At 55.3% G+C, this 56,221-nt stretch carries 58 protein-coding genes and 1 pseudogene (1 of these 59 running past the window's edge); 40 read left to right on the top strand and 19 right to left on the bottom strand.

What is annotated here, in order from left to right; genetic code table 11:
- Nucleotides 1-94: 94 nt before the first annotated feature.
- The 14 genes from pabC (at nt 95) to AC4PCC_RS12645 (ending at nt 12,407) form a co-directional block, all read left to right on the top strand.
- A complete protein-coding gene (gene pabC / locus AC4PCC_RS12710) occupies nt 95-895 on the top strand; it encodes an aminodeoxychorismate lyase (RefSeq protein ID WP_492124766.1) in 801 nt (266 codons plus the stop codon).
- A 12-nt stretch (nt 896-907) separates the two neighbouring features.
- Nucleotides 908-1,921 carry an endolytic transglycosylase MltG gene (mltG, locus tag AC4PCC_RS12705; protein ID WP_492124765.1) on the top strand — a complete coding sequence of 338 codons (1,014 nt, stop codon included), beginning with the start codon at nt 908-910 and terminating at the stop codon, nt 1,919-1,921.
- Complete coding sequence (gene tmk, locus AC4PCC_RS12700; protein ID WP_492124764.1) at nt 1,918-2,550, top strand: dTMP kinase; 633 nt, start codon at nt 1,918-1,920, stop codon at nt 2,548-2,550. Before mltG ends, tmk begins: the two co-directional genes overlap by 4 nt.
- Nucleotides 2,547-3,536: a DNA polymerase III subunit delta' gene (gene holB / locus AC4PCC_RS12695; RefSeq protein ID WP_492124763.1), complete on the top strand. Its 990-nt coding sequence runs from the start codon at nt 2,547-2,549 to the stop codon at nt 3,534-3,536. Before tmk ends, holB begins: the two co-directional genes overlap by 4 nt.
- Before the next feature lie 18 nt (nt 3,537-3,554).
- A complete protein-coding gene (locus tag AC4PCC_RS12690; protein WP_067703212.1) occupies nt 3,555-4,349 on the top strand; it encodes a metal-dependent hydrolase in 795 nt (264 codons plus the stop codon).
- Nucleotides 4,350-4,636: 287 nt separating this feature from the next.
- Nucleotides 4,637-6,070, top strand: coding sequence for a PTS glucose transporter subunit IIBC (gene ptsG / locus AC4PCC_RS12685; RefSeq protein WP_067703216.1), 1,434 nt, complete (start codon nt 4,637-4,639; stop codon nt 6,068-6,070).
- 170 nt (nt 6,071-6,240) lie between these two features.
- Nucleotides 6,241-6,591, top strand: coding sequence for a purine nucleoside phosphoramidase (gene hinT, locus AC4PCC_RS12680; RefSeq protein ID WP_492124762.1), 351 nt, complete (start codon nt 6,241-6,243; stop codon nt 6,589-6,591).
- 31 nt (nt 6,592-6,622) lie between these two features.
- Entirely contained in the window at nt 6,623-6,991 is a 369-nt protein-coding gene (locus AC4PCC_RS12675) for a YcfL family putative periplasmic lipoprotein (protein ID WP_067703721.1), read from the top strand.
- A gap of 23 nt (nt 6,992-7,014) precedes the next feature.
- Nucleotides 7,015-7,602 (top strand): penicillin-binding protein activator LpoB, encoded by a 588-nt coding sequence (gene lpoB, locus AC4PCC_RS12670; protein WP_492127515.1) that lies wholly within the window; start codon nt 7,015-7,017, stop codon nt 7,600-7,602.
- Complete coding sequence (gene thiK, locus AC4PCC_RS12665; protein WP_492124761.1) at nt 7,586-8,425, top strand: thiamine kinase; 840 nt, start codon at nt 7,586-7,588, stop codon at nt 8,423-8,425. The genes lpoB and thiK overlap by 17 nt, the downstream gene beginning before the upstream one ends.
- Before the next feature lie 30 nt (nt 8,426-8,455).
- Nucleotides 8,456-9,466, top strand: coding sequence for a beta-N-acetylhexosaminidase (gene nagZ / locus AC4PCC_RS12660; protein ID WP_492124760.1), 1,011 nt, complete (start codon nt 8,456-8,458; stop codon nt 9,464-9,466).
- 31 nt (nt 9,467-9,497) lie between these two features.
- Nucleotides 9,498-10,040 carry an alpha/beta hydrolase YcfP gene (gene ycfP / locus AC4PCC_RS12655; protein ID WP_067703228.1) on the top strand — a complete coding sequence of 181 codons (543 nt, stop codon included), beginning with the start codon at nt 9,498-9,500 and terminating at the stop codon, nt 10,038-10,040.
- 230 nt (nt 10,041-10,270) lie between these two features.
- Entirely contained in the window at nt 10,271-11,575 is a 1,305-nt protein-coding gene (locus AC4PCC_RS12650) for an NAD(P)/FAD-dependent oxidoreductase (protein WP_345831335.1), read from the top strand.
- Nucleotides 11,576-11,867: 292 nt separating this feature from the next.
- Nucleotides 11,868-12,407 (top strand): glycine zipper 2TM domain-containing protein, encoded by a 540-nt coding sequence (locus tag AC4PCC_RS12645; protein WP_492124759.1) that lies wholly within the window; start codon nt 11,868-11,870, stop codon nt 12,405-12,407.
- Nucleotides 12,408-13,926: 1,519 nt separating this feature from the next.
- Here AC4PCC_RS12645 and mfd read toward each other — a convergent pair.
- Both mfd and AC4PCC_RS12635 read right to left on the bottom strand, forming a co-directional pair.
- On the bottom strand, nt 13,927-17,370 hold the full coding sequence (gene mfd, locus AC4PCC_RS12640; RefSeq protein WP_492124758.1) for a transcription-repair coupling factor: 3,444 nt from the start codon (nt 17,368-17,370) through the stop codon (nt 13,927-13,929).
- 79 nt (nt 17,371-17,449) lie between these two features.
- A complete protein-coding gene (locus AC4PCC_RS12635; RefSeq protein WP_492124757.1) occupies nt 17,450-17,659 on the bottom strand; it encodes a hypothetical protein in 210 nt (69 codons plus the stop codon).
- A 273-nt stretch (nt 17,660-17,932) separates the two neighbouring features.
- Between AC4PCC_RS12635 and lolC the strand changes: the two genes are divergently transcribed.
- The 4 genes from lolC (at nt 17,933) to cobB (ending at nt 21,971) form a co-directional block, all read left to right on the top strand.
- Nucleotides 17,933-19,132: a lipoprotein-releasing ABC transporter permease subunit LolC gene (gene lolC, locus AC4PCC_RS12630; protein ID WP_492124756.1), complete on the top strand. Its 1,200-nt coding sequence runs from the start codon at nt 17,933-17,935 to the stop codon at nt 19,130-19,132.
- Complete coding sequence (gene lolD, locus AC4PCC_RS12625) at nt 19,125-19,829, top strand: lipoprotein-releasing ABC transporter ATP-binding protein LolD (protein ID WP_492124755.1); 705 nt, start codon at nt 19,125-19,127, stop codon at nt 19,827-19,829. Before lolC ends, lolD begins: the two co-directional genes overlap by 8 nt.
- Nucleotides 19,826-21,070 carry a lipoprotein-releasing ABC transporter permease subunit LolE gene (lolE, locus tag AC4PCC_RS12620; protein ID WP_492127514.1) on the top strand — a complete coding sequence of 415 codons (1,245 nt, stop codon included), beginning with the start codon at nt 19,826-19,828 and terminating at the stop codon, nt 21,068-21,070. The genes lolD and lolE overlap by 4 nt, the downstream gene beginning before the upstream one ends.
- 67 nt (nt 21,071-21,137) lie before the next feature.
- Nucleotides 21,138-21,971 (top strand): Sir2 family NAD+-dependent deacetylase, encoded by an 834-nt coding sequence (gene cobB / locus AC4PCC_RS12615; protein ID WP_492127513.1) that lies wholly within the window; start codon nt 21,138-21,140, stop codon nt 21,969-21,971.
- Between the two features lie 213 nt (nt 21,972-22,184).
- On the opposite strand, the gene AC4PCC_RS12610 is transcribed toward cobB, so the two are convergent.
- Complete coding sequence (locus AC4PCC_RS12610) at nt 22,185-22,562, bottom strand: hypothetical protein (protein WP_492124754.1); 378 nt, start codon at nt 22,560-22,562, stop codon at nt 22,185-22,187.
- Between the two features lie 469 nt (nt 22,563-23,031).
- Here AC4PCC_RS12610 and AC4PCC_RS12605 point away from each other — a divergent pair, with 469 nt between their 5' ends.
- The 5 genes from AC4PCC_RS12605 to AC4PCC_RS12585 are packed head-to-tail and all read left to right on the top strand — an operon-like array spanning nt 23,032 to nt 28,642.
- A complete protein-coding gene (locus tag AC4PCC_RS12605; RefSeq protein WP_492127512.1) occupies nt 23,032-24,681 on the top strand; it encodes an ABC transporter substrate-binding protein in 1,650 nt (549 codons plus the stop codon).
- A 49-nt stretch (nt 24,682-24,730) separates the two neighbouring features.
- Entirely contained in the window at nt 24,731-25,690 is a 960-nt protein-coding gene (locus AC4PCC_RS12600; RefSeq protein WP_492124753.1) for an ABC transporter permease, read from the top strand.
- Nucleotides 25,690-26,637 carry an oligopeptide ABC transporter permease gene (gene opp4C / locus AC4PCC_RS12595; RefSeq protein ID WP_492124752.1) on the top strand — a complete coding sequence of 316 codons (948 nt, stop codon included), beginning with the start codon at nt 25,690-25,692 and terminating at the stop codon, nt 26,635-26,637. The genes AC4PCC_RS12600 and opp4C overlap by 1 nt, the downstream gene beginning before the upstream one ends.
- Nucleotides 26,634-27,677 carry an ABC transporter ATP-binding protein gene (locus tag AC4PCC_RS12590; protein WP_492124751.1) on the top strand — a complete coding sequence of 348 codons (1,044 nt, stop codon included), beginning with the start codon at nt 26,634-26,636 and terminating at the stop codon, nt 27,675-27,677. The genes opp4C and AC4PCC_RS12590 overlap by 4 nt, the downstream gene beginning before the upstream one ends.
- The gene (locus AC4PCC_RS12585; RefSeq protein WP_067703259.1) at nt 27,674-28,642 is read left to right on the top strand and encodes an ABC transporter ATP-binding protein; all 969 of its coding nucleotides are present in this window, start codon (nt 27,674-27,676) and stop codon (nt 28,640-28,642) included. Before AC4PCC_RS12590 ends, AC4PCC_RS12585 begins: the two co-directional genes overlap by 4 nt.
- A 24-nt stretch (nt 28,643-28,666) precedes the next feature.
- On the opposite strand, the gene AC4PCC_RS12580 is transcribed toward AC4PCC_RS12585, so the two are convergent.
- The gene (locus tag AC4PCC_RS12580; RefSeq protein WP_492124750.1) at nt 28,667-29,857 is read right to left on the bottom strand and encodes a benzoate/H(+) symporter BenE family transporter; all 1,191 of its coding nucleotides are present in this window, start codon (nt 29,855-29,857) and stop codon (nt 28,667-28,669) included.
- Between the two features lie 353 nt (nt 29,858-30,210).
- Here AC4PCC_RS12580 and AC4PCC_RS12575 point away from each other — a divergent pair, with 353 nt between their 5' ends.
- Nucleotides 30,211-30,792, top strand: a complete 582-nt coding sequence (locus AC4PCC_RS12575; protein WP_492127511.1) for a helix-turn-helix domain-containing protein — start codon at nt 30,211-30,213, stop codon at nt 30,790-30,792.
- A 129-nt stretch (nt 30,793-30,921) separates the two neighbouring features.
- The gene (gene pepT / locus AC4PCC_RS12570) at nt 30,922-32,157 is read left to right on the top strand and encodes a peptidase T (protein WP_492124749.1); all 1,236 of its coding nucleotides are present in this window, start codon (nt 30,922-30,924) and stop codon (nt 32,155-32,157) included.
- A 181-nt stretch (nt 32,158-32,338) separates the two neighbouring features.
- Here the strand turns inward: pepT and AC4PCC_RS12565 are convergent, their stop codons facing one another.
- The 8 genes from AC4PCC_RS12565 to rluE all read right to left on the bottom strand — a co-directional run bounded on the left by AC4PCC_RS12565 (nt 32,339) and on the right by rluE (nt 40,245).
- On the bottom strand, nt 32,339-33,466 hold the full coding sequence (locus AC4PCC_RS12565) for a ribosomal protein uL16 3-hydroxylase (protein WP_492124748.1): 1,128 nt from the start codon (nt 33,464-33,466) through the stop codon (nt 32,339-32,341).
- A gap of 94 nt (nt 33,467-33,560) precedes the next feature.
- On the bottom strand, nt 33,561-35,015 hold the full coding sequence (phoQ, locus tag AC4PCC_RS12560) for a two-component system sensor histidine kinase PhoQ (RefSeq protein WP_492124747.1): 1,455 nt from the start codon (nt 35,013-35,015) through the stop codon (nt 33,561-33,563).
- A 4-nt stretch (nt 35,016-35,019) separates the two neighbouring features.
- Nucleotides 35,020-35,688, bottom strand: a complete 669-nt coding sequence (gene phoP / locus AC4PCC_RS12555) for a two-component system response regulator PhoP (RefSeq protein WP_492124746.1) — start codon at nt 35,686-35,688, stop codon at nt 35,020-35,022.
- Nucleotides 35,689-35,814: 126 nt separating this feature from the next.
- On the bottom strand, nt 35,815-37,185 hold the full coding sequence (purB, locus tag AC4PCC_RS12550; RefSeq protein WP_492124745.1) for an adenylosuccinate lyase: 1,371 nt from the start codon (nt 37,183-37,185) through the stop codon (nt 35,815-35,817).
- Between the two features lie 32 nt (nt 37,186-37,217).
- On the bottom strand, nt 37,218-37,862 hold the full coding sequence (gene hflD / locus AC4PCC_RS12545; protein WP_492127510.1) for a high frequency lysogenization protein HflD: 645 nt from the start codon (nt 37,860-37,862) through the stop codon (nt 37,218-37,220).
- 67 nt (nt 37,863-37,929) lie between these two features.
- A complete protein-coding gene (gene mnmA / locus AC4PCC_RS12540; RefSeq protein WP_067703280.1) occupies nt 37,930-39,033 on the bottom strand; it encodes a tRNA 2-thiouridine(34) synthase MnmA in 1,104 nt (367 codons plus the stop codon).
- 57 nt (nt 39,034-39,090) lie between these two features.
- On the bottom strand, nt 39,091-39,567 hold the full coding sequence (locus tag AC4PCC_RS12535) for an NUDIX domain-containing protein (protein WP_492124744.1): 477 nt from the start codon (nt 39,565-39,567) through the stop codon (nt 39,091-39,093).
- A gap of 27 nt (nt 39,568-39,594) precedes the next feature.
- On the bottom strand, nt 39,595-40,245 hold the full coding sequence (gene rluE / locus AC4PCC_RS12530; RefSeq protein ID WP_492124743.1) for a 23S rRNA pseudouridine(2457) synthase RluE: 651 nt from the start codon (nt 40,243-40,245) through the stop codon (nt 39,595-39,597).
- Nucleotides 40,246-40,346: 101 nt separating this feature from the next.
- On the opposite strand from rluE, the gene icd reads away from it, so the two are divergent.
- The 4 genes and pseudogenes from icd to AC4PCC_RS12510 all read left to right on the top strand — a co-directional run bounded on the left by icd (nt 40,347) and on the right by AC4PCC_RS12510 (nt 42,561).
- Nucleotides 40,347-41,597 (top strand): NADP-dependent isocitrate dehydrogenase, encoded by a 1,251-nt coding sequence (gene icd, locus AC4PCC_RS12525; RefSeq protein ID WP_492124742.1) that lies wholly within the window; start codon nt 40,347-40,349, stop codon nt 41,595-41,597.
- A gap of 262 nt (nt 41,598-41,859) precedes the next feature.
- Entirely contained in the window at nt 41,860-42,063 is a 204-nt protein-coding gene (locus AC4PCC_RS12520; RefSeq protein WP_492124741.1) for a hypothetical protein, read from the top strand.
- Nucleotides 42,029-42,289: pseudogene (locus tag AC4PCC_RS12515) on the top strand (DUF4054 domain-containing protein); the annotation flags it as partial. The gene AC4PCC_RS12520 and the pseudogene AC4PCC_RS12515, both read left to right, overlap by 35 nt.
- 2 nt (nt 42,290-42,291) lie before the next feature.
- Complete coding sequence (locus tag AC4PCC_RS12510; RefSeq protein WP_492124740.1) at nt 42,292-42,561, top strand: hypothetical protein; 270 nt, start codon at nt 42,292-42,294, stop codon at nt 42,559-42,561.
- On the opposite strand, the gene AC4PCC_RS12505 is transcribed toward AC4PCC_RS12510, so the two are convergent.
- Entirely contained in the window at nt 42,519-42,827 is a 309-nt protein-coding gene (locus tag AC4PCC_RS12505; protein ID WP_492124739.1) for a hypothetical protein, read from the bottom strand. The genes AC4PCC_RS12510 and AC4PCC_RS12505 overlap by 43 nt on opposite strands.
- A gap of 1,087 nt (nt 42,828-43,914) precedes the next feature.
- On the opposite strand from AC4PCC_RS12505, the gene AC4PCC_RS12500 reads away from it, so the two are divergent.
- The 3 genes from AC4PCC_RS12500 (at nt 43,915) to AC4PCC_RS12490 (ending at nt 46,635) form a co-directional block, all read left to right on the top strand.
- A complete protein-coding gene (locus AC4PCC_RS12500) occupies nt 43,915-44,256 on the top strand; it encodes a hypothetical protein (protein WP_492124738.1) in 342 nt (113 codons plus the stop codon).
- A 148-nt stretch (nt 44,257-44,404) separates the two neighbouring features.
- Nucleotides 44,405-44,620: a helix-turn-helix domain-containing protein gene (locus tag AC4PCC_RS12495; protein ID WP_345831354.1), complete on the top strand. Its 216-nt coding sequence runs from the start codon at nt 44,405-44,407 to the stop codon at nt 44,618-44,620.
- 707 nt (nt 44,621-45,327) lie between these two features.
- A complete protein-coding gene (locus AC4PCC_RS12490; RefSeq protein WP_492124737.1) occupies nt 45,328-46,635 on the top strand; it encodes a ParB/RepB/Spo0J family partition protein in 1,308 nt (435 codons plus the stop codon).
- A 302-nt stretch (nt 46,636-46,937) separates the two neighbouring features.
- Here AC4PCC_RS12490 and AC4PCC_RS12485 read toward each other — a convergent pair whose 3' ends face one another.
- Together AC4PCC_RS12485 and AC4PCC_RS12480 are read right to left on the bottom strand one after the other, a co-directional pair.
- A complete protein-coding gene (locus tag AC4PCC_RS12485; RefSeq protein ID WP_492124736.1) occupies nt 46,938-47,978 on the bottom strand; it encodes an IS481 family transposase in 1,041 nt (346 codons plus the stop codon).
- A 147-nt stretch (nt 47,979-48,125) separates the two neighbouring features.
- Nucleotides 48,126-48,602, bottom strand: a complete 477-nt coding sequence (locus tag AC4PCC_RS12480; protein WP_492124735.1) for a GNAT family N-acetyltransferase — start codon at nt 48,600-48,602, stop codon at nt 48,126-48,128.
- 465 nt (nt 48,603-49,067) lie between these two features.
- Here AC4PCC_RS12480 and AC4PCC_RS12475 point away from each other — a divergent pair, with 465 nt between their 5' ends.
- A complete protein-coding gene (locus AC4PCC_RS12475) occupies nt 49,068-49,448 on the top strand; it encodes a putative holin (protein ID WP_492124734.1) in 381 nt (126 codons plus the stop codon).
- A complete protein-coding gene (locus AC4PCC_RS12470) occupies nt 49,435-49,722 on the top strand; it encodes a phage holin family protein (RefSeq protein ID WP_492124733.1) in 288 nt (95 codons plus the stop codon). The genes AC4PCC_RS12475 and AC4PCC_RS12470 overlap by 14 nt, the downstream gene beginning before the upstream one ends.
- 305 nt (nt 49,723-50,027) lie before the next feature.
- Here the strand turns inward: AC4PCC_RS12470 and AC4PCC_RS12465 are convergent, their stop codons facing one another.
- Entirely contained in the window at nt 50,028-50,717 is a 690-nt protein-coding gene (locus tag AC4PCC_RS12465; RefSeq protein WP_492124732.1) for an XRE family transcriptional regulator, read from the bottom strand.
- 204 nt (nt 50,718-50,921) lie between these two features.
- On the opposite strand from AC4PCC_RS12465, the gene AC4PCC_RS12460 reads away from it, so the two are divergent.
- From AC4PCC_RS12460 to AC4PCC_RS12445, 4 genes are all read left to right on the top strand, one after another.
- A complete protein-coding gene (locus tag AC4PCC_RS12460; RefSeq protein ID WP_067703314.1) occupies nt 50,922-51,389 on the top strand; it encodes a glycoside hydrolase family protein in 468 nt (155 codons plus the stop codon).
- Complete coding sequence (locus tag AC4PCC_RS12455) at nt 51,386-51,730, top strand: DUF7940 domain-containing protein (protein WP_492124731.1); 345 nt, start codon at nt 51,386-51,388, stop codon at nt 51,728-51,730. Before AC4PCC_RS12460 ends, AC4PCC_RS12455 begins: the two co-directional genes overlap by 4 nt.
- A gap of 90 nt (nt 51,731-51,820) precedes the next feature.
- Nucleotides 51,821-53,572 carry a putative phage tail protein gene (locus AC4PCC_RS12450; protein ID WP_492124730.1) on the top strand — a complete coding sequence of 584 codons (1,752 nt, stop codon included), beginning with the start codon at nt 51,821-51,823 and terminating at the stop codon, nt 53,570-53,572.
- 293 nt (nt 53,573-53,865) lie between these two features.
- On the top strand, nt 53,866-54,075 hold the full coding sequence (locus tag AC4PCC_RS12445) for a hypothetical protein (protein ID WP_067703321.1): 210 nt from the start codon (nt 53,866-53,868) through the stop codon (nt 54,073-54,075).
- 107 nt (nt 54,076-54,182) lie between these two features.
- On the opposite strand, the gene AC4PCC_RS12440 is transcribed toward AC4PCC_RS12445, so the two are convergent.
- On the bottom strand, nt 54,183-54,428 hold the full coding sequence (locus AC4PCC_RS12440; protein WP_492124729.1) for a DinI-like family protein: 246 nt from the start codon (nt 54,426-54,428) through the stop codon (nt 54,183-54,185).
- 105 nt (nt 54,429-54,533) lie between these two features.
- On the opposite strand from AC4PCC_RS12440, the gene AC4PCC_RS12435 reads away from it, so the two are divergent.
- Together AC4PCC_RS12435 and AC4PCC_RS12430 are read left to right on the top strand one after the other, a co-directional pair.
- Nucleotides 54,534-54,758: a YgdI/YgdR family lipoprotein gene (locus AC4PCC_RS12435; protein ID WP_492124728.1), complete on the top strand. Its 225-nt coding sequence runs from the start codon at nt 54,534-54,536 to the stop codon at nt 54,756-54,758.
- A gap of 124 nt (nt 54,759-54,882) precedes the next feature.
- Nucleotides 54,883-55,287, top strand: a complete 405-nt coding sequence (locus tag AC4PCC_RS12430) for a hypothetical protein (RefSeq protein WP_492124727.1) — start codon at nt 54,883-54,885, stop codon at nt 55,285-55,287.
- 29 nt (nt 55,288-55,316) lie between these two features.
- Here the strand turns inward: AC4PCC_RS12430 and AC4PCC_RS12425 are convergent, their stop codons facing one another.
- Together AC4PCC_RS12425 and ldcA are read right to left on the bottom strand one after the other, a co-directional pair.
- Nucleotides 55,317-55,979: an MBL fold metallo-hydrolase gene (locus AC4PCC_RS12425; protein ID WP_492124726.1), complete on the bottom strand. Its 663-nt coding sequence runs from the start codon at nt 55,977-55,979 to the stop codon at nt 55,317-55,319.
- A gap of 15 nt (nt 55,980-55,994) precedes the next feature.
- Nucleotides 55,995-56,221, bottom strand: the final stretch of a protein-coding gene (gene ldcA, locus AC4PCC_RS12420) for a muramoyltetrapeptide carboxypeptidase (RefSeq protein ID WP_492124725.1). The gene runs 694 nt beyond the window's last position; 227 of the gene's 921 nt are visible here — the last part of the coding sequence; its start codon lies off the right edge, out of view — the gene reads right to left on this strand; it ends in the stop codon at nt 55,995-55,997.

The following is a 56,221-nucleotide window of genomic DNA, read 5'->3' as shown; positions in this document are numbered from 1 at the left end:
TTAATCTTTATACAATTTAGTCCTGGCGATCGGATGAATCCGTTCGGGCTTACAGGTAATCTTTACCCCTATGTTATCGTCACCGGAGGGATGAATGGCCTGGATAAACGGCGAGTCACAAAACAGTCTTGCAGCAGCAGACCGTGCCGTGCATTTTGGCGACGGGTGTTTTACGACGGCGCGTATTGTTGAGGGTCAGATCGTTGCGCTGGAAGCCCATCTGCAACGGCTTGCTACAGGTTGTGATCGTCTGCGCATTGCGGCAGTTGACTGGGGCGCGCTGCGCGCTGAAATGATCTATGCGGCATCGCAACGCAGCGGTGGCGTCCTGAAAACGATTATTTCACGCGGCTCAGGTGGGCGCGGGTACAGTGCTGCGGGCTGTGACAGCCCGACGCGGATCCTCTACCTGTCACCCTATCCGCAACATTACGCCCAGCTGCGTGAAACCGGCGCCAGGCTGACGCTAAGTTCAGTCCGGCTGGGGCAAAATCCCCTGCTGGCGGGTATCAAACATCTGAATCGCCTGGAGCAGGTACTCATCCGTACAGAGCTTGAGCAGACCGAAGCCGACGAAGCCCTGGTGCTTGACACCGAAGGGTTGCTGGTGGAATGCTGTGCGGCAAATTTATTCTGGCGCAGGGGAGAGCAGGTTTACACGCCCGACCTGCACGCGTCTGGCGTTGAGGGTATTCAACGTCAGTGGGTTATTCATCAGTTAAAAGAGCGGGGGATCGCGCTGCATGAGGTCAGAATGCCGCCCGATACGCTTGCCAGTGCGGATGAGGTGTTTATCACTAATGCACTGATGCCCGTGGTGCCGGTCCGTCAGATCGACACGTGGCACTACGCTTCCCGCCAGTTGTTCAATTTGATTACTGCCAGAAACGTTTAACATGGACATTTCATGACACCTACGCGAAAAATTATTACCATCCTGGCGCTGGCCGCCGTGGCTGCTGTTGCCGTTTGTTACTGGCAGGTGCGTCAGTACGCGGATTCCACGCTGCCCATTCACGATGAAACGATATTCACCCTCCCGGCGGGCTCGGGCAGAGTGGTGCTGGAAGCCGAACTGAATAAACAGCATGTGGTGGCCAGTACCCGGTGGTTTGGCTGGTTACTGAAGCTGGAACCGGATCTGGCCAAATTTAAGGCGGGCACCTATCGCTTTACGCCGGGGATGACCGTCCGCCAGATGCTGGCGCTGCTGGCCAGCGGCAAAGAAGCCCAGTTCCCGATACGTTTTGTTGAGGGGACGCGCATGCAGGAGTGGCTGGCCGCACTGCGCACTGCACCCTATATTAAGCATACGCTATCGGCTGACAGTCTGACGGTGGTCGCCGCTGCCCTGGATCTGAAGGAGCAGGATGTTGAAGGCTGGTTTTATCCCGACACCTACTCCTATACGGCTAACACCACCGATGTTGCATTGCTGAAGCGCGCCCATGAGCGGATGGATCGTCTGGTTGATCAGCTGTGGCAGGAAAAAGCTGACGGCCTGCCCTATAAGGATAAGAACGACCTGGTGACCATGGCCTCGATTGTTGAAAAAGAGACGGCGATTGGAACAGAGCGAAGCCAGGTGGCATCGGTATTTATTAACCGTCTGCGTCTGGGCATGCGTCTGCAAACTGACCCAACGGTGATTTACGGTATGGGCGATCGCTATAAGGGCAGTCTGACGCGTAAGGATCTCGAAACGCCCAGCGACTGGAACACCTATATTATCCCTGGCATGCCGCCAGGACCGATTGCGATGCCGGGCAAGCCCTCGCTGGAAGCGGCGGCGCATCCGCTGAAAACAGACTTCCTCTATTTTGTTGCGGATGGTAAGGGAGGACATACCTTTACCACTAATCTCGCCAGTCATAATCGGGCGGTTCAGGCATGGCGTCTGGCCGTTAAGGAACAGAAATGAGCGGTAAGTTTATTGTGATTGAAGGGCTGGAGGGCGCAGGGAAAACCACCGCCCGTGACGTGGTGGTCGCTGAGCTAAGGCAGCAGGGGATCGCTGAGATCGTTTTTACCCGCGAACCGGGGGGAACGCCGCTGGCAGAAAAACTGCGCGATCTGATAAAGCAGGGCGTCGGGAATGAACGGATCACTGACCGGGCAGAATTATTAATGCTCTATGCCGCCCGGGTCCAGCTGGTGGAGAACGTCATTAAACCTGCCCTTGCCCGCGGCGCGTGGGTGGTGGGCGACCGTCACGATCTCTCCTCGCAGGCCTATCAGGGCGGTGGGCGCGGCATGGACAGCAACCTGATGGCGCAGCTGAAAAGCAGCGTGCTCGGTGATTTTGCCCCCGATATGACGCTCTATCTGGACGTCACACCTGAAATCGGCCTGCAACGTGCCCGGGCAAGAGGCGAGCTGGATCGTATTGAGCAGGAGTCGCTCAACTTCTTTACCCGCGTTCGCGAACGCTATCAGTCGCTGGCGGCCAGCGATCGGCGCATTACCACCATTGATGCCACCCAGCCACTGGAGCAGGTCACCCAGGCCATACGTGCATCGGTCGCGGGCTGGCTTAAGGCGCAGCTTTGATCTGGTATCCGTGGCTGAATCAACCCTACCGGCAGCTGGTCAGCCAGCACCAGGCGGGCAGAGGGCATCATGCCCTGTTATTGCAGTCGCTTCCCGGTATGGGCGATGCCTCGCTGGTGTGGGGGCTAAGCCGCTGGCTGATGTGCCAGCGCCGCGATGGCTTTAAAAGCTGTGGCACCTGCCACGCCTGCCAGCTTATGCAGGCGCATACGCATCCCGACTGGTATCAGCTTTCGCCGGAGAAGGGCAAGCAGTCACTGGGAATTGATGCCATTCGCGGCGTGACGGAAAAACTTTACCATCACGCCCAGCAGGGGGGCGCGAAGGTTGTCTGGCTGCCCGATGCGTCGCAGCTGACCGAGGCGGCGGCGAATGCTCTGTTAAAAACGCTGGAAGAGCCGCCCAAAAATACCTGGTTTCTGTTAAGCAGCCACCAGCCTGCGGATCTGCTGGCCACGCTGCGCAGCCGCTGTCAGAACTTTCATCTGGCACCGCCGCCGGAGGAGCCGAGCCTGAGCTGGCTGCAAAAACAGGTCGGGGCGCCTCAGGAGGCCTGTATCACCGCCCTGCGCCTGAGTGGGGGAGCACCGGGCGCAGCCCTTGCGCTGCTGGAAGAGAAGAGCTGGGCAGCGCGGGAAGCATTATGTCACGCACTGCCGGAGGCGCTGCAGTCGGATATGTTGCGCCTGCTGCCGGTTCTCAATCATGATGACGCGGCCAGGCGCATTGGCTGGCTGTGTGCGCTATTGGTGGATGCCCTCAAGTGGCAGCAGGGCGGTGGGGCTTTTATTGCGAACGCAGATCGCCAGCCGCTGATTGCCGGAATGGCGTCACAGCTTCCCGGCAGCGCGCTGGATCTCAGCCTGCGGGAATGGATTATCTGTCGCGATCGGCTGCTGCATGTCTCTGCCGTCAATCGCGAACTGTTATTAACCGATCGGCTGTTGGGCTGGGAGCAGATGCTGCACACCCCTACGGTCGGGTAAACGAACCCGAGAGTTATTATGTTTTTAGTCGATTCACACTGCCATCTTGATGGCCTGGATTATGAAAATCTTCATCAGGACGTCTCCGACGTACTGGCTAAGGCCGCCGCCCGCGACGTGAAGTTTATGCTGGCCGTTGCCACCACGCTGCCCGGCTATACCGCCATGAGGCAGCTGATTGGCGACAGGCCAAACGTGGCATTCTCATGCGGCGTACACCCGCTCAACCAGGAAGAAGAGTGGGATTTCGCCGATCTTCGCCGGCTGGCGGCCGACCCTCGCGTGGTGGCGATGGGAGAAACCGGGCTGGACTATCACTACCAGCAGGAAACGAAAGCGCAGCAGCAGGCCTCTTTCCGCGAGCACATCCGCACTGGTCGCGATCTGAATAAGCCCGTTATCGTCCATACGCGCGCCGCGCGCGAGGATACGCTTTCCATCCTGAAAGAGGAGCAGGCAGAGGCATGTGGCGGCGTATTGCACTGCTTTACCGAGGATCGTGAAACGGCGGAAAAACTGCTGGATATGGGCTTTTATATCTCTTTCTCCGGCATCGTCACCTTCCGCAACGCTGAAGCGATCCGCGAGGCGGCACGCTATGTGCCTCTCGACAGAATGCTGGTGGAGACTGACTCACCTTACCTGGCACCCGTTCCCTACCGCGGTAAGGAAAACCAGCCGGCCTGGACGCGCGACGTTGCGGAGTATATGGCCGTATTAAAAGGCGTGAGCATTGAGGAAATGGCTGAAGCGACCACGCAAAACTTCTCTACGCTGTTCCACGTCCCGCTCTCTGAGCTGTCAGACCGCTAAATAATTTTACTGCTCGTAATAATTTGTTGCCGATCGTAATGTGCATCGCCTTCACAGGGCGGTGCCGTTTTTTTATGGTCAGGAATTGGCGGTTACCAGAAAAATACGCTACGAATGCAACGAATGTTAGATGAAACGTGACAATCATCAAACAAATCATGACCGATTTATTTTACAGTTCGTAATAAATATTGAGAGCGTAACAACGCTCCTTCGGCAGTGGGACCTCCCCCCATTGCCACGCGTACCGCGCGGATAAAAGCACTCATACTCAGGAGTTTGACACTATGTTTAAAAATGCATTTGCAAACCTGCAAAAGGTCGGTAAATCGCTGATGTTACCGGTATCGGTCCTGCCGATTGCCGGTATCCTGCTGGGCGTCGGTTCGGCTAACTTCAGCTGGCTGCCTGCCGTAGTTTCTCACGTTATGGCTGATGCGGGTGGCTCCGTCTTTGCCAATATGCCGCTGATATTTGCCATCGGCGTGGCGCTGGGGTTCACCAATAATGACGGCGTTTCGGCGCTGGCTGCGGTAGTCGCCTACGGGATTATGGTTAAAACCATGGCAGTGGTAGCGCCGCTGGTACTGCATATTTCTGCGGCGGAAATCGACGCTAAACACCTGGCCGATACCGGTGTACTCGGGGGGATCATCGCCGGTTCCATCGCTGCCTATATGTTTAACCGCTTCTATCGCATCAAGCTGCCTGAGTATCTGGGCTTTTTTGCCGGTAAGCGTTTTGTCCCGATTATTTCCGGGCTGGCGGCTATATTCCTGGGCGTCGTGCTCTCATTTATCTGGCCACCGGTGGGTACCGCCATTCAGGAGTTCTCACAGTGGGCCGCCTATCAGAATCCGGTGGTGGCTTTCGGCATCTATGGCCTGATTGAACGCGCACTGGTGCCGTTCGGGCTGCACCATATCTGGAATGTTCCTTTCCAGATGCAGATTGGCGAATTTACTAACGCGGCCGGCCAGGTGTTCCACGGTGATATTCCGCGCTATATGGCGGGCGATCCAACTGCCGGTAAACTGTCAGGCGGCTTCCTGTTCAAAATGTACGGACTGCCTGCTGCGGCGATTGCTATCTGGCACTCCGCTAAGCCTGAGAACCGCGCGAAAGTGGGCGGCATTATGATCTCCGCCGCGCTCACGGCCTTCCTGACCGGGATCACCGAGCCGATTGAATTCTCATTCATGTTCGTGGCGCCGATCCTCTATGTGATTCACGCTATCCTTGCCGGGCTGGCATTCCCAATCTGTATTCTGCTGGGCATGCGTGATGGCACCAGCTTCTCCCACGGGCTGATTGACTTTGTGGTACTGAGCGGCAACAGCAGCAAAATCTGGCTGTTCCCGATTGTCGGCATCATTTATGGTCTGGTTTATTACACCATCTTCCGGGTAGTGATTGCTAAGTTCAATCTGAAAACCCCGGGGCGTGAAGATGCAACCCGCGATCAGGCTACGGGTAACGCCAGCGAGATGGCGGCTAATCTGGTGGCGGCCTTTGGCGGTAAGGAAAATATTACAAACCTGGATGCCTGTATCACCCGTCTGCGCGTTAGCGTGGCCGACGTGTCTAAGGTCGATCAGACCGGCCTGAGAACGCTGGGGGCCGCAGGGGTGGTCGTGGCGGGTTCGGGCGTTCAGGCCATTTTCGGTACTAAATCCGATAACCTGAAGACCGATATGGATGACTACATGCGCAAGCTGTAACCGTTAGTCAGTACCACTGAGGGCGCGAAAGCGCCCTTTTTTTATCTCTGTGGGGCTGAAATGCTGCAAAGGCGCGCATTCAGGGAAAGAAAAGTGACGGTAAGGTTGAATGAAATTGAATTTCTCGCTCATACTGCGATAAATCAATCTGCCGCTCAAGGATATGCACCATGGCTGAAGAAACCCTGTTCAGTAAAATCATCCGCCGCGAAATTCCGGCTGACATCCTCTATCAGGATGAGCTGGTTACCGCGTTTCGTGATATCTCTCCCCAGGCGCCCACCCATATTCTGGTGGTGCCAAACATCCTGATCCCAACCGTGAATGATACGGTAGCGGGCCATGAGGCTGCCCTGGGTCGAATGATTACCGTGGCGGCTAAAGTGGCAAAACAGGAAGGTATTGCAGAAGACGGCTACCGGCTGATCATGAACTGCAATCAGCACGGTGGGCAGGAGGTGTATCATATCCATCTGCACCTCATCGGGGGCCGTCCTTTAGGGCCAATGCTGGCAAAGTAAATGCACGTTTAACGCGGATACCTACTCTATGATGCGCGCTCTTGCTACGGGCATGACGCTGATTGCACTCCTCAGCGGATGCAGCAGTGATACCACCACCATTAATACCTCACAGTCGCTGGTGATGGAGTCGTCGGTGCTCTCAGCCGGGATAACCACCGATGAGCCGACCCTGTCGGAGCATGAGGGGCAGCAGCGCGCCTCTTCGGTACTGTACAATCAGCAGGAGAGGGCGGTAACGCTCCACTATCGATTCTACTGGTATGACGATAAGGGGCTGGAGATACTGCCCTTCGAGCGTCCGCGTACCGTCACCGTCGCGCCACACGACAAAATTGAAATATCATCGCAAACCGGTAATCTGACCGCCAGTAAGGTCAGGCTCTATTTGTATCTGTAAGAGGTCATTGCGTGGAAAGGAAAATAACCAAACGTTCGGGCGTGCTGTTACTGGCACTGATCCTCAGCGGCTGTATCAGCCATCAACAGCAGCAGACGCAGCCGCCTGCACCGGTAGAACCGGCCCAGCCAGCCCAGCCCGTACCGCCGCCACCCCAGCCGGGGCCGATCGAGACGGTGCCGGTGCCGCCTAAAATGCAGTCCATCAACTGGGACGCCAGCGTTACCCCGCTGGTGGCGCAGATGCTGAAAGCGGATGGCGTCACCACCGGCAGCGTACTGCTGGTAGATAACGTCAAAAACAGTACCAACGGTAGCCTGCAATCGTCTAAGGCGACGGGTGCGCTGCAAAATGCCCTGGCCAACAATACACAGTTTACCCTGGTCACCCCACAGCAGCTGGCAACGGCTAAGCAGACGCTGGGCCTTTCCGCGGAAGACAGTCTTGGCTCACGCAGCAAGGCGGTCGGTCTGGCGCGCTATGTTGGCGCACAGTATGTGCTCTACAGCAATGCGGAAGGGGACGTGAAGTCACCCACGCTGCAAATGCAGCTGATGCTGGTGCAGACCGGAGAAATTATCTGGTCGGGTAGCGGTGTCGTTCAGCATTGATCCGTCGCTAAGCCAGCTTATTGCACACCAGTTTCCGGCGGTTAAACCCGCCGGTTCTTTTTATCCGCTGCCGGGCCTGACCGGCCTGAGTGGAAAATTGCAGGTGGGTGATGTGACGCTGCTGGCGCGTCAGCAGCAGGAAAGCACGCCGATGCCGGGCATTGACCGTCGGCGTGAATATCATATTCTGCGTGGGCTTAGCGGCAGCGGTCTCGCGCCTGTCGTGCAGGGTTATAACCGGCGCTGGCTACTGTTGCACTGGCAGGCGGGAAGGACGCTTACCCTGGATGAGTTTTCGCAGCGGCTACCCGATATTACGGCGCAGGTGTCGGCGCTGCATCAGCAACCGCTGAGCGGCTTTCGCCTGCTGCTGCTGCCGCTGCTGGAAAAGTACTGGCTGTTAAGCCACGCGTCGCGTCGGCATATCCGCTGGCTGAACGCGCTGCGCCGCTGTCAGCGGCAGGGCGAGCCTAAGCCGCTGCGGCTGGCGCTGCTGCATATGGATATCCACCCGGGCAACATCGTGACGCAGACCGGGGACGACCTGCATCTGATTGACTGGGAATATGCCAGCGACGGCGACGTCGCGCTGGAGCTGGCAGCGATGATCGCGGGTAACGATCTCTCTCTGGCACAGCAGGAGAGTCTGATCGCAGACTATGCGATACGGCAGCAGCTTGATCCGGCGGTGCTGCGCCAGCAGATCCGCAGCTGGGCGCCGTGGCTGAGGCTACTGATCGCCTGCTGGTATGAACGACGCTGGCAGCAGAGCGGTGACAAATTGTATGACGGGCTGGCGACAGAAGCCTGGCAGCAGATCTAATCGAAGAAGAGGTGTGAAGTGGGACCGGTAATGTTAGACGTGCTCGGCTACGAGCTGGATGCGGAAGAGCGTGAAATTTTACAACATCCACTGACGGGTGGGCTGATCCTGTTCAGTCGAAACTACCACGACCCGGCTCAGCTGCGGGAGCTGGTGAGGCAGATTCGACAGGCTTCCCGTCATCGGCTGATCGTGGCCGTCGATCAGGAAGGCGGACGCGTTCAGCGCTTCCGCGAAGGCTTTACCCGCCTGCCAGCCATGCAGTCATTCGCGGCGCTTCACCCGCAGGCGGAAGCGGTAAAGCTGGCGGAGCAGGCGGGCTGGCTGATGGCGTCGGAAATGATCGCCATGGACATCGACATTAGCTTTGCGCCAGTGCTGGATATTGGCCACGGCAGCGCAGCCATTGGCGAACGCAGCTTCCATCAGGATCCGGCCATCGCGCTCATTCTGGCGCGCCATTTTATCAGTGGTATGCGCAGCGCCGGTATGAAGACCACCGGTAAGCATTTTCCGGGCCATGGTGCGGTCAGCGCAGACTCTCATCTGGAGACGCCGCGCGACAATCGCAGCGAAGCGGAAATCCGCCAGCATGATATGCAGATATTCCGCCAGCTCATCGACGAACAGGCGCTGGATGCCGTGATGCCCGCCCACGTCATTTATACTCAGGTGGACAGCCGACCCGCCAGCGGCTCGCCACACTGGTTAAAAACGGTGCTGCGCGGTGAGCTGGGCTTTAAGGGGGTGATTTTCTCCGACGATCTGTCGATGGAAGGCGCGGCGATTATGGGCAGCTATGCGGAGCGAGGCGAAGCCTCGCTGGCTGCGGGCTGCGATATGATTCTGGTATGCAACAATCGCGACGGTGCGGTAAGCGTGCTCGATAATCTGTCCCCGATCAATGCTGAGCGCGTCACCTCCCTTTATCATCAGGGCACTTTTACCCGCGAGCAGCTGATGGCGTCTGTCCGCTGGAAAGAGGCGCATCAAACCCTGAGCGCACTGCAGACGCGCTGGCTGGCGCATAAGGGTAGTTGACCGGCTAACACCACAGAGAGGATGGCAGACGATGATAATCTACTTGCACGGTTTTGATTCAACCAGCCCGGGTAATCATGAAAAGGTCCTGCAACTGCAATTTATTGATGCGGATGTGCGGCTGCTGAGCTACAGCACGCTGCATCCTAAGCACGATATGCAGTTTCTGCTGAACGAGACGGATAAGCTGCTGCAAAGCAGCAGTGACGACAGGCCCCTCATTTGCGGCGTGGGTCTGGGCGGTTTCTGGGCGGAGCGCATTGGCTTTCTTAGCGATATCCGCCAGGTGATGTTTAACCCCAATCTGTGGCCTGAAGAGAACATGGTAGGGAAGATCAATCGCCCGGAGGAGTACGTTGATATCGCCAGCAAATGCGTGAGTAACTTTCGTGAAAAGAATCGCGATCGCTGCCTGGCGGTGCTTTCCCGTCAGGATGACGCGCTGGACAGTCAGCGTTCCGCGGCCGCGCTGCAAAGTTTCTACGAGATTATCTGGGACGAAACCGAAGGCCACAAATTTAAGAATATCGCGCCCCATCTTCAGCGTATCAAAGCCTTTAAAACGCTGGGTTAACCGTTCAGGCAGCGTGGACGTTGCTCCGCTGCCTGAATTTTACCTGCGCCTCTTAGTACTATTCTGAGTTCACCAGACAAAAATTGACCTGTATCAATTTTTGCACGACCCCTGATTTTCCCCGTGCTATTCTGCCAGCAGATAGCGAATTAAACTCGCCAACCCTATGTTAATTAAGGATATTAATTTAACCTTTAGTTAACGATTGGTTCACATTTTAAGGGGGTCGTTTGACTACACCAATGAAGAAGATCGTTATTGTCGGCGGAGGTGCTGGTGGTCTGGAGCTGGCCACGCAGCTTGGGCAAAAACTGGGGCGGAAAAACAGAGCGGAAATCACGCTGGTCGATCGCAACCACAGCCACCTGTGGAAACCACTGCTGCATGAAGTGGCGACCGGATCGCTGGACGAAGGCATCGACGGACTCAGCTATCTGGCCCATGCCCGCAATCATCACTTCCACTTCCAGCTGGGGACGTTAACCGCTATCGATCGTGAAAACAAACGACTGCATCTGGCGGAGATCCGTGATTCGCACGGCGAGCTGCTGGTGCCGGAGCGTGAGATCGCGTGGGATACGCTGGTTATGGCGTTGGGCAGTACCTCTAATGACTTTGGCACGCCGGGCGTCAAGGATAACTGTATCTTCCTGGACAACCCACACCAGGCGCGTCGCTTCCATAATGAAATGCTTAACCTGTTTCTCAAATTCTCCGCCAGCGAAGGGGTGAAAGAGAAGGTGAATATCGCCATTGTCGGCGGGGGGGCTACGGGCGTTGAGCTTTCAGCTGAACTGCACAATGCGGTTAAACAGCTTCACAGCTATGGCTATAAGGGGCTGGATAATAAGGCGCTGAACGTGACGCTGGTCGAGGCGGGTGAGCGCATTTTACCCGCGCTGCCGCCGCGCATTTCCACCGCGGCCACCCACGAGCTGACCAAACTTGGCGTGCGCGTACTGACCCAGACGATGGTGACCAGCGCCGATAAGCAGGGGCTGCACACGAAATCGGGCGAAGTGATCGAAGCCGATCTGATGGTCTGGGCGGCGGGCATTAAGGCTCCGGACTTTATGAAAGAGATTGGCGGGCTGGAGACCAACCGTATCAATCAGCTGGTGGTTGAACCGACGCTCCAGACCACACGTGATGCGACTATCTATGCCATCGGTGACTGCGCCTCCTGCGCACTGCCGGAAGGGGGATTTGTCCCGCCACGCGCGCAGTCTGCTCACCAGATGGCGTCGCGGGTGATGGACAATATTCTTGCAGAGATGAAAGGCAAGAGTCAGAAAGCCTACGTCTATAAGGATCACGGTTCGCTGGTTTCGCTTTCGCGTTTTAGTACCGTGGGTAGCCTGATGGGAAATCTGATGCGTGGCTCGATGATGGTAGAAGGGCGCATCGCGCGTTTCGTCTATATCTCACTTTATCGTATGCATCAGGTGGCGCTGCATGGTTATTTTAAAACCGGTCTGATGATGCTGGTAGGCAGTATTAACCGCGTTATCCGTCCCCGCCTGAAGCTGCACTAGGCCCTGTTTCGGTCCTGTTGCTGAACGCGATGTAGTAAAACTCAGGGTGGCGCGTCCACCCTGAGCCTTTCAGATTCACCTATTCCGCGCACCTGCCAGTCAGAACACTCTTAAAAGCTTTTACTTATGTCAAACCGTTACTTTTCGTCCGGTATTCTTATTGTCACATCTGGTCCTGATGCGCACAATTCAATGCAATACCACGGCGCGTCGCGCACGCCGAGTACAAACTCCTGCAACGAGATTGTGCAGAAGGAAAGAATGCGCGGTAACAATTTCAGGAGGGTGTCCTGTGAATAAATCAATGTTGGCGGGTATCGGGATTGGCGTGGCGGCTGCGCTGGGTGTGGCAGCGGTAGCGAGTATGAACGTATTTGAACGTGGTCCTCAGTACGCACAGGTGCTTTCTGCTACCCCGATTAAAGAGACCTCTAAAAACCCACGTCAGGAGTGTCGGAATATTACGCTGACCCACCGTCGTGCGGTTCAGGATGAAAACCGCATTGCCGGTTCCGTTCTGGGCGCCGTGGCCGGTGGCGTGCTGGGTCATCAGTTTGGTGGCGGTCGTGGCCGCAGCGTGGCAACCGTTGCCGGTGCGCTGGCGGGTGGCTATGGCGGTAATCAGGCGCAGGGTGCGCTGCAGGATCGGGATACCTATACCACTACCGAGCAGCGCTGCAAGACGGTTTACGATAAGCAGGAAAAGATGATGGGTTATGATGTGACCTATAAGATCGGTAGCCAGCAGGGCAAAGTCCGTATGGATAACGATCCCGGTACGCGTATCCCACTGGACAGTAATGGTCAGCTTATCCTGAACGATAAAGCGTAATAACGGCTCAGAAACTGGCTGTGCAGGCTGGGATACCTGCTGTGTGGGTGGGTAGTCCCGGCGTTTGCAGGCTGGTTATGTGAGCTGCGGTGTCTGCGGTGTCGGTAAGTAATCCCGGCGTTTGCAGGCTGGTTATGTAAGCTGCGGTGTCTGCGGTGTCGGTGGATAATCCCAGGCATTGCCGGGCGTCCTCACGCCACGCTACGCGTGGTGCCTTTGGCTCCGACTTCAGGCCGGACGGCCCGGTCGCGAGCGGGCATCCCTGCCCGCCGCTCCCTGAGGGCAGCGTCCCTGCTGCCCTCGCCTGGCCTTCCATCTACGCCGCAGCGCTGCGGAATGCACGGCAATGGCTGGGATTATCCACCTCTCGGGCTTTAGAGCCGCCTTTATAAATAAAACAATAAACAAAACTATATAAATAGAACGATAAAAAAACTATATAACGATAAGCAAAACTATTTTTAAGTTTAGCCCCAACGCAGCTTTTAGCTAAAATGTTACTGTTTCCTGAGGGCAGCATTTTGCGGCTTTGTGAGAGGGTTTCCGTTAAATCGATTTAATCGGCAGTTTCCCAGGCTCCTGCCCGCTAATACTTCTCCTGTTACTGTCCTCCGATTGGGCCGCTGCTATCCTCATCCATTTTGATTATTCAGCCAGGTATTCTGACTGGAGCTGTTAATCACAGTCAGCATTGTGCATAAGCGTGTAGGAAGGGCGGCGCTTTCAGACATATTCGCCTGGCTGGCTTATAAGTAACAGCAACGTGGGTAGTGATGGAATATATCGCCCAGATTGAAAGCAAAGTAATCATGCAAACCAGATGAAAAAAGTATGACTGAGAGTCCTCTGGCTTTCTTCGGGGTAAGTCATGGACAATTAAAGCGACTCAGAGGCCTGCGTATTAACAGGGTTTGACTGATATAGCGCAGGTGCATGGTAAAGGCCGGGATTCTATTGAAAGCGACTCTGTAGCCTGAAAGGTGGGTAAGCCCTGTGGTTGACGGGCATTCCGCAGCGCTGCGGCAGAGACGAATGGCCAGGCGAGGGCAGCAGGGACGCTGCCCTCAGGGAGCGGCGGGCAGGGATGCCCGCTCGCGACCGGGCCGTCCGGCCTGGAGTCGGAGCCAAAGGCACCAGGCAAAGCCTGGCGTGAGGACGCCCGGCAACCACAGGGCTTACCCACCGGCAAAGCAGAAATTGCAGCCCGCACAACTAGCCGGTAAATGCAGGGCTTACCCACCGGCAGAGCAGAAATGGCAGCCCGCCCAATTAGTCGGCAACCACAGGGCTTACCCACCGGCAAAGCAGAAATTGCAGCCCGCACAACTAGCCGGTAAATGCAGGGCTTACCCACCGGCAGAGCAGAAATGGCAGCCCGCCCAATTAGTCGGCAACCACAGGGCTTACCCACCGGCAGAGCAGAAATTGCAGCCCGCACAACTAGCCGGTAAATGCAGGGCTTACCCACCGGCAAAGCAGAAATTGCAGCCCGTACAACTAGCCGGAGCATCAGCTCCAATCAGGCTGCATTCGCCAGAATCTGCCCCATAAACTCCCGCACCCACTTCATTCGTGCCTTACGCTCGCCAAGATCGCGGATAAACTTCAGCTTCGACGGGCCATCCAGCTGCCAGTGTTTTGGTTCCTTCTGCAACAGCCCAATAAGCCAGCCGGGATCGGCCCGGTTCTTCTCTGCAAACTCGATGAAACCGCCTTTCTCGCTCGCCTCAATGCGACGGATACCCAGCTGCTTCGCCACCATACGCAACGCCGCAATGTCCAACAGATTACGGGCGGCATCCGGCAGCTGACCGAAGCGATCGATCAGCTCCACCTTCAAATCTTCCAGATCGCCTTCTTCCCCAGCGCTGGCAATGCGCTTATAGAATGACAGACGGGTACTGACGTCGGGAATGAAATCATCCGGCAGCAGAGACGGCATACGCAACTCGACCTCCGTCTGGCCGTTGGTCAAATCCTCCAGCGAAGGCTCCCGGCCCTCCTTCAACGCATCAACGGCGTTCTCCAGCAGCTCCATATACAGAGAAAAGCCAATGGTTTCCATCTGGCCGCTCTGATCCTCGCCAAGCAGTTCGCCCGCGCCGCGAATTTCCAAATCGTGGGTAGCCAGCGCAAAGCCCGCCCCTAAATCCTCCAGCGAGGCGATGGCTTCCAGCCGCTTCTGAGCATCGCCGGTCATCGCTTTTGGATGCGGCGTCAGCAGCCAGGCATAGGCCTGATGATGTGAACGACCTACGCGCCCGCGCAGCTGGTGAAGCTGGGCAAGACCGAAGCGATCGGCGCGCTCGATAATAATGGTATTGGCGGTCGGAATATCAATTCCGGTCTCAATGATGGTCGTACAAACCAGCACGTTAAAACGCTGATGGTGAAAATCATTCATCACGCGTTCCAAATCCCGCTCGCGCATCTGGCCGTGCCCGATGGCAACGCGGGCTTCAGGCACCAGCTCCGACAGACGGTTCGCCGCTTTCTCGATATTCTCAACGTCGTTATACAGATAGTAAACCTGACCGCCGCGCAGCACCTCACGCAGAATCGCCTCGCGCACGGCTAAATCGTCATACTGTCGCACGAAGGTTTTTACCGCCAGACGACGGGCCGGAGGCGTGGCGATAATCGAGAGGTCACGCATGCCGCTCATCGCCATATTCAGCGTACGCGGGATCGGCGTGGCCGTCAGCGTCAGAATATCGACATCGGCCCGCATCGCCTTAATGCGCTCCTTATGGCGCACGCCAAAACGGTGCTCCTCATCGACAATCAGCAGCCCTAAATCGCGCCACTTCAGTTCGCTGGCCAGCAGCTTATGGGTGCCAATCAGGATATCGATCTTGCCTTCCCGCGCCTCTTCCAGAATCTGCGTCTGCTCCTTAGCGGTGCGGAATCGGGACAGCATCTCTATGCGTACCGGCCAGTTGGCGAAGCGATCGCGGAAATTATCATAGTGCTGCTGCGCGAGCAGGGTGGTGGGGACCAGTACCGCCACCTGCTTGTGGTTTTCAACCGACAGGAAAGCCGCACGCATGGCGACTTCAGTCTTCCCAAAGCCCACGTCGCCGCAAACCAGCCGATCCATTGCCAGCGGCTGACACATATCACTGAGCACGGCATTGATCGCCTGAGCCTGATCGGGCGTGGTTTCAAACGGGAAGCTCTCGCAGAACAGCTGATACTGCTCGCGGTCATGTTTGAAGGCAAAACCCGCTTTCGCCGCGCGCAGCGCGTAGATGTCGAGCAGCTCTGCCGCCACATCGCGGACTTTTTCCGCCGCCTTTTGCCGTGCGCGTGACCAGGCATCGCTGCCCAGCTTATGCAGGGGTGCATTTTCATCGGCGCCGCCCGCATAACGGCTGATCAGGTGCAGCGAATTAACCGGTACATAGAGCTTCGCATCGCCGGCATAGGTCAGAATCAGATACTCGGCGGTAATTCCGCCCGTTTCCAGCGTCGTCAGCCCCATATAGCGCCCGACGCCGTGTTCCAGATGCACCACCGGCTGACCGGGATGGAGCTCGGCCAGGTTGCGGATCAGCACGTCTGGATTGATGGTGCGGCGGCTATCCTGACGACGGCGACTGACGCGCGCGCCGAGCAGGTCGCTTTCGCAGATCACGGCCCGCTGGCGCAGGCCGTCAATAAAGCCGTGCTCGCTGGCCCCGATCATCAGATAGTGCCCGCCCGGCCCGGTTTCACTCAGCGCAGCGATCGCGCGTGGAGAAATTTTGATACGGGCCAGCAGCTCCTGAAGCGCTTCGCGACGTCCTTCGCTCTCCACGGAAAAAATCACCGGGCCGCTAAACGACTCCAGGAACTGACGGAGCGCATCGAGCGGTGCTTTAGCCTGGGCCTGCACCGCGATATCGGGCAGCGTCTGATAGTTCAGGTTCGTATTGGCGGTTTTTTCCGGTAGCGCTTCGCTTTTGAACTGCATGCGCGGCCATTTTTTTAGCTCGCTGAACAGCTCATCGGTACGCATCCAGAGCGATTCGGGCGGCAGCAGAGGGCGCATTGGGTCTACGCGACGGTTTTCAAACCGGGCCGTTACCTCATGCCAGAAACGGTCCGCACTGCCTTCCAGGTCGCCGGTATTGATCAGCAGCGTCCCGGCGGGGAGATAGCTGAATAACGGCGGCAGCGGCTGCTCGAAAAACAGCGGCTGCCAGTATTCGATCCCGGCGGGAAGCGTGCCTTTACTGACCTGCTGATAGATATGCTCAGCTTCACGCCTGACGTCAAAATGCTCGCGCCACTGGCTGCGGAACCGTTCAATGGCCGCCTTATCCGTGGGGAACTCATGAGCAGGCAGCAGGTTAATCGCCGCGACCTCTTCCAGCGTGCGCTGGCTGTCGACGTCAAACAGACGCAGGCTGTCGATCTCGTCATCAAAGAAATCAATGCGGTAGGGCTGTTCGCTGCCCATCGGATAGAGGTCGAGGAGTGCGCCGCGAATGGCATATTCCCCGTGCTCCATCACCTGATCAACATGGCGATAGCCCGCCTGGTCCAGCTGACTGCGCAGCGTATCGCGTGAAAGCTGCTGCCCTTTCTGCATTACCAGCGCGTGACCGTGCAGAAAACTGTGCGGGCAAACGCGCTGCATCAGCGTATTGATCGGCAGGATCAGAACGCCATGGGTCATGGCAGGCAGGTGGTACAGGGTGGAGAGCCGCGAGGAGATAATATCCTGATGCGGAGAAAAACTGTCGAAGGGCAGCGTCTCCCAGTCTGCCAGGCTGATAACCGGCTGGTCGGTGAACTGTTTGATCTCATCAAGCAGGCGCAGGGCATTTTGCATATCGGGTGCTATCAGCACCACCGGGCCAGCATGACGTTCAATAATTTCTGCGCATTCTACTGCGCAGGCGGCACCGGTAAGTTGACCCAGTTGACGCTGGTCACCGGCTTTCGTGGGCAGGGTATATCGACTCTGTTCAGGCATAATCTCTCAGGCAGTCTCTTCGCAGTAGGGAGAGCGGGACACAGGCAGTGTTCCCGATTCAGCTCACCGGAGTATACCTCTATTTTGGAGATTGTTGGGTGTAGTGCATTCTGGGTCGGTCAATATTTGCCCACATCAGTTCATTTTCGGCATGATAGCTGTGGTTCCCATCGTCCCATTTAACGTAGTAGCCCGCCGGGGCGGCACCCTGTTCAAAGACGTTAACCACTAATCCCTTAATTTCTCCCGTTTTATGCCTGACGATGCTGCCTTTAGGATATTTTGACATCTTTACCCCTCACCATTCCGCTCTTCGACCCCGTTTTCCGCTCGCGTCATACCCTCTCTTTCAGAGGGGTTTTATAAGTTTACGCTGGTTATTGCTGGTTAATCACGCAAATAGCGCATAATTTTTGTTCGTCTGGCGTGTGCCAGACATCTCTGTTGTTTTTGCTGACAAAACAAAGCAGCCCGCTCAGCGGCTTAGAGGTTCCATAACGCCCGGCTAACCTTTATTATCTTCGATCACTTTTCGCCATCGATTCGCTAAAAGACGGAATACATGTATCAACCTGTCGCGTTATTTATTGGCCTGCGCTATATGCGCGGACGAGCTTCAGACCGCTTTGGGCGGTTTGTCTCCTGGCTTTCGGCCATCGGCATCACGCTGGGGGTGCTGGCGCTGGTCACCGTACTCTCGGTGATGAACGGATTTGAGCACGAGCTGGAAAAAAGCACCCTGAACCTGATGCCGCAGGCGCTCATTGCGTCCGACACGGGATCGATCAATCCCCAGCAAACGCCCGCCAGTGAGCTAAAGCTACAGGGCGTCAGCCGCATCGCGCCGCTCACCACCGGTGACGTGGTCCTGCAAAGCGCCCGCAGCGTCGGCGTGGGGGTGATGCTCGGTATCAATCCCGATGAGCCGGACCCGCTGACGCCCTCGCTGGTTAACGTCAGCCAGACCGTGCTCCAGCCCGGTCAGTACAACGTCATTATGGGTGAGCAGCTGGCGAACCAGCTCGGCGTGAAGCGCGGTGAGCAGATCCGTCTGATGGTGCCTTCGGCCAGCCAGTTTACGCCAATGGGCCGACTGCCCAGCCAGCGCCTGTTTACGCTTGCCGGCACCTATGCGGCGAACAGCGAGGTCGACGGCTATCAGATTCTGGTGAACCAGCAGGACGCATCGCGTCTGATGCGCTATCCGGCAGGAAACATCACCGGCTGGCGCCTGTGGCTGGATAAACCGCTACAGGTGGATACGCTCAGTCAGCAAACGCTGCCCAAAGGTCTGGTATGGAAAGACTGGCGCGAGCGCAAAGGCGAGCTGTTCCAGGCCGTGCGCATGGAAAAAAATATGATGGGGCTGCTGCTCAGCCTGATTGTCGCCGTGGCCGCCTTTAACATTATTACCTCGCTGGGCCTGTTAATTATGGAGAAGCAGGGTGAAGTGGCGATCCTGCAGACCCAGGGGCTGACCCGCCGCCAGATTGTGATGGTGTTTATGGTGCAGGGCGCAACGGCAGGCATCGTTGGCTCGGTACTTGGCGCGCTGCTTGGCGTGCTGCTGGCCAGCCAGCTGAATAATCTGATGCCGCTGATTGGCGCGTTCCTCGACGGCGCGGCGCTGCCGGTGGAGATCTCTGTTCCGCAGGTGGTGACCATTGTGATTTCCGCGATGGTCGTTGCCTTGCTTTCAACGCTTTATCCTTCCTGGCGCGCGGCCGCCGTTCAACCCGCAGAGGCTTTACGTTATGAGTAACCCGATGTTGTTGCAGTGCAAAAACCTGTGCAAACGCTATCAGGAAGGAACGGTTCAGACTGACGTACTGCGTAACGTTTCATTCAATATGGCTCCCGGCGAGCTGATGGCGATTGTCGGCAGCTCCGGCTCCGGTAAAAGTACCCTGATGCACCTGTTGGGGGGGCTGGATACGCCCACTTCGGGAGAGGTGATCTTCAATGACCGCTCACTGAACGTGCTCTCATCTGCGGCAAAGGCGGAATTACGCAATCGCGAACTCGGCTTTATCTATCAGTTTCACCACCTGCTGCCGGACTTTAGCGCACTGGAAAATGTCGCCATGCCGCTGCTGATTGGCAAAGCCGGCAAGAGTGAGGCCGAGGGTAAGGCGCGCGAAATGCTGGCGGCCGTTGGCCTGGAAAAACGTGCGGCGCATCGCCCCTCTGAACTCTCCGGCGGCGAACGTCAACGGGTGGCGATTGCCCGCGCGCTGGTTAATAACCCACGGCTGGTTCTGGCGGACGAGCCGACGGGTAACCTGGACGCGCGCAATGCCGATGCCATTTTCGACCTGCTGGGCGAACTGAATGTGCGTCAGGGGACTGCGTTCCTGGTCGTCACCCACGATCTTAACCTGGCGAAACGCCTGACCCGCCAGATGGAAATGCGCGACGGTGAGCTCAGCGAGCCTGTCACGCTGGCAGGAACGCGCTGATGGGATCGCTCTCACTTCTTCTTGGACTGCGCTTTAGCCGTGGTCGCCGCCGTAGCGGTATGGTTTCGCTGATATCGGTTATCTCCACGGTCGGCATTGCGCTGGGCGTGGCGGTACTGATTGTCGGGCTGAGCGCGATGAACGGCTTTGAGCGGGAGCTCAACAACCGCATTCTGGCGGTGGTGCCCCACGGTGAGATCGAGCCGGTGAATCAGCCCTTTACCGGCTGGCAGAGCCTGCTGCCGAAAATCGCTGAGGTGAACGGCATTGCCGCCGCAGCGCCCTATATTAACTTTACCGGTCTGATTGAAAGCGGAGCAAAGCTACAGGCGGTGCAGGTTAAAGGCGTCGACCCGCAGCAGGAGAGTCGGCTGAGTGCGCTGCCCGCCTATGTACAAAACAATGCATGGAGCAGCTTCGCGGCGGGTAAGCAGCAGATTATTCTCGGGCAGGGCGTGGCAAAAAGCCTGAAGGTTAAACAGGGTGACTGGCTCTCGATTATGATCCCTAACAGCGATCCCGGTCACAAGCTGTTGCAGCCTAAACGCGTCCGTTTACAGGTCAGCGGTATACTGGCACTCAGCGGCGCGCTCGATCATAGCCTTGCGCTGGTGCCGCTGGCGGATGCCCAGCAGTACCTGGGAATGGGTGACAACGTCACGGGCATTGCGCTTAAAATGGATAACCCCTTTAACGCTCAAAAGCTGGTGCGCGACGCGGGGGAGGTGACCCACTCCTACGTCTATATTCGCAGCTGGATTGGCACTTATGGCTACATGTACCGCGATATTCAGATGATCCGCGCTATTATGTATCTGGCGATGGTGCTGGTGATTGGCGTGGCCTGTTTTAACATCGTCTCCACGCTGGTGATGGCGGTGAAGGATAAGAGCGGGGATATCGCCGTGCTGCGCACCCTGGGCGCAAAGGATGGTCTTATTCGGGCAATATTTGTCTGGTACGGTCTGATGGCCGGGCTGGTGGGCAGCGTAAGCGGCGTGGTGGTCGGCGTGTTGGCCGCGTTTAATCTCACGCCGATTATTCGCGGGCTTGAAACCTTAACCGGTTATCACTTTCTGTCAGGCGATATCTATTTTATCGACTTTCTGCCCTCCGAGGTTCACTGGCTGGATGTGGCTATTGTGCTGGTCACCTCGCTGGTACTCAGCCTGATTGCCAGCTGGTATCCGGCCCGACGCGCCAGCCGCATCGACCCCGCCCGCGTGCTGAGCGGTCAGTAAACGGGAATCAGGCATCAGACGTACGCGGTCGCGCGTACGTCTGCACGTTAAGGATCAAGAAATTATGATGCGAACACCCCGTCGCCGGCTGAGGCTGGCACGTTACAAGAAAACCCGACGTCAGGTGCACCAGCGCTTTCGCCAGCGCATCTTTGAGCGCGATCGCACGCTGGAAATCGCCCGTCATCCTCTGCCTCGCGTTGTGGTTCTGACCGGCGCCGGGATCTCCGCTGAGTCCGGTATCCGCACCTTTCGCGCTGCCGATGGCCTGTGGGAAGACTACAGGGTGGAAGATGTGGCCACGCCGGAGGGCTTCGCCCGCGATGCGCAGCAGGTGCAGAATTTCTACAACACCCGTCGTCGCCAGCTCCAGCAGCCTGAGATCCAGCCCAATGCCGCTCATCTGGCGCTGGCCGAGCTGGAGGCTGCGCTGGGGGACAATTTCCTGCTGGTCACGCAGAATATTGATAACCTGCATGAGCGGGCGGGCAACCGCAATATCATTCATATGCACGGCGAGCTGCTTAAAGTGCGCTGCGTCAGCAGCGGCCAGCTGCTGCACTGGGCTGAGGACGTCAAGCCTGATGACCGCTGCCACTGCTGTCAGTTTCCTGCCGTGCTGCGCCCGCACGTGGTGTGGTTTGGTGAAATGCCGCTGCAGATGGATGAAATTTACGACGCGCTGGGTAAGGCGGATTATTTTATCGCCATCGGTACGTCCGGTCATGTCTACCCGGCAGCGGGATTTGTGCACGAGGCGAAACTCCAGGGCGCGCACACCGTAGAGCTGAACCTTGAGCCAAGCCAGGTGGGAAGTGAATTTCAGGACAAAGAGTATGGCCTGGCCAGCGAGGTCGTACCGGCTTTTGTCCGTAGCCTGCTGGACAGGATCGGCAAATAATTCGGCTTATTATACGCGGCAGGCTGGACCCCCGATAATGCCAGCCCGCTGCGCTGCCGTTTGAGCGCGTAAAGGCAGGTTGCTGCCTGAGCGCTCACCCGCAGGTTGCCGCGTATCAATGCCCGAGCCGGGGCGCCAGTTAGGGGCGTCACGGCTTATCTGCGCGCTGTATCAGGGCGTGGTGTATCAGGCAACCCGGTTAAGCAGGGAACCTTAGCGGTCGGGAATACTAATGGTCAGCCCGGCTTTATCGGTACAGGGTTTTGTGACCCAGCGTTTTTTCTTATAGTCATACTCTGTCTTGTTATATTCGCGTTCAGTATAGGGCTCAACGGTAATATCTGAAGATGAACGCATGGCTTTGTGAGAGAGTAGGTAACATTTTTCCGAACTGATTTTATCTCCCCGCTTTTCAATCTCCTCTGTTATCCTCAGCACCTCAGATCCGCTATTATTTCTTTCGCCCAGGGCGATGCATAAATCAGTTTCTGAGAGTGCGGAGAGCTTTTTCGTTGATACGCTATAGTGGGAACAGCCTGAAAGACAAACAAATATAAAAGCGAGAAGGGCGGAGATTTTTTTATTCTTCATCGTAATGATCCTTATTTTGATGTCAGGGAATAAATTATAATTAACAGTTAACCTCAATGAATTTGATTAATCTGCCGTACAGGCTGAACAACCTCTCAGGCCAATCGCTTACAGCGGGACAGGGCTTTCCATACGGAGTGTTAGAGTAAATATTCCGCTGTTATGATGCAAAAAAATGCGGCCCTGTGTTTAGCGTGCATATACTCTTTCCGGCAATTTTCTCCCGCAAAAGAAAGGCAATTAACTGCGGTGTACCCAGGCTTTAGCATGAATTCAGCATTGCTTTGCCACCTATTTACTAAGGATATATTGCTATAAGTCATACGCTTTCGTTGTTAGACAGGAACGGGGGCGACTCTTATCTTTCGTCATTATTTGTCATTTCAACAGGCAATTATTTGATGAGGGAACAGTTTTGAACGGGTTACTAACCAGATTAAAAATAAAACCTGCGGGCGTAACGTCAGCAATGAATGTCGCGCTGTTCAGCGGCATGATGGCTTTCTCTTACCTGGCAAACGCCGATGAGATACTCAGGGAGGGGGTCACGCCTGCAACGGACGCCAGCCAGATCCCGGCGGCGGCAGAGCAGCGTAAAGATACCGTGGTCGCCGGTATCTCCGAACCTCAGGGGATTTTTAATCCCTACTTTTTTGTTAACGGCTGGGACGAGAACGTCACCAACGTGATTTTCTCCCGTCTGATTGACTGGGACAGTCAGGGTAAGCTGGTGCCGGGGCTGGCGGCAAGCTGGACCGTCAGTCCTGATAATAAAGTCTATACCATCAAACTGCGCCCGAACCTGACCTTCAGCGATGGCTCACCGCTCACCGCTGCCGACGTCGCCTTTACCCTCACCGTGCTATACGATCCGCACTATGATGGGGATACCGATATCACCCTCGCCAATATTGCCGGTGGCGCCGGGTATAAAGCCGGTAAGGCCGACAGCGTCAGTGGCCTGAAGGTGATCGACCCGCTGACGTTACAGGTCACTACCACTCAGCCGGGTGCTACCACGCTCGCAAAAATCGGCGGGCCGGTGCTGTCCAAAGCCTGGTACGGCAAAGGTTATCAGCGCGGTAATCTGGATTATCTGCGGACTCTACACGGCAAACCGCTGGGCAACGGGCCTTACGTCTACGATAAATACCTTCCCGGTCAGGAGATCCGCTTTCACGCCAATAGCCATTTTTATCGCGGTACGCCACCCACGCCGCGCTTTATCTATCGTGTTACGAATCCCTCTACCAACTTCCAGCTGTTCCAGACTGGCGAAACCGACTACGACGCGTTCACATCGCGTCCGGATGATATAGAGCAGCTGAAGCTGCTCGGCTTTGCCAATATAAATCTGTACGGCTCAAGTGATTACAGCAAGGTGGAATTCAACGTTCGACGTCCGGCGCTGCAGGATGTGAAAGTGCGTCAGGCGCTGATCTACGGGCTGGACCGTCAGAAGCTGATCGATGTGGTGTATCAGGGCTACGGCAGGGTCGCTAATGAACCCATTGCGCCGATCTCCTGGGCTTATGACACCCAGGGGGTAAACCCCTATAAATACGACCCGGCGCAGGCCAGCAGGCTGCTGGATGAGGCGGGCTGGAAGCCGGGACCCGACGGTATTCGCGTTAAAGCGGGTAAGCGGCTGGAACTGACGCTGCTGGTGAGCAAGAAAGTGCTTAATGATGCGCTGATCCCTATTGCTAAAGAGAACTGGCGGCAGATTGGCGTGCTGCTGAAGCCGCAGGTGGTGGATTTCAATGCGCTGATGGCGCAGCGCAAAGCGGGTAACTATGACCTGGCCTCTTTCAGTACCAGTACGCTGAACGACCCCCACGACGGCGTCTGGGACTTCTACAGTACCGAGGCGAAAGAGTCCGGGTATAACAATCCGCAGGTCGACAAGCTTATCGGCGAGGGTAATGCGGTGCTGGACGTTGATAAACGTAAACCCATTTATCATCAGCTATACCAGGTGCTGGCAGCCGATCCGCCGGCGATCCTGCTGGGCTACCGGCAGATCCTCTCGGCAAGCAGCGCCAGGGTCAGCGGCTTTAAACCCGATATCTATAACGGGCTCACCGGCAGCCTGCCAGATGTGAAAATTACCCGATAACCCCTCTCTGTCGCGGCCGCCGGGCGTTCCGGGGCTGTTGGAAAACGTGATGAGAAATTTTATTCTGCGGCGACTGCTGCAAACGCTGCCGATGCTGCTGCTCGCCTCATTTATCATCTTTATGCTGTTTGCGAAAACCCCCGGCGACTTTATTGATGGCAATATTACGCTTACCGCCGCCCGCGCCGCAGAGCTGAAGGCTATTTATGGCCTCGACCAGCCGCTGTTCACCCGCTATCTGCACTGGCTTGCTCAGCTGGTACGCGGGGATCTGGGCTTCTCGCTGCAATATCAGATCCCGGTCAGTCAGCTGCTCGATCAGTACATCTGGAACTCCTTCCTGCTGGCGATCGTTGCGCTGGTGCTTTACTGGGGCATCGGGCTTACGGTCGGCGTTGCCTCGGCGATGAAACCCAATTCGCTGTTCGACCATCTGGTCAGCATCCTGGTCTTCGCCGCCATGTCGTTCCCTACCTTTTTCCTCTGCCTGCTGCTTATTAAATGGTTTGCCGTCGATCTGCACTGGCTGCCGGTGGGTGGCATGACGAATACCGGCAGCGACGCGACCGGCTGGGCGTGGGTCATGCAGGTGGCTGCACACCTGGCGCTGCCGGTGGTGGCGCTGGTGATGCTTCAGGCGGGCAGCCTGACGCGCTATTTTCGCGCCAGCATGCTGGACGTGGTGAAGATGGATTTTATCCGCACCGCCCGCGCTAAAGGACTGCGCGAACGCACGGTGATCTTCCGTCACGCGCTGCGCAATGCGCTACTGCCGGTGATTACCCTGCTCGGGTTTGAACTGCCCGGACTCTTCTCCGGCGCCATTATTACGGAAAAGGTCTTTAACTGGCCCGGTGCCGGGCATATCCATATCGACTCGCTGGCCGCCCGGGATTACCCGGTGCTGATGGGCTTCACCCTCTTTCTGGCGGTATTAACCATTCTCGGCAACCTGATTGCCGACGTGCTTTACGCGTGGGCTGACCCGCGTATTCGGGTGAGGTCGTGATGCTCAGTTCGTTATTTTCAACCGGTCGTCGCCTGCGTAAAGCGGAAATACCGATGCTGGCACAGGTGACGCCCTCCCCATGGCATCAGGCCTGGCACGCGCTGTGCCGGAACCCGCTGGCGATGCTGTGCCTGTTGTTACTGACAGTGATGGCCGTCTGGTGCGTACTCGGCCCGCTCTGGTCACCGTGGCAGGATGATGCCACCGATGCGCTAATGATCAATAAACCGCCCGGCGCCGCGCACTGGCTTGGGACGGATTTTCTCGGCCGTGACGTGTATACCCGTCTGCTGATGGCCGGCCGCATCTCGCTGATTATCGGCCTGCTAACTATGCTGCTCTCCGTGACGCTTGGTTATCTGCTCGGCGCGGTATCAGGCTATGCGGGTGGTCTGACCGATAAGATTATTATGCGGCTGGCAGACCTGGTGATGACCATTCCCGGGCTGCCGCTGCTGATTGTGGCCGGAGCGATGCTTTCGGAACTCGATTTCTCACCGGATTCGCGTATCTATATGGTGGTGGTGATGTTAAGCCTGCTGGAGTGGCCAAAGCTGGCGCGGCTGGTGCGCGGGCAGATCCTCTCCCTGCGCGAGCGCGATTTTATGCTGGCGACGCGCATCCTTGGCCTCTCATCGCGCCGCCGTCTGTTTGGGCATCTGCTGCCCAACACTGTCCCGATTCTGGTGGTCATGGCAACCATGGCGGTGGCCAATGCTATTCTTAGCGAATCCGCGCTGAGCTATCTGGGGCTTGGCGTCGTGCCGCCGATGCCTTCATGGGGCAATATGATGGATGCGGCCAACAGCCTGATCGATTTTCAGCGCCGCCCGTGGCTGTGGATGCCGCCGGGGATCGCCATTTTTATCACCGTCATCGCCATCAATGTGCTGGGCGATGGCCTGCGCGACGCGCTGGATCCGAAGATGAAAAGGAGTCTGAAGTGAGCGCGCCGCTGATCGCTTTTGACCGGTTATCCGTCTCGTTTGCCGCCGGGCAGGGCCGCGTACGGGCGGTGCAGGAGGTCTCCTTTTCGCTCAATGCCGGGCAGACGCTCGGCATTGTGGGTGAGTCGGGCTGCGGTAAGAGCGTCACCGCAATGTCACTTATGGGTCTGCTACCGCCCCAGGCGGCGCGCATCGACGGCGGCGAGATTCGCTTCCAGGGCAGCGATCTGCTGCGGCTTAAATCTACAAAGATGGCCGATCTGCGTGGCAACGAGCTGGCGATGATTTTTCAGGAGCCGATGAGCGCCCTGAATCCGGTGCTGACGATTGGCGAACAGCTGTGCGAGCCGCTAATCCGCCACCGCGCAGCGTCGCCCAAAGCCGCCTGGCAGCAGGCGACGCGGCTGATCTCTGAGGTGGGGCTGGCGGGGGCGGAGAAGCTGATGCGCGACTACCCACATCAGCTATCCGGCGGTATGCTCCAGCGCATAATGATCGCCATGGCGCTGAGCTGTAAGCCGAAGCTGCTGATTGCCGATGAGCCGACCACCGCGCTGGATGTGACCGTGCAGGCGCAAATCCTGCAGCTGCTGCGAGACCAGGCGCGGGCACACCGGATGGCGCTGATGCTGATCACCCATGACTTAGGCGTTATCGCACAGATGGCGGAGCAGGTAGTGGTGATGTATGCCGGACGTATCGTCGAGCAGGGACCCACCGCTGAAGTACTGCGTAACCCGCTGCATCCTTATACCCGGGGGCTTATCGCCTCGCGTCCGGTGCCGGGAGAACGGCGGCGGCGGCTCTACTCGATCCCCGGTCAGGTGCCGGATCTGGCCGCACTGCCGCCTTACTGCGCCTTCGTGGACCGCTGCGACCGGGCAACCGCGCGCTGTCGTCGCGGCATTCCCCCTTTGGTTGGACAGGCGCCACCGTCGGTCGGGCAGGTGCGACAGCCGGGCGGAGAGGTGCAGGGGTCGGTCAGACAGGTGCGACAGGCAGCCTGTTTCCACAGTGCGTTAGCGGAGCCAGCAGAATGAACGCCGAGTATGTTATTGAAGTGGAAGGGCTGAAAAAGCACTTCCCGCTGCGTGATGGGCTGTTTGGCCGGGAAACCGGGCAGCTCCGTGCGGTAGATGGTGTGAGTTTCCGTATCCGGCAGGGGACGATTTTTGGGCTGGTGGGGGAGTCAGGAAGCGGTAAAACCACGGTTGGCCGCACGCTGCTGGGGTTGTATGACAAAACGGCGGGCAGCGTGAAATATCGCGGGCAGGAGACAGAGACGCTGTCGCAGGCGGAGCTGCGCGCGCTGCGGCCAAAGATACAGCTGGTGTTTCAGGATCCTTACAGCTCGCTGAACCCGCGCATTCGCGTCGGCGACGCCATTGGTGAAGCGATGCTGGAGCACAAGCTCTGCACCCGTGCGGCACTGTATGACAGGGTGATTGATGTCATGAAAGTTTGCGGCCTCGCCCCCGAACATTACGACCGTTTTCCGCATGAGTTCTCCGGCGGTCAGCGTCAGCGCATCGGCATTGCCCGTGCACTGATCCTCAATCCGGATTTTATTGTTGCCGATGAGCCCATTTCGGCGCTGGACGTTTCGATTCAGGCGCAGATTATCAATCTGTTTTCCGATCTGCGCGATGAGCGCGGTGTAACCTTTCTGTTTATCTCCCACGATCTCGGCGTGGTCGAGCATCTGTGCGATGACGTTGCGGTAATGTATCTTGGCCAGCTGGTGGAGACCGCCAGCCGTGACGCGCTGTTCAGTCAGCCGCTGCACCCCTACACGCAGGCGCTGCTGGCGGCGGTACCCACGCTGGACCCGGGGAGTGAACCAACAGCGATAGTCCAGGGCGAGATCCCCGATCCTTCACGTCCTCCCTCCGGGTGTCGCTTCTCTGCCCGCTGCCCACTGGCAACGGCTCTCTGCCGTCGGGAACCTCCCGTGCTGCGGCAGGTTGCGCGTGAGCACTTTGTCGCGTGTCATTTGGTGGAGTAGAAGGCAGGGCAGCGAATGGGTGGATTAATTCTGACCTCTCCCGAGGCCGGGGAGGGAGAAGATCAGATGGCACAGCACGCCGCCGACCAGCCCCCAGAAGGCCGCGCCTATTCCCAGCATTGTCAGACCGGAGGCGGTGATCAGAAAGGTAATCACCGCCGCTTCACGCTGTTTCTCATTCGCCACGGCGCGCTGCAGGCTGCCTGCCAGGGTACCCAGCAGCGCAAGCCCGGCAAGGGTATGAATCAACGCGGGCGGCAGCGCACTAAACAGCTGCCCGATGGCCGCGCCAAATAGCCCGGCCAGCAGATAGAAGAAGCCCGCGCAGGCGGCAGCCCAGAAGCGGCGCTGCGGATCGGGATGCACATCCGGGCCCATGCAGATTGCTGCGGTAATGGCTGCGATGCAGACGGTAAAGCCGCCAAACGGGGCAAGGAGCAGGGCGGTCAGGCCGGTCCAGCTCATTAATGAAGAGACGGGAGCCGGATAGCCCGCAGCCTGGAGGGTAGCGATACCGGGCGCATTTTGCGAGGCCATGGTGACCAGGAAAAATGGGATGCCGATACCCAGCAGCGTCGACAGCGTAAAGTGCGGCGCGATAAACTGCGGCATGGCTAAGCGAACCGGCTGAGAAGAAAAATGGATCTCGCCGCTCGCCGCCGCGATCGCTAATCCCGCCAGCAGGGTTATCACTATCGCATAGCGGGGCAGGTAGCGTCGTGACAGCAGCCAGACCAGGCACATGCTGGCGGTCAGCGTAAAGTTCAGCTTCAGCGCCCCCACGGCGTCCAGCCCAAATCGCAGCAGGATCCCCGCCAGCATGGCTGCTGAAATGGCCTGTGGGATATGACCGATCAGCCGGGCAAACAGACCGGTGACGCCGCAGAGGAAAATTAATCCGGCAGCAAACACAAATACTCCAACGGCCTGGTCGAGTGGCGTTCCCGGCAGACTGGTGACCAGCAGGGCGGCCCCCGGCGTCGACCAGGCGGTAAGGATCGGGGCGCGATACCAGAGTGAAAGCCCCAGCGACGTTACACCCATTGCCAGCCCCAGCATGGTCAGCCAGCCGCCGGTCTGGAGTTCGCTGGCACCCGCCGCGCCTGCGGCCTGGAAAATAATAGCAGCGGAGCTGGTATAACCCACCAGCACGGCGACAAACCCGGCACTCATCGCCGGTATCGTCAGGTGGCGAAGCGACAACTCTGGGCGCATGTTGACCTCGTATTAGCACTGGGATGAGACACAAGCTATCATTGTGCGTTATAACGCACAAGATTAACGCACAAGATTAACGCACAAGATTAACGCACAAGATTAACGCACAAGATTAACGCTCATTCAGGTCATTGCGGCGCGGGTGGCTTGACCGAATAAATTTTTGACCTGCAATAAAATCATTTCCCTCAGAGAGGCGTCCCCTTTAGTCTCAGGTGAAATAAAGAGGACGTGACAGCTTAACCGTGCGGGCGATGCCGCTTAATCGGGAAGGCGACGTGCGCCAGCCCCGGGAAGCCGTTATGCTTTTGCCCGATCTGGAAGAGATGTGGAAGAGTTGTGGAGGAGAAATGGACGAGGGCTACCCTGAACCCGGTCAGACGCTAAAATCCCTGCGCACAGAACGTGCATGGAGTCTCAGCGAAGCCGCGCTGCGCACCGGCGTCAGTAAAGCCATGCTGGGCCAGATAGAGCGGGGTGAATCCAGCCCCACGGTGGCAACCCTGTGGAAAATTGCTACCGGCTTTAATGCGCCGTTTTCGCTGTTTATTTCAGGCATCGGGCCCTGCGCAACGCCCGCGACGGTGCTGCGCAGTGAGAAATTACCGTTGTGGCAGCAGCGCAGCGCTACCATGCAGGCTGCCTCCCTGTTTCCTTACGACAAAACCCTGGGATTAGACATGCTGACCGTTGAGCTGGCACCGGGCGGGATCAGTGAATCGGCGGCTCACGAAAGGGGGGTAATTGAGCATGTGGTGGTGACGGAAGGGGCGCTGATGCTTAACGTTGATGACCACGGGTACAGGCTGGTGGCCGGTGAGGCGCTGCGCTTTGCGGCTGACCGACCCCACCGTTATCATAATCAGACGCAGGCAAGGGTGCGCTTTTACAGCCTGATACACTATCCGCTTCGCTTAGATAGCCCGGAATAAGGGTTTAACCGGCAAAGGTGTTACGGCAGGCGTGAATATGAAGAAATAAACTCACCCCCGGCTGACCTGACGCAATACTTTGTAAAATAAGTTTCCGATAATAAGCACTGGCATTCAGAGGGACGGCAGATGAACAGATTACTCGATCGCTTTTTAAATTATGTGTCCTGTGACACCCAGTCAAAGAGTCACGTGCGGCAGGTTCCCAGCACGGAGGGGCAGTGGACGCTGGCGAGGGTACTGAAGGATGAGCTGGAGGGGCTGGGCCTGAGCAATGTCACCCTTAGCGAGCACGGCATTGTTATGGCCACTCTGCCGTCTACCGTTTCCTGGCCCGTTCCGGCCATTGGCTTTATCGCGCATATGGACACCTCACCGGACTTCACGGCTAAGAACGTTAATCCGCAGATTGTTGAGAACTATCGCGGGGGCGACATTGCGCTGGGTAACGGCGAAGAATCCCTTTCGCCGGTGATGTTCCCCGTGCTGCACAGCCTGATCGGGCATACGTTAATCACCACCGACGGTAAAACGCTGCTCGGCGCCGACGATAAAGCCGGCGTGGCAGAGATTATGACCGCGCTGGCACGCTTGCAGGGTGAGAATATTCCTCACGGTGATATCTGCGTGGCCTTTACCCCGGATGAAGAAATCGGGAAGGGCACACGCTGTTTCGACGTGAATGCCTTTGGTGCGCGATGGGCCTATACCGTCGACGGCAGCGGTATTGGCGAATTTGAATATGAGAATTTCAACGCCGCTTCTGCCACGGTAAAAATCACCGGTAACAACGTTCATCCCGGTACGGCAAAGGGGGTGATGGTCAATGCGCTGGATTTAGCGATGCGTTTTCACACCGCCATGCCGGAGAAAGAGGTTCCCGAGCATACCTCAGGCTATGAAGGTTTTTACCATCTCCACGGCATTAAAGGGGGGGTGGATAAAGCCGAAATGAACTACATCATCCGTGATTTCAGTCGCGACACGTTTAAGGCGCGTAAAGCGGTGATGAAGGAAATTGCGGACAGATTAACGCAAACGCTGCATCAGCCCTGTCATATTGAAGTGTCATTTGACGACAGCTATTACAATATGCGGGAAAAAGTGGAGGCGCATCATCATATTATTGATATCGCGCTACAGGCGATACGCGATTGTGATATCGAACCCGATGTTAAGCCCATTCGCGGAGGAACCGACGGCGCAGCCCTGTCCTTTATGGGCTTACCCTGCCCGAATCTGTTTACCGGTGGCTATAACTATCATGGCAAACATGAGTTTGCTTCGCTGGATAATATGGAGAAGGCGGTAACGGTCATTACCCGCATCGCCGCGTTGACCGCAGAAAAGTATGCCGGGCAGTAGCGCCCAACCTGTTTTAGGACTCCCGTTTACCGACGGTGCTGTGTTGCGCCGACGGTAAATCGGCTGCTTATACGCTGAGAACGCCTTATGGCCGGGATGCTTAATTCAGGGCGGCGGGTACCCAGACCGCCGTTATAGCCGGAAGGCGTGATATCAACGCGGCGGGTACCCCAAACTGCCGTTACTCTTCTTCGCCAAAGTACCAGTAGCCGCAGTTGACCAGTGCGGAAAGCTGGGCCAGGAACGAGGGATCGTCGAGTGCGGCTCCGAGCGCTTCAGCGCTAAGGGTATGCTGACTGGCCAGTACCTTTAGCGCCTCGCGGTGCGGCGATTCAACCTTTTCACCGTTCACAAAGACCGCATGCCCAATCTGTACTACGCGCAGTCCACCCAGGCGGGAAAGAGAATCGCCCTGCTGCAGCGCATCATAAATTTCATCAGGCTGATACGGCGGCTCCGGCGGGGCAACATCCAGCTCGTGGCGCGACTGGGAGATAAACTCGCCAAACCACTGATTGAACTGATCCGGCTGATTCACCACATCCAGCATCATTTTACGGATACCATCAATCTCTTCCGGCAGGATCTCTGCCTGGTTATCACGCGCCGGGACATCAGGGTCGGTAAAGCGATAGCTGCCAAGCTCATTTGACAACACATAATCCGCGAAACCGCTGATCAGCTCACGGCCACTGGGGGCGCGGAAGCCAACGGAGTAGTTGATGGCGTTTTCGAGTGAGTAACCTTCATGCGGGAAACCCGGCGGGATATAGAGGATATCACCCGGCTCCATCTCTTCATCAATAATGGCGTCGAAAGGCTCGACCTGGAGCAGATCGGGATGCGGGCAGTGCTGTTTCATCGCCACCTTCTCGCCCACGCGCCAGCGACGGCGGCCGGTACCCTGAATGATGAACACATCGTACTGGTCAAGATGGGGGCCGACACCGCCGCCGGGGACGGAGAACGAAATCATCAGATCGTCGATGCGCCAGTCGGGCAGAAAGCGAAACGGGCGCATCAGGGCGGCAGAAGGCTCATGCCAGTGGTCGACGGCCTGTACCAGCAGCGACCAGTTGTTTTCACCCAGATGATCGTAGCTTTCAAATGGACCGTGACCCACCTGCCATTTCCCGTCCTGATGACTGACCAGCCGGCTGTCAACGTCACTTTCCATCGCCAGGCCTGCCAGTTCATCCGGAGAAATCGGGTCAACAAAGTTTTTGAAGCCGCGCTTAAGCACAACCGGGCGTTTCTGCCAGTAGCGTGCAATAAAATCGGGCCAGTTGAGGTCGAGCTGATACGCCATAATGACATTTCCTGAGGGGCTGAATTTGTTCGATTATAACAGCCCCGGGCAGGGGCGGGGAAACGCATTTGCCACCGCGCGGGGGGAGCAGCAACTATTCATCATCATGCAGCACTTCCTGCCGCTTGAAGATCACTTCCATGCGCGCGCCACCCAGTTCACTGGTGGTCGCGATAATGTCTCCGGCATACTGCTCCAGTATATCCCGGGCGACCGAGAGGCCCAGCCCCTGGCCGGGACGCAGGGTATCCGCCCGCTGACCGCGAATAAAGATCAGCGAGCGCTTGCTTTCGGGGATCCCTGGCCCGTCATCGTCAACAATCAGATGCAGCTGGTCCTCGGTTTGCATCACGCTGATTTCCACAAACTCCAGGCAATATTTGCAGGCATTATCAAGGATATTGCCCATCACTTCCATAAAGTCATTTTGTTCGCCAATGAACGTGACCTCGGGGGAGATATCCAGCGTTAGCGACACGCCCTTGCGCTGATAAACTTTATTCAGTGCAGAGCAGAGGCTGTCCAGCAGGGCAGGCACCGAGTGCAGTTCACGCTTCAGCACGTTGTGGTCGGCCTGCATGCTGGCGCGGTGCAGGTAGTAACCAATCTGCTGGGAAATACGGCTGATTTGTTCCAGCATAATAGGTTCGGCCTGCTCAATCGTCAGGTTGCCGCGCAGCGAACGCAGCGTGGTTTGCAGCACCGCCAGCGGGGTTTTAAGACTGTGCGTCAGGTCGCTTAGCGTGGTGCGATAGCGCGTGTAGCGCTGATGCTCATTGTCCAGCAGCAGGTTCAGGTTCCTCACCAGGCTTTTAAGCTCCTGCGGCGGCAGTGGGTCAAGCGTATCCCGATTGCCGTTCTCCAGCTCCCGAACCTGACTGGCAAGTGTGCCAATAGGACGCAGGCTCCAGTGGGCGGCCAGCCACAGCAGGGGAATAACCAGCAGCAGGTTGACCAGCAGCACATAGCTGAACCAGGACCAGACGACGTCGGAATGCTGAAGCTCCTGTGGAATCGAGTCCACCACTACGATGGTCAGTGCGGGCAGGGTTGGCGTCGCCTCATAGCGGTTAACCGCCACGGAGTGGGTAAAGGTGTCGTTATTATCGTCATCATAGGCGGTCAGTTTGTTCTGCGCTTCCTGGTTATCGCCTAATGCCTGACGGCTGGTGCTGTTATCGGTATCAATTTCATAAAAGTCCGCGCGCTTAAGCCATTCGCGTTTGATTTTATCGCGGATTTCAGGCACGTCGCGCAGCTGCCAGAGCAGCTTGCCCTTCTCATTGTAGATAAACACCAGGGTGGGGAAATTCAGAGAGAGGGTCTCCGGCTTAGCGATGGTCAGTTTGCCATCGTGCCACTGCGCCAGGGTGAAAAAGAGATTACTTTCACCGCGCATCACCCGATAGGTATTTTTATCGAAGCTCACCACATAGCCAAACACCGCCACCATTCCGTAGGAGAGCGAGAGGATCAGCACCACCGCTGCGGTAGCCATCAGAAAGCGCGCCCGCAGTGAGAAAGGTTTTTTAGGACGAAAGTGGGTCATCGGCTTAGAGATCGAACCGGTAGCCCTGGCCCCGGACGGTCGTTATCACGTCGGTCGGATGCTCTGCCTGCATCTTCTTACGCAATCTTCCCATCAGAACGTCGATAGTATGGCTCTCACGCAGTTCGGCATCAGGATAGAGCTGGAGCATCAGCGAGTCTTTGCTGACCACCTTGCCCGCATTCCGGATCAGCGTTTCAATAATGGTATATTCAAAGGCGGTCAGCTTAATGTACCGATCGTTAATGGTCAGTTCACGACGCGAGAGATCGACCTGGAAAGGGGCGAGGGTAATAATCTGCGACGCCAGCCCGCTGTTACGACGCATCAGCGCCTGCATGCGGGCGACAACCTCTTCAATATGGAAGGGCTTGGTCACGTAGTCATCGGCACCGGCTTCCAGCGCTTCAACCTTCGCCTGCCAGCCGTCACGCGCGGTCAGTACCAGAATCGGCTGCTTTACCTCTTCTCCCCGCCAGCGGCGAATCAGCGTCATGCCGTCTTCGTCAGGTAATCCTAAATCCACCAGCGTGATATCCGGCGTGTGTTCACTGAGGAAATAGTCCGCCTCTTTGGCATCTTCTGCCGCATCAACCTGGTGACCCAACTCCCGCAGCTGGACGGCAAGATGATGACGGAGCAGAGGGTTATCTTCCACGACCAGTACGCGCATAACGGGTATCCTTTTCTTATGATGTGAGCGGCCCCAGAGCCATATTTTAGTCTTTGAAGAGTATAGGTGAAAGCGAATAAACAGCAGGTTAACGTGGGCCGACCTGAGCCGGCCCGAAAAGTAGGCTTATTTTAAATCATCGACCATCTGAATGGCACGACCAAGGTAGTTGGCTGGCGTCATGGCTTTGAGGCGGGTTTTCTCCTCTTCCGGCAGCGCCAGGCTGTCGATAAAGGTTTTCATGCCTTCGGCATCAACGCGCTTGCCACGCGTCAGCTCTTTGAGCTTTTCATAAGGCTTTTCAATGCCATAACGGCGCATCACGGTCTGAACGGGCTCGGCCAGCACTTCCCAGTTATGGTCCAGCTCATCCAGCAGCCGGTCGCGGTTGACTTCCAGCTTGGAGATGCCTTTCAGCGTCGACTGATAGGCTATCAGCGCATAGCCGATGCCCACGCCCAGATTACGCAGAACGGTAGAGTCGGTCAGATCGCGCTGCCAGCGGGAAAGCGGCAGTTTGCTGGCCAGGTGCTGCATCACCGCATTGGCCAGCCCCAGGTTGCCTTCGGAGTTCTCGAAATCGATTGGGTTAACCTTATGCGGCATGGTGGAGGAGCCAATTTCACCCGCAATGGTTTTCTGCTTAAAGTGATTCAGCGCGATATAGCCCCAGACGTCACGATCGAAATCGATCAGGATGGTATTGAATCGCGCCATGCAGTCAAAGAGTTCCGCGATGTAGTCGTGCGGTTCGATCTGCGTGGTGTAGGGGTTCCAGGTAATGCCCAGTGAGGTCACAAAGCTTTCGCTGAGCTGGTGCCAGTCCACTTCCGGATAGGCGGCAATATGGGCATTGTAGTTGCCGACCGCGCCGTTGATTTTGCCCAGTATCTCAATGCGTTCCAGCTGGCGCAGCTGGCGCTCAAAGCGGTAAGCAACGTTGGCCATCTCTTTGCCCAGCGTTGACGGCGTGGCAGGCTGACCATGGGTACGTGAGAGCAGGGGGATATCCCGGTACTCGACGGCCAGCGCCTTCACGGCGGTGATAATCTGCTGCCAGTAAGGCAGGATCACCTCGCGGCGCGCGGTTTCAAGCATCAGCGCGTGGGAGAGATTATTAATATCTTCGGAGGTACAGGCGAAGTGAATAAATTCGGATACCGCATGCAGGGCGGGCTGAGAGGCCACTTTTTCTTTCAGAAAGTATTCAACCGCTTTGACATCATGATTGGTGGTGCGCTCGATGGTTTTGATACGTGCGGCATCATCTTCACTAAAGCTGGCGACAATTTCATCAAGGAAAGCGTTTGCGTCGCCATCAAATGCAGGAACTTCTCCAATTTCTGCACAGGCGGCCAGCTTTTGCAGCCAGCGAACTTCAACCTCTACGCGAAATTTCAGCAGGCCGAATTCGCTGAAAATGCCGCGCAGCGGGCTGACTTTGTCGCCATAGCGGCCATCCACGGGTGAAACGGCAGTCAGAGAGGATAATTCCATCAGTGCAACTCCTGAAAAGGTTAACAAAAAATTTAGAGTGAAGACTCGTTCATTCGGGACAGCATGCGCTTTGCCTCACTGGCAAGGCGATTGCGTGAAAACATCAGCTGCAGCCTGCCGCCGCCGACCTGATGCCACAATACGGCAGCACGGATACCGGCCAGCAGCGCGGCACGTACTTTACTCTGGATCTGGCTGTTTTGCAGAACAGCCGGGGAGCCGGTGACCTGAATACGCGGGCCAAGCGGGCTTATCACGTCGACGTAAATCGCCGCCATCGCACTGAGCAGCGTATCAGAGGTTAACTCGTAGTGCGCCAGCTGGCGGTCCAGCTGTGCGATACGTGAAGCCAGCTCGTCGAGTGCATTTTTGTTGGCGCTCAGCTTGCGCTCAAGCACCATCAGGCTAAGCAGGTAGCGGGTAAGCTCCGCGCCTGCGCCCTTGCGGCTGCTGCTGTTCAGTACCGCCAGTAGCGTCTCTATACCGAAGCGCAGATTGGATTCATCATTGCCGAATACCGCCAGCGTGGAGCCCGGATTCATATCCACCACGCTTCGCAGAGAGGTATCCAGCGCCTCAGCCGGACAGTTCCCCTGATGCGCCAGCTGCTGCACCAGGTGAGCCGACTGGCAGATACCTGCCAGCGCCAGCGTAATATCGTAATAGTTTTTCACCAGGGTCACTCCTGTTTGTACCCGGCTGCCCGGTCAACGCGTCGGGCAGCATATTGTCGCCGCTAAGCCGTTAAAGCAGCGGCAGGCGCGCTTCGATAATACCGCCGCCCAGGCAAATTTCATCAAGATAAAATACCGCTGACTGGCCTGGCGTCACCGCGGCAACCGGCTGGTCGAAGCGAACCTCCAGCCGATCGTCACCCAGCGGGGTGACCGTACAGGCGATATCGGCCTGACGATAACGCGTTTTCACCGTGCAGCGCAGCGGCGCGCGTAACGTCTCGCGGTCAACCCAGTGCAGCTGCTGTGCGACAAGCCCCAGCGACATCAGGCGGGGATGCTCATGGCCCTGCGCAACCACCAGCAGGTTATTCGCCACGTCTTTGTCCACCACATACCAGGGATCTTCACTGCCTTCGCGGGTGCCGCCAATCCCCAGGCCTTTACGCTGACCGAGGGTATGGTACATCAGCCCCTGATGCTCGCCGACCGTTTCGCCTTCGGTGGTGACAATGGCGCCCGGCTGTGCGGGGAGATAGCGGCCAAGGAAATCGCGGAATTTACGCTCCCCGATAAAGCAGATGCCGGTAGAGTCTTTTTTCGCCGCGGTCACCAGCTCCAGCTGTTCCGCCAGACGTCGCACCTCCGGCTTGGAGAGTTCGCCTACCGGGAACAGGCTCTGCGCAATCTGCTGGTGGCTAAGCGTGTAGAGGAAGTAGCTCTGGTCTTTATTGTCGTCCAGCCCCCGCAGCAGGCGGCTTTTACCGTCAACGTCCTGACGCCGCACGTAGTGACCGGTGGCGATGTAGTCCGCGCCCAAGTCTTCTGCGGCATGCTCGAGGAAGGCTTTGAATTTAATCTCTTTATTGCAGAGAATGTCGGGGTTAGGGGTACGGCCCGCCTTATACTCCTCCAGGAAAAGTTCAAACACGTTGTCCCAGTACTCGGCGGCAAAGTTTACGGTGTGCAGCACCATGCCCAGTTTGTCACAGACCGCCTGTGCATCAGCCAGATCCTCAGCGGCGGTGCAGTATTCCTCACCGTCGTCCTCCTCCCAGTTTTTCATAAACAGGCCTTCAACCTGGTAACCCTGCTGTTGCAGTAACCAGGCAGAAACGGAGGAGTCGACGCCGCCGGACATGCCGACGATCACTTTTTTCTGGCTTTGAGACATGAGAAATACCTGACGTTAGTGGCGATGGAAAAGCGCCCCGTAAAATTGCGGCGTAGTTTACCACGCGTCCGGGGCGGGCGCATCCTCGCTAAACGGCCACTGGAAGGCGCTCAGCACCTCTAGCGGATAGCGCGTACCCTGCTGATAAATAACAATGCTTTCTGCAACCAGCGGAGAACGCAGCTTTTTCGCGCTCAGAATTTCTTCGGCAGGCAGCCACCAGCAGCGTTCAATATCGCGATCCTGAGGATAGGTGGGCAGCACTTTCGGTAAATCCAGCGCGAATAAAAAACGTAAAAACGGCGTGTTATCGGGCGCGATCCACTGATGCAGACGGAGAAAAGCCTGAGGAACGCCCTCAATGCCGGTTTCCTCATAGAGTTCGCGCGCGGCGGCCTGAAGCAGCGTCTCGTTCGCTTCGAGATGGCCTGCCGGCTGGTTCCAGGTGGCGCGACCGCGCACCATCTCTTCCACCACCAGATACTGACCTTCAGCCTGCACCACGGTGGCTACGGTAACGTGCGGTTTAAACATGCCTGCCTCCTTGAAAAGAGTGATAACTCATAGCGAACACGCGTCGGTGATGTCGCGCCATTCGCCGGGAGCAAGGTCCTGCAACTGTAGCGGACCCATGGCAAAACGTATCAGACGCAGCGTTGGGAAGCCAATATGCGCCGTCATTCTCCGGACCTGACGGTTACGCCCTTCAAAAAGGGTAATCTTAAGCCAGCGGGTGGGGATTGCTTTGCGCTCGCGAATGGGCGGGTTGCGCGACCACAGCCACTCAGGCTCCTGCACCCGCGCCACCTGAGCAGGCAGCGTGGGGCCATCTTTCAGCGTCACGCCATTTCGCAGCACCTGGAGATCGTCGTCGCTGGGATCGCCTTCGACCTGGACAAAATAAATTTTACCGGTTCGTTTTCCCGGCTGCGTTAGCCTGGCCTGAAGAGGTCCGTCGTTAGTCAGCACCATCAGGCCCTCGCTGTCACGATCCAGGCGACCCGCCGCGTAGACGTCAGCCACCGGAATAAAATCCTTTAGCGTGCCGCGGCCCGCGTCGTCGGTAAACTGGGGTAGCACGTCGAAGGGTTTGTTAAAAATTATGATACGTCGGGGCCCCTTAGCGGCAGCGGGCGCAGAGGGGCGTTTAACGCGGTGATTCATAAGGGAAGATTTACGCATAGTCTTTGCACTGAGTGATAATGAGCGCATTATACCGCAAACCCGAGATGATTGGCGCGACGTCAATATTCAAGTAGTATTGACGCGCATCTTACAAATCATTAACAAAAAAGCGTTCGAAGGAGAGGTTAATGGAAAGCAAAGTAGTTGTTCCGGCGGAAGGTCAGAAAATCACCCTGGATCAGGGAAAACTGAACGTACCAAACAACCCAATCATCCCGTTTATTGAAGGTGATGGTATTGGCGTTGATGTGTCACCCGTAATGATCAAAGTGGTCGATGCCGCTGTACAGAAAGCTTATAACGGTGACCGTAAAATCTCCTGGATGGAAATTTACACCGGCGAGAAATCGGTCGCGCTCTATGGCCAGGACGTCTGGCTGCCGGAAGAGACGCTGGATCTGATTAAAGAGTATCGCGTGGCGATCAAAGGCCCTCTGACCACCCCGGTCGGCGGCGGTATTCGTTCACTGAACGTGGCACTGCGCCAGCAGCTTGATCTCTACATCTGCCTGCGTCCGGTGCGCTATTACACCGGTACGCCAAGCCCGGTTAAACGCCCGGAAGACACGGATATGGTGATTTTCCGCGAGAACGCTGAAGATATTTATGCCGGTATCGAGTGGAAGGCGGGTTCTGCCGAAGCGGATAAAGTGATCAGGTTCCTGCGCGACGAAATGGGCGTTAACAAAATTCGCTTCCCAGAACAGTGTGGTATCGGCGTGAAGCCGTGCTCAGAAGAGGGGACTAAGCGCCTGGTGCGTGCGGCGATCGAGTACGCGATCGCTAACGATCGCGACTCCGTGACGCTGGTGCACAAGGGCAACATCATGAAGTTCACCGAAGGCGCTTTCAAAGACTGGGGATACCAGCTGGCGAAAGAAGCATTCGGCGGCGAGCTGATTGACGGTGGTCCGTGGATGAAAATTAAGAATCCAAACACCGGTAAAGAGATCGTTGTTAAAGACGTGATCGCCGATGCGTTCCTGCAGCAGATCCTGTTACGCCCGGCCGAGTACGATGTGATTGCCTGTATGAACCTGAACGGTGACTACATTTCTGATGCCCTGGCGGCGCAGGTGGGCGGCATCGGTATTGCGCCTGGTGCGAACATTGGCGACGAATGCGCGCTGTTTGAAGCGACCCATGGCACGGCACCTAAGTATGCCGGTCAGGATAAAGTGAACCCAGGTTCCGTTATTTTGTCAGCGGAAATGATGCTCCGTCATATGGGCTGGACCGAAGCCGCAGACCTGATTATCAAAGGTATGGAAGGGGCGATTGCCGCCAAAACCGTCACCTACGATTTTGAGCGTCTGATGGACGGCGCTAAGCTGCTGAAATCGTCAGAGTTTGGCGATGCTATGATTAAGCACATGTAAGTTACACCATTGTAGCGAATGTTAACGGGGGCGATATGTCCCCGTACTTTTTCCGACCTGAAAAATTTCTTGTGCCACCGTTTTCAGTGCTCAATGCCCGCGAGGGCTGGTGGCAGTAACCTAAGCGAAGCTGGATCTCCCTTGGCATACAGTCAGAATCGGGTCGTGATAGCGAACTGCTGTTCAATAAATCTTCACAAAGCGGCGCGGTTTACGATAAGAAAAATACGTATGAGGCAAAAATTGGCAGAACGATACTGCTGTGCCGGATATTAGCGACGAATTTCAGGCAAAGATTGAAACCCTGAAAGCCCTGATTGAAGAACGTGACGCGACCATCCGCAGTCTGACTTCACAGATGGACGAGCAAAAAGCGCAAACTGAAGCGCTGAATCAGCAGATAGCGGAACTGCTTGCCGGAGGTGATGGCGATGGCAAAAAACCAAATCCTTCCAACAGTAAGTGATTTTCGTACCGTTTTCCCGCAGTTCTCCTACACCACCCGATACCCCGATGCTCAAATACAGTTTCGCCTGAACCTGGCTGATGTGCTGCTCAGTGAGAAGATCACGGGTAAGAATCTGCTTCCTTACTTTGTTGAGCTTTTTGTCGCGCACTACATGGTGCTGTGGGGGGCTGACAGCAGAGCGATAGCTACCGGCGGTTCCGGGGGCGTATCTGGCGGCATCCAGTTATGAAAAGCGGCGTCACGATGAGAGTTGACAAGGCGCAATCTGTTTTAGATGCACTAAAGACTATCGGTAACAGGGATGTGTTGGTTGGCATCCCTGTTGAAGACTCCGCGCTGGATGATGCGCCTTTCGGCAATGCTGGCACTGGTTATATCAATGAAATCGGCTCTCCTGCGCAATATATTCCGGCCAGGCGGAAAAATTTTACAGGGTTGAAGACGAAAACTAACTACACGTCAAAACGAGCGCGTTTTACATTTGCAGGGTTATGAGACGATTGCAAGTAATTTTCTATTCTGCGGGCGGCCTTTCTTGTAATCTGTTTATTCTTATCATGCTCAGCTAATCGTAGTTTATGCTCAGCTAATCGTAGTTCTGGTAGCATTTTTTTACCTGTGGCTTTACTAAAGCAGATGTTGCCAGTATTTTTTACTGAGCTAATTTTTTCCGCCAATGGTTTTGCGTGAACCTTATTAGTAACGCTACTACGATAGCCAATAATTGAAGCCATACTTGCAAAACTAAATTCAACCTTCATAAATCCTCCTCTTTTTTTTCAAAAAAACAATTTTTTGTTTAATTAAATATAAAAAATCGCTTTTTTTGGTTCAGGTTTTTTTTAGGACCAAAATCATGCCACAGAACTGGATAAGAAAATGTTCGCTGATCGTTGCCGATGAAAAAGGCGAAGGGCTGGAGCTTTCTTCCTTTCGCTGTACGTTCAGTATTTCGTGGCCGGGCACACGCAGGCCGAACAGCACGACCGGAGTGGCAGGCGTAATCATGGAGCAGGTGAGTCGATTCCCGTTCTTCGCACTTAAATCCGCTTGCGCTGAGTTCTCAGGCTGTACTTTCCTGAGGCGCGGTGAGCGGATTTGAACTACATTCTGCTCTCTTTAGACATGCCGCTAATGATAGCTATCCGTTAACTTGTCTTTTGAAGCGTGTTATAGCACAGGGGCACCCTGACACTGATTATCGTTCAGTTAGAAATTAGTCCCTTAAGCTGCACTGTAATACTCCAGGCAGCATTGGTTCTCATTTCTTAAAGTAGTCTCAAAAAAAACCAACGATCTCTAAAAATCATTGTCGTCATTACCCGAGCTATTAACTGAGCGATTGATTGCTTATGGGTTTAATCAGTTTCCACACTTACCGTGAAATGCTATAAGTCACGCGGTTGACTATATCACTATTAAATTTCAGGCCATTTAAAAATATAGGGAAAGGTGGTTTTGAGATTAAAAAAAATATTATGTTAGTTATTCATGTTTTGTAGAGGCTTGTAGTGGTAATTGCGCTTTTATGCAGGGTTATTTAGCATATTGCACTGGTAAAAATCATTTTTCGGCATTTTACTGCCTTGTTGCTCAAATTGGGAGCGAATGAGGATTGCTAAGGCGGGGTGTAGTATATAGTCTACAGGTTCTCCTGTGATGGGTTGAAAGTGATTACATGTCTGGCATAAAAAGGGACCGTCACTAAAAAATAAACCTTAGTGATAAACTCCATGTTTACCATCTGTATAACGCATAATAAAGTAACCAGTAAATACAGTACCACTTATTATTAATTTCTTTATAAGGAAATTCTCAAATAATATCTCAAGTCGTCTGGGGGTTAAAATGGAAAAAATGCAGTTTTTCTCACTTTTATCACGCTGGCCTTTGGTTGAATTCAACCATATTAAGGTTGTTGAATATTATGAAGAAGAGAGCGTTGTGCCCAAAAAGGATTTATATATACATCACTTAACGAAGCATGATGCTCAGCTCTTTCTTTGCCATGTCCCGCCGCACAGGGATGTTGATGATATGCTGGCCGTCTACACGGATTGGCTGAAAGACTATGGTAAAGTCAGGCGGGTAAGTACCGATCCGGGCAAGCCATATCACTATCATACTGTGCAAGCTGAATCAGAGGAGCGGGTTTCAGAAAAGCGGTTCAGTAACATTCTGGAGGGCTGATCTTCTTCCCGACTCCCTGTCGTTAATTGTGACCCATTTTTACTTTGATTCAGCTTGCTGTAATAGCGATTTGATTGATTAAAGATTGTCGTACTTAATCAGGTTTTGCCTTAAATATTCTCAGTGAATGTTAAATTTGGAAAACCCTATGTACAAATCTCTGCTGCTGAGAGTGGGCGTGACGATACGTCAGCTCAGGCGACGAAAAGGGCTGAGTCAGCTGGACCTCAGCCACCTGGCACATATGGACAGAAGCTATCTGAGTGAGGTTGAGAACGGCAAGCGTAATATTAGCCTTTCGAGCCTGGTGCGCATTGCGCAGGCGCTGGACGTTTCTGCGGAAATCCTGATTGACAAAGGCTAATGTAAAATTAAATTTTTCAAAGTAGTTTAACAACAGATCGTGTCGTTCGGGCTATAAAAGATTTTGGCCTGAACTTAAACGCTTTGAATGGCTTATTAGATTGTTAAATAACGTCTGGCATTCTGTCTTTATGCATTTTCTTATCACGATTATCGTGGGAAGTTCAGCTGCTGGGTCTTTACCCTCCCGGCAGTTTTTTTTTATTACTCTTTTCTCCTTTTTTCACATCCGTCCTCTTCTGGTTGAGCCCGCACGACAAGGTTAACGTAGCCCGCTTCAGGCCTTTTCCCTTCAAAAAGGGGATAGCTGCGTCAGCTATCCATTCCACCTGACCCGCGCAGCAGCAGCAGGCATCGGGCTGAATTGCAGTCCAGAATAGAAATATCACCGCTGTTTGGCTGTATTCCCCCAGGCCATATCTTGCGTGCTTGACCGGCGTGAAAAGGGTCTGGCTGCGGCTTTTCTACCCAGCTGTTAAGCCGCAGGCCGTGCCCAGGCATTGCGGATAACAATGCAATCGTCGTGGTGACGTGGGCGCGATCGCTCAGCTGCAGGCAGTTGCGACGTAAAACCTCAATTACCGGTCCGTGGTGATAAACAGGGCAGCGAATACAGGTTCCTGAAATGACTTTCCTGTCACGATAGCCGTACGTCCTGCGTGTTGATTGCGCCGCTGATGTTAACTCTTTTTTGGAGACGGTAAGCAAATGACAACACTTTCTCAGCTGTATAAATCTTCTGACCCGCATGGTCTGAAAGCCAGTGCGGTCCCAACCTGGCTGGTGCCCATTGCCGAACTCTATGCTGAGCCGGGTTACAACATTCGTGACATTGACTGGGATCAGATTCAGTTTTTTCGCGACGCTTTTCTCGCCGGGGAATCTGTACCGCCATTGTCCGTGCAGGCCACTGCCAAAGGGGTGAAGATCGTTGATGGGCATCATCGCTATTACGGGGCGGTGATGGCCATTGAGGCGGGTTTCAATATAACGCATCTTGCCTGTGAAGACCTGAGCGGGACGGAAGCCGATCGTCTGGTCCTGATGCTGTCCCGCATCCAGAGTAAACCATTGAGCGCACTGGAGCGGGCGGTCGCTTACCTAAGGCTGCATAACCTTGGTCTGAGCAACACGGAAATAGCCAGGCGCGTTAACCGCTCCAGGAGCGATATCAGTCGGCATCTCACGCTTTTAGCCTGTGATGAAGAGTTGTTAGCCATGGTGCGAACGGGCGATATTGCCGCGACAACCGCCCTGGCACTTTCGCATGAGTACGGTAACCTCGCGGTAAGCATTGTCAGGGCGCGACTAAAAGCCGTAAAGGCGATGGGTAAAAAAAAACTTACCCGTAATGATTCCATTCTCAGGTTTGACGCTACCCGGGCCCGACGGTTGATGGAGCTGATTGCTGAGGCTGAGGTTAAGCAAAACTCCGCTGGCTCCAGGACGCTGGTGGTTTCTGAGGAAAAACTCAGGGAGATCCTGATCATCGTTGGACAGTACCGGATGGCCGCCGGAAAGGGCAGCACGTCAGGCGCGCACGCTGTGCAGCCTTATCCGGCTTCTGAATACCCTGTAGCCAAGGCCGACATGATCAGAAGCAGCGGCATTAAAGTGTGGGCCTGCGCCGCAGCGGCTTTTGGCGATAAGGCTGAATATACGCTGCTGGAGTCGAAGTATGCCCATCTGTGGGCTGCGGATGACGTGGAACAGCCGGAAGTTGTGGTGGTACTTCCGCCTAAGCGGGCTCGAGTCGTGCAGAAAAGAGCCAGCGGCGATTCAAAATCGCTGCGGCGATGGCTGGATGGCTGGTTTGGCGATGCGGACGTTAAGGAAGAGATGTTTGAGCGTTTTAGTACCGTGGCGGCCGAAACCCGTGAGGAGCGGGGGATGAGCATGGATGAGTTTTTAGCTGTCGCTGGGCGCACCCGAAGTGAGAGCTGGGGAAATATCAGGCTGTTGCGCACTGAGATTCGGGAGGTATTAACGCTTGAGGATAAGGGTAAGCAGGAGTAACGTCGTCGAGATTGGTCAAGTACAACTACGGATATCCGTTACGGTTGAGTCACGGATATCCTTTATTACGCCTGTCAGCGCGATAGACTCATCTCAGCCTGTGTCTGACTACCAGAACCATGAAGACATGGCAAAGCAGTAGACCAGCGTGAGGGTCAGCAGGGCGAACTCGATGGGTTTGATGAAATACACGGCATCATGTCAGCATTAATGATAAGTAGAATCTACATCGGTTTGATTTACGTGTACTAGCTCAGACCTGATCTGACAGTTACCGGTTATTTATACAGGTGTCTGTCAGATTAAATCTGGTTCAGATTCTTTTCTGCCCAGACCCGTTTTCCATCAAGTAATGTGGCCATTGGCGTACGCCCGCAGCACATTTTCCCCTGATGAGTTCGCTCATTATTGTAATGCCACAACCACTTGTCCAGATCCATTTGCAGGCTCTCCAGGTCTGCATATAGCTTCTTGCGGAACGTAACCTGATAAAATTCCTGCAAAATGGTTTTATGGAAGCGCTCGCAGATACCGTTCGTCTGCGGGGACATTGCCTTCGTTTTCGTATGGTCGATATCGTTGATGGCCAGATACAGCTGATAATCATGTTGCTCTACTTTACCGCAGTACTCTGTGCCCCTGTCGGTCAGTATTCTCAGCATCGGCAGCCCCTGAGCCTCATAGAACGGCAGTACCCGATCATTAAGCAGGTCGGCTGCAGTGATCGGCGTTTTACTCGTATACAGCTTGCAGTGAGCCATTTTCGTGTACGTATCCACGAACGTCTGCTGGTAGATGCGGCCCACGCCTTTCAGATTGCCAACGTAGAAGGTGTCCTGCGACCCCAGATAACCCGGGTGAGCAGTTTCTATTTCACCGCAGGCTTCGTCATCGTGCGCCTTCTTCTCCAGCGCAACGATTTGAGCATCGGTAAGCACAATGCCTTCTCTGGCGACCTTTTCCTCAAGCGCCTTCAGCCGCTTACGGAAGTTCTCCAGGTCATGTCGTTGCCAGATGGAGCGCACGCCGCTGCCGGAGATAAACACGCCTTTTTTACGCAGCTCATTACTGGTCCGGTGCTGACCGTGGGCCGGGAACTCAACGGCGTACTCAACAACCGCCCGTTCAGTGGCTTCATCGGCCCGATTCTTCAGGTTGGGCACCCGACGATTTTGATTAACCAGCGCGTCAATGCCGCCTTCTTCAGCCAGCTCCTGGTAGCGGTAGAATGTGTCGCGTGACACGCCCATGATTTTACAGGCTTTTGATACGTTACCGAGTTCTTCGGCCAGATTGAGCAGGCCGGCTTTGTGTTTGATGATAGGATTGTTAGTATGAAGCATGAGAGTTACCTCGTGTTTTGTATAAGGATTCGACACCCATATCAAAACCGGTAACTCTCAACCTTTCAAGGTCCAGTGTCAGATCAAGTCGCGACTAATACAATTTACGGAAACTTTAATCTAAATTTTTATCCTGCTGCTAACGCCTCACTCCTTCAGGTCGCAGGCCATCTCCACGCTGCTCAATTCGCCTGCCGTCGGAGAGTGATAGATACCTTTACGCACCACGCGAAACCCATGCCGCTGATAGAAAGTACAGGCATTCGGCGTTGAATCGAGCGTCAGCCTGCGTATCCCCCTTTTCAGGGCTTCATCTTTGATCGCCTGCAGAATGCGACCGGCCAGCCCTTTGCCCATAAAGTCCGGCAGCGTAAAAATCGCTTCCACGCTCTGTCGTTTCAGATCCAGAAAGCCGGTGGCAACCGGAATCCGTCCCCCGGGAGCATCGATGACATAGAAAGGATTATCTGCAATGGTGCGTGGGAAACCGGCGGGCATGGCGTCGGGCGTCCAGGCACCGATCGTCGATGCGCCGTAAACCTCTTTGCATCCATGACGGATGGCAAGGTTACGAATGCGCCAGAGCGCGTTTGCCTCGTCGGGCGAGGCCAGTCTTATTTCCATTTCCTCTCCTTATTTTATCAATCCGCAAGTTTTATCATTCAGATTTTAGATATACCCGCCCCGCGTGATGGGGCAGGGGGGATCGGTTGGTGACATATCCATCCTCGCTCGCCGGATGCGGCATCAAAATGATTTCCTCCCCGGCTTTCAGGATATTATTTCGAGGGGGAACAACGCGTTAAAATTATCCGTTTCTCACGCTCACGCGTACGCAATTATCGATCTACATTAAAAGCATGCTAATTAAGCACGCGCAGGCCATTCCCCTGACGCTTACTTTATATATCACATCGTGCCTTATTACACATTTCCTAACTATGCGTCGAACTAACGAATCTGGCGTAGCGTGACGTTCCTGTCCCGTAAGCGTTTTGTCAGATGACAGCCTTAAGTCATTACCATGACGACGCCAAACTGGGTATTTATCTCTGGCATCCAGGGCATTGCAGTAACAAGGGGGGCAGTATGATCGGGCATTTTATAGCAGTTGGTACTGGCGCGGCTGCGGTCGCGGGAACGGGTTTGGAAAGTCATCCGGGGTTGGTGAACTACAGCGTGCTGTTCGGCGCTTTTGCGGGCGCGGTTTTTTATGTCGCCAGCGCATCTGATATGCGACTTCTGGTGCGTGCCGCCTACTTTTTGGTTTCAATGATCGTAGGGGTGTTTGGGTCAGGGCTGGCGGGCGCAAAGCTGGCACAGATATTAGGTTACAGCGATCGTCCGCTGGATGGGCTGGGCGCCATTCTGCTCTCGGCCCTGGCGATTAAAACCCTGACCTTTATTAATCAACAGAATCCGGTTATCTGGCTGGCTCGCTGGCGAGGAGGATATCATGGTAATAAGTGATCCGTTGGTCATTGCCAATGTGGTGATCTGTATGGCGATTGTGCTACGGCTAATGTCCTTTCGCAAAGAAGGGTCTTCATATCAGTGCTGGGCTTCCTGGCTTGCTTATCTGATGATTCTGGCCTACGCGTCGGTGCCTTTCCGATTCTTCTTCGATCATTATGAGCATACGTCATGGGCAATCATCACCATTAATTTGCTGATCTGCGCCGCGGTATACCGCGCCAGCGGCAACGTTGCGGTGGTATTTGCCGTATTCAGGCATCATAAATAGCCCTGATTAAAACCTTATCCTGTCGCCTCAGCCTGTTGGCGACAGGTTTTTATTATTTTTCCGGGGGAGGCAGATTCAGGGCCTTATAAATGCGGGGCGAGCATCCGGTTAGCGCCTGCGTCATTATTCTGTCTAGCCGTTTACATTTTTCTTTGTAGCGCAGTGCGCGGCGTTGGCGTGAGTTCATCGGCAAGCTCTCTTTTTGGGTGAAGGTAGGATAAGCCTGGAAGCTGAATTGATATGCGTCAAGCGCATATTTAGAGGGGGATATAAAGAGGCCCGTTTACCGGGACCTCTGTGGGGGGTTAACCATGGCGCCGGAACTGCTGTGACTGACTCAGCAATACGCGACCCGCTACGTTCAACATCGCCATTTCGTGATGAGATATGGTCCACTCTTTATAACGGGGATTGTCGGATATGACATAAAGTTCCGTTTTAACTTTCTGTAAACGCTTAACAAAAGTGTCTCCGTTGAAGTCGAAAACGTATATGCCATCCCCGTCAAAGGATGACACGCTGATATCAACAAAAATCAGATCGCCTGGCTCAATTGTGCCTTCCATACTGTCGCCACGAACATTGATTAATTTAACGTACGCTTCCGGTTTATTGCCAAAAATTACGCTTGCCTCATTTCTGACATATTCAATGGATTTAATGACTTCTACCACTTCTCTGGCGGGTGGATCCACGCCTTCGCTGGCGGCAAAATCAAGAACATCAACACGATACACATCACCTCTCCTCACGCTGGTTAACGAATCAACACTGGATAAAACCCCAGTATTGTTTAGTTCTCCTGATGAGAATAGCTCAGAAACGGGCACGGTGAGGGCATCGGCAATTTTTTGTAGCAACGCATCACTGTAACCCTGACGGCCACGCTCAAGGCGGGACAGGTTACCCACGTCACTTTCAACCCGCAGGGCAAGCTCATGCAGGGTCATGTTATTAGCTTTACGAAGCTGTCTGATTCTTTCTCCAGGTTTCATCGGGTTATTACACCTTTTTTATGCGTATCACGCAAAGCGCCTTGCGCATTTTTAAGGGGCATCCTAATATGCGTATAACGCATTATTTTTCTTGCCCGTAAAATGATGCGCCGTATTATCCCGCTCTTTAACAGCCTGAACGCGCCGATACAGGTGCCCGAAAAATGCTACCGGTTATCTTTCACGTTAAAGAGGGGGTTCATCATGAGCCAGATTGTCTCCATTTTGAAGTATGAAGAGGGCTACCGGGACGAACCGTTTATCGATTCGTTAGGCTATCCCACCGTAGGTTGTGGCATCAAAATCGGTCCGAAAGGCGCCTCTCTGACCAGCTATATCTTCAAGGTTCCCCGGCAGGTCGGAGAACTGTGGATGCAAACGCTGGTTGAGGGGAAGATTTTTGCGATGCAGCAACGTCCCCTGCTGGCCAGTGCGCTGGATCAGTGTAACGACGCGCGTTCAGACATTCTTTACAGTATGGCTTATCAGATGGGAGTGGAGGGCCTGAGTGGCTTCAGTAATACGCTTGCCGCCATTGCCCGGGGGGACTTTTCGTCCGCTGCTGATGGTATGTTAAACAGCCTGTGGGCCAGGCAGACGCCCGCCAGAGCGAAGCGACACGCGGACGTGATGCGCAGCGGCAGCTATGAAAGCTATCGGGGGTTGCTATGAAATTTTCCCTTTATCTGAGCGGCGTAATAAGTGCGCTGCTGCTGCTGCTGGTTATTCGTCGCTACAGCTCCGTGGAGTTTGTACGGCATGCCAGGCTGCTTTTTAAAACCTGGTCGGTGTGGCTGGCTTCACTTGGCTCCGCGATAAGCGCATGGGTTCACTCTTTTCCTGATTCTGCCATGCAGGCCTGGCAGATGCTACCCGCTGACGTTAAGAGCGTTATCCCCCCAAATTATCTTGGCCTGACTGGCGCGTTTATGGTCGCCATGGCGGTGATGGCGCAGTTTGTTCGCCAGCGGACGCTGGCTGATGAGCGTCAAAAGCTCGACTGTCATCACTGATACTCCTCGTTTCACCGCGTTCCATCTGTTCTCAAAACCTGCCCCCGTGGGCACCCCTTGCACAACTATTCCTTTTATCTGGAGGTTTTTATGATCGAAGTGAACTGCTTTGCCGATCTGCGCACCACTGCACCGACGAAAGCTGGCGACATCGCCGCCCTGAAACGCTATTACGACAAAGACTCGTCATTTCACGGCGGCGGCGACTTTGTCGGCTTTCTGGGCACCACCACGCTGACTGATGACGGCGGAACGGTGGCGAAGGGCAGCAGCTTTTACTGGAAGCGTATTATTAACGATCCCGTGCAGGTGAATCTCTATCACTTTGGCGCACGCGGCGACGGCGTAACCGATGACGGCGACGCCTTCAGGCGGATGTTTAGCTGGTCGCAGAGCTACGATATCAACGCAAAAGATATTGGCGTGCGTTTTCCGCCGGGGAAATTTTTGATTTCGCCCATCGACCTTTCGGCCAGCGAAATACCTTATTTTGCGCTTTATGGTGACGACAGCCCTTACGGCGTGTCTCCGGGCACGGTGATTATCTCTGATAAGTCGATCAATACGGTGTTTAAGGTCAATGCCCGGCGCACCGTGATTCGGGGTATCAGCTGGAACGGGCAGGCCAGCGCGGATATCACCGCTACCAGCGGGGCCATTACCGCCGATATGCTCTCCAACGTGCAGCCGTTTTTTGAAAACACCACTATCGAGGGCGAGTTCGTGCATATCCGCTGCTTTCGCGTGCAGTATAACGGCGGCACCGTCATCAAGCTGCTGGACACCCTGGATACCCGCTTTGATCAAATCTACAGCCAGAATACCTATGCGCGGGTTTTTGAAGTGGGCTGGTCTAACTCGCCGAACGGCGTCTGGGATCACGCAACGGCAATTGAGCTGAGTAATGCCAATTTTCAGACCGGCTATGGCGATGCCACCCTGTATATGCCACGCATGACCCAGGGGATCATTCGCAACGTCTGGATTGAGCATACGCGGTTCCCCGGCGATCTGACTAACGGGCAGTGGATTGTCGATGCATTAAGCGTGGAGGATTGCGCTAATCCGCTGTTAATGAACAACAGTCGGGTGCAGTTTCGTCAGCTTAATTTGCAGGCGGGTGCAAAGGTCAGCATGGAGACCACCAGCGACCGCTGGCTGTCAGGCTACGAGTCTGGCTGGCGGCGGGAGGAGAACTTTGGCACCACGATGACCGGCTCCATGAAGGCCGGCTGGTACAGCGGCTACCGGCTGAATAATATCTCGGACAGTGATAAATGGTTCCGCATTGGCAAATTCGTCTTCCCGAAGGTCAATCAGCAGTGGACGCTGGAGTTCGTGGGTAAGCTGACGAATACTAACCCGGCGGGCACGGCAGCCAGCCCGGTGCAGGCTGTTTCATCCGGGGTGACCTGGCTGAACCTCCAGCGATGCGTCAGTTCTGTCTGGGCAGATATGTTTCATCGCGGTTCGACGTCGGTGATTGATGTCAAATATAAGCGCAGCTATGAAAACATCGTTGAGGTATGGGTAAAACTCAAAGCCGGCAGCGGGGATACCATGTTTAATCTTCGTTCCACCGGCCCCACGCGATTTGATTCCGGCGAATGCTCCTTGTTTACCCCGGACCTGAGTGAGGTGACCGATCTCACTACGTTGGGCACCGTTACCCCCAGCGCAAGACTCAGCCTGCATAATGGTTTAGCGGGGATAGGCGCTAATGAAAATGGCGTAGTGACCCTGGCGACTGCGGATGCTGCGGTACCTGCCAGCACCGCACCGGGCGGTTACATTACGCTCAACATTAATGGTACCGATCGCAAGTTCCCCTACTATAACTAAGTCTGTTGACCCGAACCTGACCGCCCACGCCGGGCGGTTTTTTTTTGCATCGAATAAAGCTGCGGTGCGCAAAAAGTGTTGGCGATCATAGCAGAAGAGTGAAATAGTACGGAATCACCCTCCAGGAATAATCCGTTTTTAGTGGAAGGAATTTCTGTTTCAGGGGGAAATTGTGTGGTTTTTCTGCCAGAGGCGTTTATAAAAGTGGCAGCCTGGCCATTAGGGTAAATCAGGGGTTGAGCCAGATGAAAAGGGCCGTAAAATAGGGCCATTACTTAAATCAGGAGAATGATGTGTCAGAAGCTGCGTCTGTTGAAAACCACCCCGATCGGCTGGAAGAGGCAAAAAATATCGCGCTGGGATGGCGTATTGTCGGCCAGATGGAACCGCATACCTTAGAGGATGCGATTCAGATGCTTCGTGACAGCTCCGCCCATGCGGCAAAAGTCTATGACCTGATCTATGCGGAAATCGCTGAGCGTAACAAAGACCAGCCGCGCTGAGCGGAGTACCAGGACTCACTGCACTCAACGAAATCAGGTATCCGGGCTGCTGCGTACTGAAGGGCAGGCCGGGTCCGTTAGCTGTCGTTGCGGATCGCTTCTGCTGGTTAATATTCGCCTGTTACCAGCCACTGATCGGCTTCTTCGAACATCTCTTCTATGAGTCTCATCATGACGGCCTTATCGCTTTTGCTGGCATCGGTTTTCACGCTATTAGCCTGCATCGGCTTGACCCGGACGTCCGCCTCTGGAAAAACCCGCTGAATGCGTTTCTCAAGCTCGTCCAGAATCATCTGTTGAGCATTGGGTAAACCCGCTACGTTGCGCTTATCGTAAATCAGTTCAACAAACATGTACTTATCCTGGTTAACTGTGCTGTATAAAAATACAGTTATTTTAACCATCCTTCAATCAAATTATGATAGAAGCGGGATAACGCATAAACAGGAAATGAAAAAATGAAAAAAATGCTGTTACTGGCCAGCGTTCTGATGGCCGGCACGCTGCTGGCAGGCTGTACGAACAATCATATTCTGCATATGAACGACGGGCGCACGCTGGTGGTACAGGGCAAACCGCAGGTCGATAAAGCGACCGGTATGGTGCTGTACACCGATGAAAACGGCAAGCAGCAGGCGGTAAATCAGGCTGATATCAAAGAGATGAGCGCGCTGGACAAGTAGAGGGTGCGGACAAACCAGGAACACTCCTGGTTTGTCCCTTTTTACGAAGGTGACAGTGTCATGTGACGGACTTTTCCCTCATAGTATTTGCGTTAAGTGAGAACATTTCCGGAGAACGCTGCTCATGTTTCGCATTTTCGCCGCGGGCTGTCTGCTGGTCAGTGCCACCTTTGCGGCGCGGGCCACCCCCGATGCCCAACCGATGAACGCTGAGTTTCAAATTACCTGCCCTGGTCGTCAGACCATGACCGTAACCGAAGCACAATATGGCCTGACCACCCTGATGTGGCCGGGTAATCATTTTCAGATCGCCGCAGGGCAGCAGCAGTCGAGCACCGACAGCGGTACGCGGGTGTCGATTGTGCTGTTTCGAAACGGCGATCAGATGATCATTAATAAAGCGGATCAGGAGACCTTTTTCTCCTTCGAAGGGGCCAAAAAGCTGGTGCCCTGCAGCCGCAGCAGTGAACGGGAGAACGGTGCAGTCACCCTGCAGCGCACCGATGCGACCGGAAACGTTGAATCCTGACCCCTCAGTCAGTTAACGACCCTGCCCGGCTACTCGATAATCCGCTGGCGACAATCCCGCGGCTGGTGCTCGGCTTCATCCAGCAGTGCCAGCCACTCACGTACGGTCACCTCGCACCAGCCCGGATGGGCCCGTGTCACGCTCATCAACACCACGTCTGGCCTCAGCGCCCGGTAGAACTCCAGCGATTTAAGCAAATCGGCCTCGTTGCTCTCGGGTAACTGCAGCGTCACCCAGCGATTGCCATCCCGTACCAGCGTGCCCCCGACAAACAGATAGGTTTTGCCGAAGGGGGAGGCATAAAGATAGGTGGTACTGCCTGGCGTATGGCCCGGCGTCGGAACCAGGTGGAAGCTGCCGCAGTGTACTTCTGCCAGGTTGAAGGTATCATCGGCTTCGACAAAGGCGCTTACTGGGCCGAGCGCCCGGGTATGGCAGTAGAGAGCGGAGTTAAACCGCTGTTGCAGCTGTCGCGCCCCGGGTCCGGCCTCCTGCCAGCCACTCAGATAATGACGGATTATCCCGCCAAGACCGGCAATCGTCTGGTGATCGTCAGCATTCTCAACGCGGGAGATCAGCATGTTGCCTCGCTCATGCTGCAACAGAAAACCATGCATCATCCACTCTGATTCTGTCTCACAGGCCGCCAACTCCGGCGTGGAAACCCAGAGGTCCTCATATAACTGCTTCATAGGGGCTCCGGGAAGTTAACGCAGCGTAGGGTGCCCTGATAACCTTAGCGAAGCCTGGTTACCTTCTACTTTTAAATGGCCGTGGGCGCCTAAAGGTAGCGTGACGGTATCGCGATCGTGACCAAAAGAGAGGCCGGTAACCAGCGGCAGGCCGGTTATCTGACGTATTAGCGTCCAGACGCTGTCAAAGTCGTAGCCATTATCGTATGCGCTCAGGTTTGCCGCGGTAAAACTGCCGGTCA

Source organism: Erwinia sp. L03-1 (assembly GCF_058686115.1).
Note: the sequence above shows the minus strand (reverse complement) of the source record. Positions and strands in the feature narration are given on the sequence as shown.

Coding starts and splice junctions, on each gene's coding strand:
- icd (WP_492124742.1), top strand. CDS start 40,347: ATGGAAAGCAAAGTAGTTGTTCCGGCGGAAGGTCAGAAAATCACCCTG.
- ycfP (WP_067703228.1), top strand. CDS start 9,498: ATGATAATCTACTTGCACGGTTTTGATTCAACCAGCCCGGGTAATCAT.
- AC4PCC_RS12505 (WP_492124739.1), bottom strand. CDS start 42,827: ATGAAGGTTGAATTTAGTTTTGCAAGTATGGCTTCAATTATTGGCTAT.
- AC4PCC_RS12455 (WP_492124731.1), top strand. CDS start 51,386: ATGAAATTTTCCCTTTATCTGAGCGGCGTAATAAGTGCGCTGCTGCTG.
- AC4PCC_RS12465 (WP_492124732.1), bottom strand. CDS start 50,717: ATGAAACCTGGAGAAAGAATCAGACAGCTTCGTAAAGCTAATAACATG.
- AC4PCC_RS12565 (WP_492124748.1), bottom strand. CDS start 33,466: ATGGCGTATCAGCTCGACCTCAACTGGCCCGATTTTATTGCACGCTAC.
- phoQ (WP_492124747.1), bottom strand. CDS start 35,015: ATGACCCACTTTCGTCCTAAAAAACCTTTCTCACTGCGGGCGCGCTTT.
- AC4PCC_RS12575 (WP_492127511.1), top strand. CDS start 30,211: ATGGACGAGGGCTACCCTGAACCCGGTCAGACGCTAAAATCCCTGCGC.
- AC4PCC_RS12610 (WP_492124754.1), bottom strand. CDS start 22,562: ATGAAGAATAAAAAAATCTCCGCCCTTCTCGCTTTTATATTTGTTTGT.
- AC4PCC_RS12580 (WP_492124750.1), bottom strand. CDS start 29,857: ATGCGCCCAGAGTTGTCGCTTCGCCACCTGACGATACCGGCGATGAGT.
- AC4PCC_RS12425 (WP_492124726.1), bottom strand. CDS start 55,979: ATGAAGCAGTTATATGAGGACCTCTGGGTTTCCACGCCGGAGTTGGCG.
- AC4PCC_RS12600 (WP_492124753.1), top strand. CDS start 24,731: ATGAGAAATTTTATTCTGCGGCGACTGCTGCAAACGCTGCCGATGCTG.
- opp4C (WP_492124752.1), top strand. CDS start 25,690: ATGCTCAGTTCGTTATTTTCAACCGGTCGTCGCCTGCGTAAAGCGGAA.
- lolC (WP_492124756.1), top strand. CDS start 17,933: ATGTATCAACCTGTCGCGTTATTTATTGGCCTGCGCTATATGCGCGGA.
- AC4PCC_RS12495 (WP_345831354.1), top strand. CDS start 44,405: ATGTACAAATCTCTGCTGCTGAGAGTGGGCGTGACGATACGTCAGCTC.
- AC4PCC_RS12510 (WP_492124740.1), top strand. CDS start 42,292: ATGAAAAGCGGCGTCACGATGAGAGTTGACAAGGCGCAATCTGTTTTA.
- AC4PCC_RS12500 (WP_492124738.1), top strand. CDS start 43,915: ATGGAAAAAATGCAGTTTTTCTCACTTTTATCACGCTGGCCTTTGGTT.
- mltG (WP_492124765.1), top strand. CDS start 908: ATGACACCTACGCGAAAAATTATTACCATCCTGGCGCTGGCCGCCGTG.
- mfd (WP_492124758.1), bottom strand. CDS start 17,370: ATGCCTGAACAGAGTCGATATACCCTGCCCACGAAAGCCGGTGACCAG.
- hinT (WP_492124762.1), top strand. CDS start 6,241: ATGGCTGAAGAAACCCTGTTCAGTAAAATCATCCGCCGCGAAATTCCG.
- lolD (WP_492124755.1), top strand. CDS start 19,125: ATGAGTAACCCGATGTTGTTGCAGTGCAAAAACCTGTGCAAACGCTAT.
- tmk (WP_492124764.1), top strand. CDS start 1,918: ATGAGCGGTAAGTTTATTGTGATTGAAGGGCTGGAGGGCGCAGGGAAA.
- AC4PCC_RS12605 (WP_492127512.1), top strand. CDS start 23,032: ATGAATGTCGCGCTGTTCAGCGGCATGATGGCTTTCTCTTACCTGGCA.
- phoP (WP_492124746.1), bottom strand. CDS start 35,688: ATGCGCGTACTGGTCGTGGAAGATAACCCTCTGCTCCGTCATCATCTT.
- AC4PCC_RS12435 (WP_492124728.1), top strand. CDS start 54,534: ATGAAAAAAATGCTGTTACTGGCCAGCGTTCTGATGGCCGGCACGCTG.
- AC4PCC_RS12475 (WP_492124734.1), top strand. CDS start 49,068: ATGATCGGGCATTTTATAGCAGTTGGTACTGGCGCGGCTGCGGTCGCG.
- AC4PCC_RS12480 (WP_492124735.1), bottom strand. CDS start 48,602: ATGGAAATAAGACTGGCCTCGCCCGACGAGGCAAACGCGCTCTGGCGC.
- AC4PCC_RS12470 (WP_492124733.1), top strand. CDS start 49,435: ATGGTAATAAGTGATCCGTTGGTCATTGCCAATGTGGTGATCTGTATG.
- AC4PCC_RS12440 (WP_492124729.1), bottom strand. CDS start 54,428: ATGTTTGTTGAACTGATTTACGATAAGCGCAACGTAGCGGGTTTACCC.
- AC4PCC_RS12675 (WP_067703721.1), top strand. CDS start 6,623: ATGCGCGCTCTTGCTACGGGCATGACGCTGATTGCACTCCTCAGCGGA.
- AC4PCC_RS12535 (WP_492124744.1), bottom strand. CDS start 39,567: ATGTTTAAACCGCACGTTACCGTAGCCACCGTGGTGCAGGCTGAAGGT.
- AC4PCC_RS12585 (WP_067703259.1), top strand. CDS start 27,674: ATGAACGCCGAGTATGTTATTGAAGTGGAAGGGCTGAAAAAGCACTTC.
- AC4PCC_RS12690 (WP_067703212.1), top strand. CDS start 3,555: ATGTTTTTAGTCGATTCACACTGCCATCTTGATGGCCTGGATTATGAA.
- AC4PCC_RS12485 (WP_492124736.1), bottom strand. CDS start 47,978: ATGCTTCATACTAACAATCCTATCATCAAACACAAAGCCGGCCTGCTC.
- AC4PCC_RS12460 (WP_067703314.1), top strand. CDS start 50,922: ATGAGCCAGATTGTCTCCATTTTGAAGTATGAAGAGGGCTACCGGGAC.
- AC4PCC_RS12635 (WP_492124757.1), bottom strand. CDS start 17,659: ATGTCAAAATATCCTAAAGGCAGCATCGTCAGGCATAAAACGGGAGAA.
- cobB (WP_492127513.1), top strand. CDS start 21,138: ATGCGAACACCCCGTCGCCGGCTGAGGCTGGCACGTTACAAGAAAACC.
- nagZ (WP_492124760.1), top strand. CDS start 8,456: ATGTTAGACGTGCTCGGCTACGAGCTGGATGCGGAAGAGCGTGAAATT.
- rluE (WP_492124743.1), bottom strand. CDS start 40,245: ATGCGCTCATTATCACTCAGTGCAAAGACTATGCGTAAATCTTCCCTT.
- mnmA (WP_067703280.1), bottom strand. CDS start 39,033: ATGTCTCAAAGCCAGAAAAAAGTGATCGTCGGCATGTCCGGCGGCGTC.
- pepT (WP_492124749.1), top strand. CDS start 30,922: ATGAACAGATTACTCGATCGCTTTTTAAATTATGTGTCCTGTGACACC.
- ptsG (WP_067703216.1), top strand. CDS start 4,637: ATGTTTAAAAATGCATTTGCAAACCTGCAAAAGGTCGGTAAATCGCTG.
- AC4PCC_RS12450 (WP_492124730.1), top strand. CDS start 51,821: ATGATCGAAGTGAACTGCTTTGCCGATCTGCGCACCACTGCACCGACG.
- AC4PCC_RS12490 (WP_492124737.1), top strand. CDS start 45,328: ATGACAACACTTTCTCAGCTGTATAAATCTTCTGACCCGCATGGTCTG.
- purB (WP_492124745.1), bottom strand. CDS start 37,185: ATGGAATTATCCTCTCTGACTGCCGTTTCACCCGTGGATGGCCGCTAT.
- AC4PCC_RS12430 (WP_492124727.1), top strand. CDS start 54,883: ATGTTTCGCATTTTCGCCGCGGGCTGTCTGCTGGTCAGTGCCACCTTT.
- pabC (WP_492124766.1), top strand. CDS start 95: ATGGCCTGGATAAACGGCGAGTCACAAAACAGTCTTGCAGCAGCAGAC.